The 54,895-nt window shown below is 73.1% G+C and carries 58 protein-coding genes and 3 tRNA genes (2 of these 61 cut by a window edge); 23 read left to right on the top strand and 38 right to left on the bottom strand.

Annotation, left to right across the window (positions count from 1 at the left end):
• Positions 1–64, bottom strand: partial view of an ABC transporter substrate-binding protein gene (locus IRY44_RS22325; RefSeq protein WP_194802191.1) — the 5' end (the start) only. It extends 1,274 nt beyond the left edge of the window; the window shows 64 of its 1,338 coding nt (coding positions 1–64); its start codon is at positions 62–64; its stop codon lies off the left edge, out of view.
• Between the two features lie 166 nt (positions 65–230).
• Between IRY44_RS22325 and IRY44_RS22320 the strand changes: the two genes are divergently transcribed.
• A complete protein-coding gene (locus tag IRY44_RS22320; RefSeq protein WP_013283438.1) occupies positions 231–620 on the top strand; it encodes a hypothetical protein in 390 nt (129 codons plus the stop codon).
• Between the two features lie 45 nt (positions 621–665).
• Positions 666–1,370 carry a DUF2786 domain-containing protein gene (locus tag IRY44_RS22315; protein ID WP_194802190.1) on the top strand — a complete coding sequence of 235 codons (705 nt, stop codon included), beginning with the start codon at positions 666–668 and terminating at the stop codon, positions 1,368–1,370.
• A 6-nt stretch (positions 1,371–1,376) separates the two neighbouring features.
• Here the strand turns inward: IRY44_RS22315 and IRY44_RS22310 are convergent, their stop codons facing one another.
• Positions 1,377–1,889 (bottom strand): SRPBCC family protein, encoded by a 513-nt coding sequence (locus tag IRY44_RS22310; RefSeq protein WP_194802189.1) that lies wholly within the window; start codon positions 1,887–1,889, stop codon positions 1,377–1,379.
• A 255-nt stretch (positions 1,890–2,144) separates the two neighbouring features.
• On the opposite strand from IRY44_RS22310, the gene IRY44_RS22305 reads away from it, so the two are divergent.
• Positions 2,145–3,098, top strand: a complete 954-nt coding sequence (locus tag IRY44_RS22305; protein WP_194802188.1) for a hypothetical protein — start codon at positions 2,145–2,147, stop codon at positions 3,096–3,098.
• Positions 3,099–3,178: 80 nt separating this feature from the next.
• Here IRY44_RS22305 and IRY44_RS22300 read toward each other — a convergent pair whose 3' ends face one another.
• On the bottom strand, positions 3,179–3,538 hold the full coding sequence (locus tag IRY44_RS22300; RefSeq protein WP_194802187.1) for a transcriptional regulator: 360 nt from the start codon (positions 3,536–3,538) through the stop codon (positions 3,179–3,181).
• A 2-nt stretch (positions 3,539–3,540) separates the two neighbouring features.
• A complete protein-coding gene (locus IRY44_RS22295; protein ID WP_194802186.1) occupies positions 3,541–4,284 on the bottom strand; it encodes a hypothetical protein in 744 nt (247 codons plus the stop codon).
• A 190-nt stretch (positions 4,285–4,474) separates the two neighbouring features.
• Here IRY44_RS22295 and IRY44_RS22290 point away from each other — a divergent pair, with 190 nt between their 5' ends.
• A complete protein-coding gene (locus IRY44_RS22290; protein ID WP_194802185.1) occupies positions 4,475–4,912 on the top strand; it encodes an ArsI/CadI family heavy metal resistance metalloenzyme in 438 nt (145 codons plus the stop codon).
• Positions 4,913–4,998: 86 nt separating this feature from the next.
• On the opposite strand, the gene IRY44_RS22285 is transcribed toward IRY44_RS22290, so the two are convergent.
• Both IRY44_RS22285 and IRY44_RS31345 read right to left on the bottom strand, forming a co-directional pair.
• Positions 4,999–5,409 (bottom strand): RidA family protein, encoded by a 411-nt coding sequence (locus tag IRY44_RS22285; protein WP_194802184.1) that lies wholly within the window; start codon positions 5,407–5,409, stop codon positions 4,999–5,001.
• Entirely contained in the window at positions 5,409–6,230 is an 822-nt protein-coding gene (locus IRY44_RS31345) for an NAD(P)-dependent oxidoreductase (RefSeq protein WP_370584988.1), read from the bottom strand. The genes IRY44_RS22285 and IRY44_RS31345 overlap by 1 nt, the downstream gene beginning before the upstream one ends.
• 79 nt (positions 6,231–6,309) lie before the next feature.
• Here IRY44_RS31345 and IRY44_RS22275 point away from each other — a divergent pair, with 79 nt between their 5' ends.
• Positions 6,310–7,206 (top strand): LysR family transcriptional regulator, encoded by an 897-nt coding sequence (locus IRY44_RS22275; RefSeq protein ID WP_194802183.1) that lies wholly within the window; start codon positions 6,310–6,312, stop codon positions 7,204–7,206.
• A gap of 63 nt (positions 7,207–7,269) precedes the next feature.
• On the opposite strand, the gene IRY44_RS22270 is transcribed toward IRY44_RS22275, so the two are convergent.
• The 8 genes from IRY44_RS22270 to IRY44_RS22235 form a co-directional block, all read right to left on the bottom strand.
• Positions 7,270–7,343, bottom strand: a tRNA-Phe gene (locus IRY44_RS22270).
• 76 nt (positions 7,344–7,419) lie between these two features.
• Positions 7,420–7,493 (bottom strand) — tRNA-Asp (locus IRY44_RS22265).
• A 33-nt stretch (positions 7,494–7,526) separates the two neighbouring features.
• A tRNA-Glu gene (locus tag IRY44_RS22260) sits at positions 7,527–7,599 on the bottom strand.
• Between the two features lie 143 nt (positions 7,600–7,742).
• Positions 7,743–8,531 carry a polysaccharide deacetylase family protein gene (locus tag IRY44_RS22255; RefSeq protein ID WP_194802182.1) on the bottom strand — a complete coding sequence of 263 codons (789 nt, stop codon included), beginning with the start codon at positions 8,529–8,531 and terminating at the stop codon, positions 7,743–7,745.
• A gap of 76 nt (positions 8,532–8,607) precedes the next feature.
• Positions 8,608–9,555: a MerR family transcriptional regulator gene (locus IRY44_RS22250; protein ID WP_194802181.1), complete on the bottom strand. Its 948-nt coding sequence runs from the start codon at positions 9,553–9,555 to the stop codon at positions 8,608–8,610.
• A complete protein-coding gene (idi, locus tag IRY44_RS22245; RefSeq protein ID WP_194802180.1) occupies positions 9,545–10,138 on the bottom strand; it encodes an isopentenyl-diphosphate Delta-isomerase in 594 nt (197 codons plus the stop codon). Before idi ends, IRY44_RS22250 begins: the two co-directional genes overlap by 11 nt.
• Positions 10,135–11,616 (bottom strand): phytoene desaturase family protein, encoded by a 1,482-nt coding sequence (gene crtI / locus IRY44_RS22240; protein ID WP_194802179.1) that lies wholly within the window; start codon positions 11,614–11,616, stop codon positions 10,135–10,137. The genes idi and crtI overlap by 4 nt, the downstream gene beginning before the upstream one ends.
• 29 nt (positions 11,617–11,645) lie before the next feature.
• A complete protein-coding gene (locus tag IRY44_RS22235) occupies positions 11,646–12,800 on the bottom strand; it encodes a polyprenyl synthetase family protein (RefSeq protein ID WP_194802178.1) in 1,155 nt (384 codons plus the stop codon).
• A 65-nt stretch (positions 12,801–12,865) separates the two neighbouring features.
• Here IRY44_RS22235 and IRY44_RS22230 point away from each other — a divergent pair, with 65 nt between their 5' ends.
• Both IRY44_RS22230 and IRY44_RS22225 read left to right on the top strand, forming a co-directional pair.
• The gene (locus IRY44_RS22230; protein WP_194802177.1) at positions 12,866–13,792 is read left to right on the top strand and encodes a phytoene/squalene synthase family protein; all 927 of its coding nucleotides are present in this window, start codon (positions 12,866–12,868) and stop codon (positions 13,790–13,792) included.
• On the top strand, positions 13,789–15,111 hold the full coding sequence (locus IRY44_RS22225; protein WP_194802176.1) for a deoxyribodipyrimidine photo-lyase: 1,323 nt from the start codon (positions 13,789–13,791) through the stop codon (positions 15,109–15,111). The genes IRY44_RS22230 and IRY44_RS22225 overlap by 4 nt, the downstream gene beginning before the upstream one ends.
• A 375-nt stretch (positions 15,112–15,486) precedes the next feature.
• Here IRY44_RS22225 and IRY44_RS22220 read toward each other — a convergent pair whose 3' ends face one another.
• Complete coding sequence (locus tag IRY44_RS22220) at positions 15,487–16,587, bottom strand: serine hydrolase (RefSeq protein WP_194802175.1); 1,101 nt, start codon at positions 16,585–16,587, stop codon at positions 15,487–15,489.
• Between the two features lie 91 nt (positions 16,588–16,678).
• Between IRY44_RS22220 and IRY44_RS22215 the strand changes: the two genes are divergently transcribed.
• The gene (locus IRY44_RS22215) at positions 16,679–18,163 is read left to right on the top strand and encodes an NAD(P)/FAD-dependent oxidoreductase (RefSeq protein WP_194802174.1); all 1,485 of its coding nucleotides are present in this window, start codon (positions 16,679–16,681) and stop codon (positions 18,161–18,163) included.
• Between the two features lie 4 nt (positions 18,164–18,167).
• Here IRY44_RS22215 and IRY44_RS22210 read toward each other — a convergent pair whose 3' ends face one another.
• Genes IRY44_RS22210 through IRY44_RS22200 form a run of 3 tightly spaced genes read right to left on the bottom strand, consistent with a single transcriptional unit; the run spans position 18,168 to position 19,604 of the window.
• Positions 18,168–18,932, bottom strand: coding sequence for a crotonase/enoyl-CoA hydratase family protein (locus tag IRY44_RS22210; RefSeq protein ID WP_194802173.1), 765 nt, complete (start codon positions 18,930–18,932; stop codon positions 18,168–18,170).
• Positions 18,933–18,972: 40 nt separating this feature from the next.
• The gene (locus IRY44_RS22205) at positions 18,973–19,398 is read right to left on the bottom strand and encodes a PIN domain nuclease (RefSeq protein WP_194802172.1); all 426 of its coding nucleotides are present in this window, start codon (positions 19,396–19,398) and stop codon (positions 18,973–18,975) included.
• Positions 19,395–19,604 (bottom strand): type II toxin-antitoxin system VapB family antitoxin, encoded by a 210-nt coding sequence (locus IRY44_RS22200; RefSeq protein WP_194802171.1) that lies wholly within the window; start codon positions 19,602–19,604, stop codon positions 19,395–19,397. Before IRY44_RS22200 ends, IRY44_RS22205 begins: the two co-directional genes overlap by 4 nt.
• Positions 19,605–19,714: 110 nt before the next feature.
• Between IRY44_RS22200 and IRY44_RS22195 the strand changes: the two genes are divergently transcribed.
• The gene (locus IRY44_RS22195) at positions 19,715–20,566 is read left to right on the top strand and encodes a Rieske 2Fe-2S domain-containing protein (protein ID WP_135242775.1); all 852 of its coding nucleotides are present in this window, start codon (positions 19,715–19,717) and stop codon (positions 20,564–20,566) included.
• A gap of 1 nt (position 20,567) precedes the next feature.
• Here IRY44_RS22195 and IRY44_RS22190 read toward each other — a convergent pair whose 3' ends face one another.
• The 12 genes from IRY44_RS22190 to IRY44_RS22135 are packed head-to-tail and all read right to left on the bottom strand — an operon-like array spanning position 20,568 to position 29,516.
• On the bottom strand, positions 20,568–21,584 hold the full coding sequence (locus IRY44_RS22190; protein WP_194802170.1) for a LysM peptidoglycan-binding domain-containing protein: 1,017 nt from the start codon (positions 21,582–21,584) through the stop codon (positions 20,568–20,570).
• Positions 21,585–21,599: 15 nt separating this feature from the next.
• Positions 21,600–22,031, bottom strand: coding sequence for a pilus assembly protein TadG-related protein (locus tag IRY44_RS22185; protein ID WP_194802169.1), 432 nt, complete (start codon positions 22,029–22,031; stop codon positions 21,600–21,602).
• Entirely contained in the window at positions 22,028–22,501 is a 474-nt protein-coding gene (locus IRY44_RS22180) for a TadE/TadG family type IV pilus assembly protein (protein ID WP_194802168.1), read from the bottom strand. The genes IRY44_RS22185 and IRY44_RS22180 overlap by 4 nt, the downstream gene beginning before the upstream one ends.
• Positions 22,498–22,980, bottom strand: a complete 483-nt coding sequence (locus IRY44_RS22175; protein ID WP_228532557.1) for a TadE family protein — start codon at positions 22,978–22,980, stop codon at positions 22,498–22,500. Before IRY44_RS22175 ends, IRY44_RS22180 begins: the two co-directional genes overlap by 4 nt.
• A complete protein-coding gene (locus IRY44_RS22170; RefSeq protein WP_194802167.1) occupies positions 22,980–23,189 on the bottom strand; it encodes a hypothetical protein in 210 nt (69 codons plus the stop codon). The genes IRY44_RS22175 and IRY44_RS22170 overlap by 1 nt, the downstream gene beginning before the upstream one ends.
• 25 nt (positions 23,190–23,214) lie before the next feature.
• The gene (locus IRY44_RS22165; RefSeq protein WP_194802166.1) at positions 23,215–24,078 is read right to left on the bottom strand and encodes a type II secretion system F family protein; all 864 of its coding nucleotides are present in this window, start codon (positions 24,076–24,078) and stop codon (positions 23,215–23,217) included.
• Positions 24,075–25,028, bottom strand: a complete 954-nt coding sequence (locus IRY44_RS22160) for a type II secretion system F family protein (protein ID WP_370584987.1) — start codon at positions 25,026–25,028, stop codon at positions 24,075–24,077. Before IRY44_RS22160 ends, IRY44_RS22165 begins: the two co-directional genes overlap by 4 nt.
• Positions 24,971–26,509 carry a CpaF family protein gene (locus IRY44_RS22155; protein WP_194802164.1) on the bottom strand — a complete coding sequence of 513 codons (1,539 nt, stop codon included), beginning with the start codon at positions 26,507–26,509 and terminating at the stop codon, positions 24,971–24,973. Before IRY44_RS22155 ends, IRY44_RS22160 begins: the two co-directional genes overlap by 58 nt.
• Positions 26,499–27,332 carry a ParA family protein gene (locus IRY44_RS22150; protein WP_194802163.1) on the bottom strand — a complete coding sequence of 278 codons (834 nt, stop codon included), beginning with the start codon at positions 27,330–27,332 and terminating at the stop codon, positions 26,499–26,501. Before IRY44_RS22150 ends, IRY44_RS22155 begins: the two co-directional genes overlap by 11 nt.
• A complete protein-coding gene (locus IRY44_RS22145) occupies positions 27,332–28,000 on the bottom strand; it encodes an SAF domain-containing protein (protein ID WP_194802162.1) in 669 nt (222 codons plus the stop codon). The genes IRY44_RS22150 and IRY44_RS22145 overlap by 1 nt, the downstream gene beginning before the upstream one ends.
• Positions 27,997–28,956: a hypothetical protein gene (locus IRY44_RS22140; protein ID WP_194802161.1), complete on the bottom strand. Its 960-nt coding sequence runs from the start codon at positions 28,954–28,956 to the stop codon at positions 27,997–27,999. Before IRY44_RS22140 ends, IRY44_RS22145 begins: the two co-directional genes overlap by 4 nt.
• Positions 28,950–29,516 (bottom strand): hypothetical protein, encoded by a 567-nt coding sequence (locus IRY44_RS22135; RefSeq protein ID WP_194802160.1) that lies wholly within the window; start codon positions 29,514–29,516, stop codon positions 28,950–28,952. Before IRY44_RS22135 ends, IRY44_RS22140 begins: the two co-directional genes overlap by 7 nt.
• Before the next feature lie 558 nt (positions 29,517–30,074).
• On the opposite strand from IRY44_RS22135, the gene IRY44_RS22130 reads away from it, so the two are divergent.
• The gene (locus tag IRY44_RS22130) at positions 30,075–30,851 is read left to right on the top strand and encodes an A24 family peptidase (RefSeq protein WP_194802159.1); all 777 of its coding nucleotides are present in this window, start codon (positions 30,075–30,077) and stop codon (positions 30,849–30,851) included.
• 108 nt (positions 30,852–30,959) lie between these two features.
• Positions 30,960–33,335: a glycoside hydrolase family 65 protein gene (locus IRY44_RS22125; protein ID WP_194802158.1), complete on the top strand. Its 2,376-nt coding sequence runs from the start codon at positions 30,960–30,962 to the stop codon at positions 33,333–33,335.
• Here the strand turns inward: IRY44_RS22125 and IRY44_RS22120 are convergent.
• Positions 33,308–33,790 carry a hypothetical protein gene (locus IRY44_RS22120; protein ID WP_194802157.1) on the bottom strand — a complete coding sequence of 161 codons (483 nt, stop codon included), beginning with the start codon at positions 33,788–33,790 and terminating at the stop codon, positions 33,308–33,310. The genes IRY44_RS22125 and IRY44_RS22120 overlap by 28 nt on opposite strands.
• 116 nt (positions 33,791–33,906) lie before the next feature.
• Between IRY44_RS22120 and IRY44_RS22115 the strand changes: the two genes are divergently transcribed.
• Positions 33,907–34,680, top strand: a complete 774-nt coding sequence (locus IRY44_RS22115; protein WP_194802156.1) for an SAM-dependent methyltransferase — start codon at positions 33,907–33,909, stop codon at positions 34,678–34,680.
• Between the two features lie 8 nt (positions 34,681–34,688).
• On the opposite strand, the gene IRY44_RS22110 is transcribed toward IRY44_RS22115, so the two are convergent.
• Entirely contained in the window at positions 34,689–34,982 is a 294-nt protein-coding gene (locus tag IRY44_RS22110; RefSeq protein WP_194802155.1) for a hypothetical protein, read from the bottom strand.
• 26 nt (positions 34,983–35,008) lie between these two features.
• Positions 35,009–35,890 (bottom strand): RNA polymerase sigma-70 factor, encoded by an 882-nt coding sequence (locus IRY44_RS22105; protein ID WP_194802154.1) that lies wholly within the window; start codon positions 35,888–35,890, stop codon positions 35,009–35,011.
• Between the two features lie 167 nt (positions 35,891–36,057).
• On the opposite strand from IRY44_RS22105, the gene IRY44_RS22100 reads away from it, so the two are divergent.
• A complete protein-coding gene (locus IRY44_RS22100; protein WP_194802153.1) occupies positions 36,058–36,543 on the top strand; it encodes a carboxymuconolactone decarboxylase family protein in 486 nt (161 codons plus the stop codon).
• Positions 36,544–36,552: 9 nt separating this feature from the next.
• Here the strand turns inward: IRY44_RS22100 and IRY44_RS22095 are convergent, their stop codons facing one another.
• Positions 36,553–37,644, bottom strand: a complete 1,092-nt coding sequence (locus tag IRY44_RS22095) for an epoxide hydrolase family protein (RefSeq protein WP_194802152.1) — start codon at positions 37,642–37,644, stop codon at positions 36,553–36,555.
• 93 nt (positions 37,645–37,737) lie between these two features.
• Here IRY44_RS22095 and IRY44_RS22090 point away from each other — a divergent pair, with 93 nt between their 5' ends.
• The 8 genes from IRY44_RS22090 to IRY44_RS22055 all read left to right on the top strand — a co-directional run bounded on the left by IRY44_RS22090 (position 37,738) and on the right by IRY44_RS22055 (position 45,833).
• On the top strand, positions 37,738–38,199 hold the full coding sequence (locus tag IRY44_RS22090) for a MarR family winged helix-turn-helix transcriptional regulator (protein ID WP_194802151.1): 462 nt from the start codon (positions 37,738–37,740) through the stop codon (positions 38,197–38,199).
• Between the two features lie 77 nt (positions 38,200–38,276).
• Positions 38,277–38,873 carry a helix-turn-helix domain-containing protein gene (locus IRY44_RS22085; RefSeq protein ID WP_194802211.1) on the top strand — a complete coding sequence of 199 codons (597 nt, stop codon included), beginning with the start codon at positions 38,277–38,279 and terminating at the stop codon, positions 38,871–38,873.
• On the top strand, positions 38,873–39,244 hold the full coding sequence (locus IRY44_RS22080; protein ID WP_194802150.1) for a hypothetical protein: 372 nt from the start codon (positions 38,873–38,875) through the stop codon (positions 39,242–39,244). The genes IRY44_RS22085 and IRY44_RS22080 overlap by 1 nt, the downstream gene beginning before the upstream one ends.
• The gene (locus IRY44_RS22075) at positions 39,241–40,146 is read left to right on the top strand and encodes an ABC transporter ATP-binding protein (RefSeq protein WP_194802149.1); all 906 of its coding nucleotides are present in this window, start codon (positions 39,241–39,243) and stop codon (positions 40,144–40,146) included. The genes IRY44_RS22080 and IRY44_RS22075 overlap by 4 nt, the downstream gene beginning before the upstream one ends.
• A complete protein-coding gene (locus IRY44_RS22070; protein WP_194802148.1) occupies positions 40,143–40,937 on the top strand; it encodes an ABC transporter permease in 795 nt (264 codons plus the stop codon). The genes IRY44_RS22075 and IRY44_RS22070 overlap by 4 nt, the downstream gene beginning before the upstream one ends.
• 111 nt (positions 40,938–41,048) lie before the next feature.
• Complete coding sequence (locus tag IRY44_RS22065) at positions 41,049–42,041, top strand: endonuclease domain-containing protein (protein ID WP_194802147.1); 993 nt, start codon at positions 41,049–41,051, stop codon at positions 42,039–42,041.
• Complete coding sequence (locus IRY44_RS22060) at positions 42,028–42,669, top strand: hypothetical protein (RefSeq protein WP_194802146.1); 642 nt, start codon at positions 42,028–42,030, stop codon at positions 42,667–42,669. The genes IRY44_RS22065 and IRY44_RS22060 overlap by 14 nt, the downstream gene beginning before the upstream one ends.
• On the top strand, positions 42,669–45,833 hold the full coding sequence (locus IRY44_RS22055; protein ID WP_194802145.1) for an ATP-binding protein: 3,165 nt from the start codon (positions 42,669–42,671) through the stop codon (positions 45,831–45,833). The genes IRY44_RS22060 and IRY44_RS22055 overlap by 1 nt, the downstream gene beginning before the upstream one ends.
• Here the strand turns inward: IRY44_RS22055 and IRY44_RS22050 are convergent.
• Positions 45,815–46,729, bottom strand: coding sequence for an NADP-dependent oxidoreductase (locus IRY44_RS22050; RefSeq protein ID WP_194802144.1), 915 nt, complete (start codon positions 46,727–46,729; stop codon positions 45,815–45,817). The genes IRY44_RS22055 and IRY44_RS22050 overlap by 19 nt on opposite strands.
• A 113-nt stretch (positions 46,730–46,842) precedes the next feature.
• On the opposite strand from IRY44_RS22050, the gene IRY44_RS22045 reads away from it, so the two are divergent.
• Both IRY44_RS22045 and IRY44_RS22040 read left to right on the top strand, forming a co-directional pair.
• Complete coding sequence (locus tag IRY44_RS22045; RefSeq protein ID WP_194802143.1) at positions 46,843–47,274, top strand: helix-turn-helix domain-containing protein; 432 nt, start codon at positions 46,843–46,845, stop codon at positions 47,272–47,274.
• Positions 47,275–47,562: 288 nt separating this feature from the next.
• Complete coding sequence (locus IRY44_RS22040; RefSeq protein WP_194802142.1) at positions 47,563–49,041, top strand: endo-1,4-beta-xylanase; 1,479 nt, start codon at positions 47,563–47,565, stop codon at positions 49,039–49,041.
• Between the two features lie 72 nt (positions 49,042–49,113).
• Here IRY44_RS22040 and IRY44_RS22035 read toward each other — a convergent pair whose 3' ends face one another.
• The 3 genes from IRY44_RS22035 to IRY44_RS22025 all read right to left on the bottom strand — a co-directional run.
• A complete protein-coding gene (locus IRY44_RS22035; RefSeq protein ID WP_194802141.1) occupies positions 49,114–49,632 on the bottom strand; it encodes a cupin domain-containing protein in 519 nt (172 codons plus the stop codon).
• A 283-nt stretch (positions 49,633–49,915) separates the two neighbouring features.
• Entirely contained in the window at positions 49,916–52,465 is a 2,550-nt protein-coding gene (locus IRY44_RS22030; protein WP_194802140.1) for a hypothetical protein, read from the bottom strand.
• Between the two features lie 363 nt (positions 52,466–52,828).
• Positions 52,829–54,895: the 3' portion of a CHAT domain-containing protein gene (locus IRY44_RS22025; protein WP_194802139.1), read on the bottom strand. 336 nt of this gene lie beyond the right edge of the window; only the last 2,067 of its 2,403 coding nucleotides appear in the window; the start codon falls outside the window, past its right edge; the stop codon is at positions 52,829–52,831.

The following is a 54,895-nucleotide window of genomic DNA, read 5'->3' as shown; positions in this document are numbered from 1 at the left end:
TGGCGAGCAGAAGCGCCGCGCAGGCCATGGACAGGGCCGCGCGCGACGTGCGTGTTCTCAGCATGGTCGTCCTTCCTCCGGCGAAGGTCCGCTGCGCACCTTAGCGTGCTCACGCGGCACGCGGGACTGTGGAGTCGGCTCCGTCGGCACCCCGACTGCGGGTATCACTCTGCGTGGTCGACGAGCCGTTTCCGGGTCACCGCTTGACCCCCGGCGATACTGTTCCGCGGGTGAACGACGAAGCACAGCAGACGCTCGACGACGCGACCGCCGTGCTCCGTTCCGCCCTCGCCGGGGACGGCGCCGGCGTGGTGGGCACGTTCGACGCGGTGGTGGACCGCTCCGGCCTCGCCGGGGCGTACGGAGTGGCGTGGTGCCTCGCCGCCACCATGCTCGGCGACGACACCCCGGGCGGCGGCGCCGCCCTCGACTTCCCCGGCATCGACCAGGCCGACTACGACACCCGCTGGGTGGCCCGTTTCGTCAGCGCGTGCGCCAACGACGACGCGGACACCGGCGAGGCGCTGTTCGGGGCGGCCGCAGCCGACGGCCTGCTGCCCGACTGCCTGCTCACGCTCGCCGGGTCGACAATCGCCACGCTGCGCAGCCGCTCGGACTGAGCCCGGCGCGCGGCCAGGCGCCCCGACTGTGGTAGCTCTGGGTGCATGTCCGAGGCGATGCTCAGCAAGGTGCGCAAGCTCCTCGCCCAGGCGGAGGACCCGGCCTGCACCCCCGCCGAGTCGGCCGCCTTCATGGCGAAGGCCACCGAGCTGATCGCCCGCTACGGCGTCGACCGGGCGCTGCTCGCCGCCCGCGACCCGGCCGCCGACCCGGTCGGTGACCGGACCGTCGAGGTGATCGCGCCGTACGCCCGGGACAAGGCCGGCCTGCTCGCGGCGGTCGCCGAACCGTTGCGGTGCCGATGCGTACGCCGCCGGCACGGCAGCGGCTTCGTCATGCACCTGTTCGGCTTCGCCAGCGACCTGGAACGGGTCGAACTGCTGTTCACTTCGCTGCTCGTGCAGGCCGCGCACGGGCTCGCCGGTGCCGTCGTACCGGCCGGGGAGCATCCGGCGGCGTTCCGGCGTACCTGGCTGGCCGGGTTCGCGTACGTCGTCGCGGAACGACTGCGCGCTGCCGAGAGCAAGGCGGTGGCGGAGTCGGGTGGACCCTCCACGGCTCTGGTGCTCGCCGACCGCTCCGATCGCGTCCAGCGCCGGGTCGCCGAGGCGTACCCCCGGTTGCGCACCGCCCCGCGACGGCGGCTGGCGGGCGGTGGCTTCGGTTCCGGCGCGGACGCCGGCCGCCGGGCCGACCTCGGTGGCACCGGCGTGGCCGGCACCGGCGCGGCGCCCGGTATCGCCGGCTGACCGATCTCAGGCGGTACGGGCGACCGTTGCCAGATAGCGGCAGAGCAGTTCGTGCCAGCCCGCGGTGAGCGCCTCGCGATAGCCCTCGGCCGCCGTGCCGTGCCTGTCGAAGTAGCGGTGCTCGACGTCCACCCGGGTCTGCTCCGGACCTTCGGCGTGGAACAGGACCTCCACCTCGCTGGCCCGCGCCGGATCCGGCACCGGCACCCGGTCCGGGCCGATCTGCCAGGTGAACACCAGGCGCCGCGGCGGATCCCAGGTCAGCACGCGGCCCCAGTCGTTGCGGAAGCCGTACGGGCCGATCTCGTAGAGCATGCCGCCGGCCCGGGGCTCGATGCCGAGCGCGGCGAGCGCCTCCGGGCCGGACCAGGTGTATTCACGCACCCACCAGTCGGCGAGCGCGCCGGTGAAGACGGCGTACGCCCGCTCGGCGGACGCCGGGACGAGCAGGCTGCTGCGGAGGGAGAAGCGATCGGATTCCTGCTGGACCTCATCCGGATCGGCCATCTCCTGTCCCATAGGTCCGGACCATACCGGCTCATGTCTCGGTGTGCAGCTTCCGTTCCGCCCGCTTCCGGACACCGGGAACACCGTTTCCCGACAGCGCTGAGTGGTGGGACAGGCGCTCTGTGCAAGGCGCGGGCGGCGCTTCCGGGAGGTCAGGTGGGCTTCCGCGAGGTGCGGGCGGGCTTCCGCGAGGTGCGGGTGGGCGACGGATGCCGTACCGGAAAGCGGGTAAGCGCCGCCGACCGGACCGATGGGAGAGCGGGCAGCATGACCGACAGCCGAGCCACCGCACCAGTGCCGGACCCCGGCGACGAACCGACCGGCTCGCCGGCCGGTCCCGAGCCGGAGCCGGACGTCCTGCTCGACGTGCCGGAACTGACCGTCGACGAGATCCGGCTCGTGGTGGACGGGCTCGACGCCGACCTGTCGCTGCGCGCCCGGCTGGCGAACCTGCTCCAGCTCGACGCCGGCGTCCGGGTGCACCTGGAGGGCGTCGAGCTGGACATCACCGGGGTGAGCGCCGAGGCGCTGCTCAAGGTACGGCTGGAGAAGCTGGTGCAGATCCTGGACCGGGCGCTGACCACCATCGACCGCAACCCGCAGCTGATCGACGCGCTGGCGCGCTCGGCCGGCGTCACCCTGGACGACGTGCACCGGCTCGCCGCGCCGGTGGTCGACCAGACCGGGCGTACGGTGGCCGCAGCCGGCGAGGTGGTCGAGCGCACCGGTCCGGCGGTGGCAGACCGGGCCGCTCCGGCGGTGGCCGATCGGACGGGGCCGGCCGTGTCCGGCCCGATCGAGGCCCCCGAACCGCCCCGGCGCCCGGCGCGGACGGAGCCGCCACCACCGAGCCGTCCGGGTTCTTCGTCGGCGCCAGGTACTGCTGGTGGTAGTTCTCGGCGAAGTAGTCCCGAGCGGACCGAGCCGCCGCCCGGTTCCGGGCGGGCGGAGCCGTCACCGGCGTCGGTTGCCGGGCGGGAGGGGAAGCCGGAGTCCGAGCGTGCCGCCGGATCGGGGCAGGGCGCCGGGGCGGGCCCGTCGGCGGAACGTCCCGCCGAGAAGAAGCGCGGCTCGGAGCGCTCCGGCCAGCCGGCGAGCGCAGCCGCCGAGGCGGCACAACTGGCGGGACAGGCCGGGCAGGCACTGCGGCAGGCCGGCCGAAGCGTCTGGGAGGCGATCCAGGGCAGCCCCACCCAGAACCGCCGCCCCCCACAAACCTGACTGTCCCACCCGCTCCCGGCACTCCCGGGCCCGCCGCCCGCCCACCGGGCGGGGCCGGGGCGGTCGGGCAGGAGAGGGCGTTACGGGGGTGGGGAGTCGTCCGGCGCGGTCTGCTGGTGGCGGCGGAGCAGCTCCTGGAGGGCGGTGATCTCGGAGTGCAGGGCCTGACGGCCCTCCCGGGTGATCCGGATCCACGTCCGCGGACGACGGCCGTGGTAGCCCTTCTCCACCTCGATCAGGCGTGCCTCCTCCAGCACGGTGAGGTGCCGGGACAGGTTGCCCGCGGTGAGTTCGAGGGCCTGGCGGAGATAGGCGACCTCCACCCGCTCGCCTTCAGCGGCGATGGTCAGGATGCCGAGCCGGTGCCGCTGGTGGACCGTGTCGTCGAGGCCGTTCGTCGGGAATGGCCCGCTCGCGCGAGGGTCGTCCACGGTGCTCACGACTACCGATTGTGCTGCTTCTTGGCGGCGGCGAGCGCCAGACCCCCGCCGATCAGCAGGACCGGTGCCGGGAGCACGGCCGCCAGCATGAAGCTGAACCGGGTCAGATCACCCGGTTGCAGGTCGGAGAGCTGGAACCAGGCGTTCACGGCTACCAGCACGACGGTGTAGAGACCGACCACGACCCGCAGGCTCCGGCTGCGTTCCAGGCGGGCGAGGACCGCCAGGCCGACGGCGATCACGAGGTGCGGCAGCATGCCCCGGTTGGCGAGGCCGAGCAGCGGACCGGTCAGCCGACTGGTGCCGCCCCACACCGGCCCGCTGGTGTTGAACAGCAGGAACTCCAGGACGACCGGAAGGGCGAGGCCGACGAGAGTGCCCGCGAGGCCGGCGATGACGTACGACCGGGTCGGGGTCTGGACGCCGGCTCGCCGGCCGTGCCAGCGGTACCACGCCAGGCCGGCCAGGTAGCCGCCGACGAGCGCGGCCAGCCAGTACCAGCCGAGCGCGGTCGACTTCTGCAGGAAGCCGCCGCCGAGACCGCTCAGGGCAGGGCCGTCGGTCCCGGCGCGCAGCGGGGCTGGTTCCGCCGACTCGACGTACAGCGGCGCGGCCGCCGCGATGAGCACCCCGAAGAGCAGGAGCGGAAGCCAGTACGCCTGACGAGCCGCCCGGGCCTGCCGACGGAGGTTGGTCATCGAGGCGAGCAGCTCCTGGGCCCTGTCGCGGGGTGACTCGGACGGCATGGTTCCTCCCGGCAGCCGATGTGCTGTGACTCAAATAGGTTTGCATTGCAAACCTAATAGCGCAAGGGGGCTCGACCGTCGGTGCCACCACCGGCGGGCGCTTGTTTCGATATTCCTCTAGGTTGACAGGCTTCAAAACAGGAGGCAGAGTGGAGAATGCTTAGATGAACATCTAGACAGGGAGTCAGTCATGTCCCGCGTCCAGCTCGCCCTGCGCGTCTCCGACCTCGAAGGCTCCGTGGCCTTCTACAGCAAGCTGTTCGGCGTCGAGCCGGCCAAGCGCCGCCCCGGCTACGCCAACTTCGCGGTGGAGAACCCGCCGCTGAAGCTCGTACTCCTCGAAGGTGAGCCCGGCCTGCCGACGGTGATGGACCACCTCGGGGTCGAGGTGGCCACCACCGACGAGGTGAGCGCCGCGACCGGTCGGCTCACCGACTCCGGCCTCATCACGCTGGAGGAGAACGACACCGAGTGCTGCTACGCGCTCCAGGACAAGGTCTGGGTGCGCGGCCCCGGCGACGAGCCGTGGGAGGTCTACACGGTCAAGGCCGACTCACCGCAGCTGGAGAAGGCGACCGAGAGCGCCTGCTGCGCCTCGGACGCTGCCGAGCAGCCCGCCGCGGTCTGACCCGGATACGGCAAGGATCCCCATCGGAGTGTCCGCCGGTGGGGATCCTTCCCGACGGTTCAGCTACGCCGCCTGAGTGTCGAGCCCTAGCGGGACCGGACCACTGCCATGACCTCGACCTCGAGCACGGCCCCGGGCAGGAAGAGCTTGCTGACCTCGACAGTCGTGCTCGCCGGCGGCGGTGTGCCAGGGAAGAGCCGGCGCCGGACGGCCGCGTACGCCGGCAGGTCAGCCAGGTCAGTCATGAACGTGCGGATGTGCAGCACGTCGTCGAAGGACGCGCCGTGCGCCGCGAGCACGCCGCCCACGATCTCGAAGATCCGTTCGGCCTGGGTGCCGGGGTCTCCGGGAGCGACCACCTCGCCGTCGTCGTCGACGGCGACCTGTCCGGCGAGCATCAGCAGCGCCCCGCCGCCGACATCGATCCGGGCGACGTGCGCGAAGCGGTCGCCGAACGGGGCCGCGACGGGTGCGGGGTTGTCCAGGGTGAGGCGCATCAGCATCCCTTCGCAGAGTCGGCTGAGACGAGGGAGGAGAGATCCGCGTCCTGGTCCGGCGCGGCCTGCATCAGGTCGAGGGCGGCCTCCAGCACGGGGGCCGGCACCGGACGGCGCAGCGCCAGCCGCGCATCCTTCGCCGCCAACGCGACTGCGAACGAGGCGCCCGGCGCGGTGGCCCGTCCGACCGCGCCGGCGAGGGCCCCACGGCCGAGCACGTCGAGGGCGGTCTGCCTGTCGACACCGAGCGCCGCGGCGACAGCGAGCGCGTCGTGCAGCGCGGCGACAGCCGTCACCAGGCCCGTGTTCGCGACGAGCTTGACGGCGGCGGCTGCGCCGATCGGGCCGCAGTGACGGACCGAACCGAGCTGTTCCAGCACCGGAGCTGCCCTCTCCACGACATCGGCGGGACCGCCCGCGAAGATCGCCAGCGTGCCGGCCCGGGCGGCGTCGACGCTGCCGCCGACGGGGGCGTCGAGGAGGGAGACGCCCGTCGGAAGCCGGCCGGCCACTGCTCGGACTTCGTCCGGCCCGATCGTCGACATCTGCACCACGACCGTGCCGGGCCGGAGCGCGGTGGCGGCGCCGTCCGGCCCGAACAGCACCGTCTCGACCGCGCCGGCATCGGCGAGCATGACGACGACGTCGGCTCCGTCGACTGCGGCAGACGGGCTCGCGGCCACCGTCGCGCCGGCCGCGGCGAGCGGCTCCGAACGCTCCGGGCTGCGGTTCCACACTCTGACCCGGTTGCCGCCGGCCAGGAGGCGGCGCGCGATCGGCGTACCCATGTGTCCGGTCCCGAGAACCGCGATGATCTTCACGCGGTAACGCTAGGCCGGTGGGGGCAATGCGACAAACGAATGTCTCGCATGCCTGCCATGCGTGACTAACATGCCTGGCATGGAGACTCAGCTGCTGGAGGTGTTCCGCACCGTCGCGCGGCACGGCTCGATCACGACCGCCGCCCGCGCCCTCAGCTTCACCCAGTCGGCTGTCTCCCGGCAGATCGCCGCGCTGGAGGCCGACATCGGCGCTCGGCTCTTCGACCGGCTGCCCCGCGGCGTCGCCCTCACCGAGGAGGGACGAGAGCTGCTCCCGCACGCCGAGGCGGTCCTCGACCGGCTCGCCGCGGCCCGGCGTGACCTCGACGACCTGCGCGGGCTCGGCCGAGGGCGGCTGCGTGTGGGCGCCTTCCCGACCGCTCTCGCGGCTCTCGTACCCCGGGCGATGGCGTCGTTCCGCTCGGACCACCCCGAGATCTCGCTGTCGCTGGTCGAGGGGGTGACGCCGCAACTGCTGGAGCGCCTGCTCGCGGAGGAGGCGGATGTGGCAGTGGTCAGCGCCTCGCCCACGGGCGAACTGGACCGCGAACGATTCGACCTGCGACATCTGCTCGACGAGCGGCTCCTGGTCGCGGTCGCACGTGACCACCGGCTCGCGCACCGCCGCTCGGTGCGCCTGGCGGACCTCGCCGAGGACGCGTTCGTCGTGGGCTCGGCCACCGCGGAGAACAGCCTGCTCCGGGCAAGCCTGCCCAGCGGTTTCTCACCGCGCGTCGACATCGTCGCGGCCGAGTGGACCGGCAAGCTGGGATGCGTCGCCGCCGGGTTGGGGGTGGCTCTGGTTCCGGCCCTGGCGGTACGCGGAACCCCGCCGGACATCGCACTGCTACGCCTGCATCCGGACGACGAGTCGGTACGGCAGATATTCGCGGCGACCGTGCGGGGCAGGACGCCGTCGCCGGCCGTCACGCACTTCCTCGAGCATCTGCGGGTGGAGGCGGCCCACCTGGGCTGAAAAGCAGAACGCCGACCGGCGTCTCCGCTGATCGGCGCTCCTGTAGCCCGGCGAAAGGCTATGTGGCCAGGGGCGGGGTCGAACCGCCGACCTTCCGATTTTCAGTCGGACGCTCGTACCAACTGAGCTACCTGGCCGTGGTGCTCGGCACATGCTACCGCACGGGCCGATACGCAGAACGCCGCGCATCGAGCTGCGCGGCGTCAGCGCTTGCGGTCCTGACGGGACTTGAACCCGCGACCTCCGCCTTGACAGGGCGGCGAGCACTCCAACTGCTCCACAGGACCTGGCTGGTGTTGCATCCGGCGCGAGCCGGACCGTGCCCCCAACGGGATTCGAACCCGTGCTACCGCCTTGAAAGGGCGGCGTCCTGGGCCGCTAGACGATGAGGGCGGCCCCGCCATCATTGCACACTCGCAACTTCAAGCGGACTTGCTCCCATCCGGCCCCGCCGGAGGCAGGAGAAGCATATGTCATGCCTGCGCGGACGACAAAACCGGTATGGGGATGGCTGTGGGACCGGGTATAACCGCAGGTCAGCGGGGTAGGGCGATGCCGTACCGCCGCTTGATGTCCGGGATCAGGTGTCGGCACGCGGCCATCGTCTGGGCCCGGTCGCCCCCTGCGTCGTGCATCAGCACGACCGAACCGTGCCGGGTGGCCCCCTTCACCCGCTTGATGATCGTCTTCGCCGGTGGGTGGTCCCAGTCCTGCGGGTCCACGCTCCAGTGCAGCGGGCGCAGGCCCATCTGCTTGGCGACCACGACCTCCTCGGCCGTCCAGCGGCCGCCGGGCTGGCGGAACCAGGTGATCGGCGCCTTCGGCGCGGCGGCGTGAATGGCCTTGTTCGTCCGTTCCAGGTCGGATCGGATCTCGGCGGCGGAGCGCCGGCCCAGGTTCACGTCGTGGTGCCAGCTGTGATTGCAGAGCTGGTGACCCTCCCGGACGATCCGGGCCACCAGCTCCGGGTAGCGCTTGGCCTGCTTGCCGACGACGCAGAAGGTGGCCTTCACACGGGCCGCCCGGAGCTGGGCCAGGATCTGCGGGGTGTACCGGGGATCCGGCCCGTCGTCGAAGGTGAGCGCCACGCCGCTGCTCCCGCTGGCCCGGTGCAGCCCGGCCGGCAGCTTCTTCGGCACCGGGCGCAGCTTGGGCTTCGCGGGGGTGGTGTGGGTCGGTGAGGGCTTCGTCACCGGCGTCGGGGACGGCGACGCGGAGGCCGACGGCGGTGCGGCGGCCTTCTCGGGTGACTTGCCGGCCTCGCCGCAGCCGGTGACGAGGAGCACCAGGCCCAGGGCGAGCGCCGACAGGGCGCGTGGACGCATTCGTCGCTCCCGGAGGGGTCGGGGTCAGACGGACTTTCCGACCGTAGTGGACGCCGACCCGGAACGGGAGAGGGGCTCAGCTCGTCGTCGACTGGTCCAGCGAGTCCCGCACGGCCACGGCCAGCGACAACGCCTCGGCCAGGTCCACCGGCCGGACCACCCCGGCCGGCAGCGAGTCGGCCCGCCAGCCGGGCCCGGCGGCGAGTACCAGCAGCGGCCGGCGCGGCACCGCCAGCAGCGCGGTGAGCTGGCACGGGTCGGCCGTCGCCCGGATGTGCGACCAGAGCACCACGGCCGCCGGACCGGTCCGGTTGACGGCCTCGACCAGGGCCGGCACCGGTACGCGGGCACCGAGCATGCGATAACTCACACCGACCTCGGCCAGCGCGGCGGCGAGCGCCTCCAGCGGCAGCGAGTGCTGCTCCTCGTCGGCGCAGGAGAGCAGGATCCGGGGCGGCCCGGTCATCGGGTGCGCCCGTGCCACTGTGGCGAACGCCTCGGAGACGCACCGGGACATGAGGTGTTCCACCTCGATCAGCGCGGAGGTGGCGGCGTGCCGCTCCCCGATGCCGGCGAGCACGGGCCGCAGCAGCCCTTCCCAGGTCGCCACCACCCCGTCGGCGGCCAGCGCGTCGGCGATGGTGCGGCCGATGGTCACCGAGTCCAGCCGCATGGCGGCACGAGCCAGCCCGCGCGCCGCCGGCCCGGCCCGGCCGACCGGGATGGTGGTGCCGCCGCCGTCGCGTACCGTCGAGGCCCTCGCCTTGAGGCCGAGCCGCTCCGGGGGCGGCACGGCCGGCGCCTGCCGGGCCCAGCGGGCGGCCTCGGCGGGCGCGACCCCCTCGGTGGTCAGCCGGCGCATGATCTCCAGGCGGGCGAGGTCGGCGGGCGTGTACCGCCGGTGGTGACCCGGCACGTGCTCGCTGGGGCCGAGACCGTAGCGCTGGTGCCAGGTACGCAGCGTGGTGACCGCCACACCCAGTCGGCGTGCGACGGCCCCCGCGCTCAGCGCCTCATCGGCCACCCGACCGCTCCGGTGCCTCGGTGGCCGCTACGCCCGGCCGGGACGCGTCGGTGGGGTGCAGCAGCCGGTTGACCACGCCGCCGAGCCACGGGGCGTACTCACGGGGGTGGGCGTCCAGGTCGCCGACCACCGCGCCGGGGTCGACCCAGCGCAGGTCGGCCACCTCGTCCGGGTCGGGCCGCGTGACCAGGTCGGCGGGTACGTCGGCGCGCAGCACGTGGTCGTACTCGAACTCGACCCGTCCGGTAGCCGGGTCCTCGGCGTAGTAGAGGTACACGCCGACCTCGGTGAGGTCGACCGGATCGACGCCGAGTTCCTCGGCGAGCCGCCGGTTGGCGGCCTCGGCCGGCGACTGGCCGGGCAGCGGGTGCCCGCAGCAGGAGTTCGCCCAGCGCAGCGGGAACCGCGTCTTGACCGCGGCCCGCTGCTGCAACAGCACCCGCCCGTCGGGGTCGACCAGGAGCACCGAGAAGGCGCGGTGCAACCGCCCGGGTGGCTGGTGGGCGGCCGCCACGGTGGTCTCGCCGAGCACCCGGCCGTCGTCGTCGACCAGCTCGACCAGGTGGGTCTCCCGCTCGCTCACGACATCGCCCCGGTGACCCGGGCTGCGGCGATCTTGCCGCTGATCAGCACCATCGGCACGCCGACACCGGGCTGCGTGCCGGAGCCGACGAACACCACGTTCTCCAGCGTCCGGTGCAGGTTGGAGGGGCGGAACGGGCCGGTCTGGAAGAGGCTGTGCGAGGCGGCGAACGGGGTGCCGGCGGCCATGCCCTGCGCCGCCCAGTCGGCCGGGGTGACCGCCCGCATCACCTCGATGCCGTCGCCGAAGCCGACGTAGCCGCGCTCCTCCAGCGTGCTCACGAGTTGGTCGGCGTACCGCTGGGTGAGGTCGCCGGTCCAGTCGAACGGCGCCCGCTCCAGGTTCGGCACCGGGGCCAGCACGTAGTAGGTGTGCTTCCCGGCCGGCGCCACCGACGGGTCGGTGCGGCTCGGGTTCGTCACCAGCAGCGACGGGTCGGTCATCAGCTCGCCTCGCCGGATCACCTCGTCGAACGTCCCCTTCCAGGAGCGCCCGAAGTGGATGTTGTGGTGGGCGATCTTGCCATAGCCCTGCGTCGAACCGATGTGCAGCACCACGCAGGACGGCGAGTAGGTCAGCTTGCGCTGCCGGCTGGGCGGCAGCAGGTCCTGGTAGGCGACCGGCAGGTCCGGGTTGAGCACCACCGTGTCGGCGGGGATGAAGTCGCCGTCCGCGGTGACGACGCCGGTGGCGCGGCCGTTGGCGGTCTCCACCCGGGTCACCGTGGTGCCGTACCGGATCTGCACGCCGTGCTTCTCGGCCGCGCCGGCCATCCCGCGGGAGACCGCGTGGATGCCGCCGCGCGGGAAGCACACACCGGCCACCGAGTCGAGGTACGCGATGACCGCGTAGATCGCCAGCGCGTCGTGCGGCGACAGGCCCGCGTACATGGCCTGGAAGGAGAAGATCCGCTGGGTACGCGGGTCGCGGAAGAACTGGTTGATCTTCGTCTGGAGCCGCCGGAAGGCGCCGCTCGCGAACAGCTTCAGCAGGTTGCCGGTGAGCAGGTCGGTCGGCGCGTCGAGGTTGCGCTCGATGAAGTCGGCCCGTTCCCACTGCCAGAGGTTGCGCGCGTAGTCGACGAAACGCAGGTAGCCGTCGGCCTCCCGGGGGCCGCAGACGCGGGCGATCTCGGCGGCCATCCGGGTGGTGTCGGTGATGACGTCGAGCGTCGACCCGTCCGGGTAGTAGGCGCGGTACGCCGGGTCGAGCGGGGTCAGGTCGAGCCAGTCGGTCAGCTCCTCACCCACCGCGCCGAGCGCCTCGGCGATCAGGTCGGGCATGGTGAGGACGGTCGGGCCGGTGTCGAACTCGTACCCGTCGACGCTGAGCCGCCCGGCGCGGCCGCCCGGCACCGGCTCGCGTTCCAGCACCGTCACCTGCCGGCCACTGCCGGCCAGGTGCAGCGCGCAGGCCAGCCCACCCAGCCCGGCGCCGACCACTACCACCCGGTCGGTCCGTCCCTTGACGGTACGCATTCCGGCCCCCTTGCTCACGAAGTTGCTCATCATGCCCGCCGCGCCGTGGCGGCGGTGGCGAGGCCGGTCAGCGCGGTGCGCGCGGTCTCGTCGATCGGTGCGGTGCCGAGCGCGGCGAGCGCCTCGGTCACCCGGTCGGAGATCATCCGCTCCACCCGGGCGGTGGCGCCGGTGTCCCGGACCACGTCGGCCAGCCGGTCCACCTCGTGTGCCGCGGTGACCGAGCCGGCCCGCTCCAACGCGCGGCGCTGCGCCGGGTCGGCGAGCTGCCGGGCCAGCATCAGCAGCGCTGTCGGCTTGCCGGTACGCAGGTCGTCCCCGGCCGGCTTGCCGGTGGTCTCCGGGTCGCCGTACACGCCCAGCAGGTCGTCGCGGAGCTGGAACGCCTCGCCGACGGCCAGCCCGTACCTGGTGTACGCGGCGATGAGCGGGTCGTCCGCGTCGGTGCCGGCCAGGCAGGCGCCGAACAGCAGCGGGCGCTGGACGGTGTAGCTGGCGGTCTTGTAGCGGGCCACCCGCAGCGCCCGGTCGACGGTCCAGCTCGCCGAGTCGTTCTCGCCGAGCACGTCCAGGAACTGCCCGGCGACCGTCTCGACCCGCATCTGGTCGTAGCAGCGGCGCACGTCGAGCAGCCGGTCCGCCGGGACCGCCGCGTGTGCCATGAGCCGGTCGGCCCACACCATGCACAGGTCGCCGATGAGGACGGCGACGGCTTCGCCGTACCGGTCGGGGTCGCCCGTGTGCCCGGCGGCCCGGTGCCGGGCGGCGGCGGCCCGGTGCGCGGTGGGCAGCCCGCGCCGGGTGTCGGAGGCGTCCATCACGTCGTCGTGGACCAGCGCGAACGTGTGCAGGAGTTCGAGCGCGGACAGCGCGGGGAGCACCGAGCTCAGCGGTTCCTCACCGCCGACCACACCCCGCCATCCCCAGTACGCGAACGTGGGGCGGACCCGTTTGCCGCCGGCCAGCACGCAGTCACGTGCCGTCGCGGCGAAACCACCCATCGCTGCGTCGATCTCGGTGAGTGATTCGACTTCTGCGGCCAGGAACGCCGCCAGCGTCTCGTCGACCCCTTTGATCAGGTCTTTCGTGAACGCGGCCAGTACGCCGCGGACCGGATCGTCCGTCGCCCCGGCCTGAGCCGGCGCGACGCGGAGCGCATTACCCGCAACTGCGTCGTTGGCCATGTGGGGGAGCGTACCCTAGGGTTACGAGTTGCGTCGATTGCTGCGTCGAAACTGAGGAGGGGCCGATGGACACGGATCTGACCGCTGCCTATGACCGTTGCCGCGAGCTGCACCGGCGTCACGGCCGTACCTACTATCTCGCCACCCGGCTGCTTCCCGCCTGGAAACGGCGGCATGTGCACGCCTTGTACGGCTTCACCCGCTACGCGGACGAGATCGTCGACCGCACCGAGGACCTGCCGCCGGCCGAGCGCGCCGCCCGGCTGCGCGAGTGGTCGGATCGATTCGTCGCCGGGCTGCACGGTGCGTCGGTCGACGACCCGCTGCTCCCCGCGGTGCTGCACACCATTGCCGTGTTCGACCTGGACCGCGACGACTTCGCGTCGTTCCTGCGCAGCATGGCGATGGATCTGACGGTCATGTCGTACCCGACCTACGACGACCTGCTCGACTACATGGAGGGCTCGGCCGCTGTCATCGGCACCATGATGCTGCCGATCCTCGGCAGCTCCGACCCGGCCGCCGCCCGCGAGCCCGCCCGCCAGCTCGGCTTCGCGTTCCAGCTCACCAACTTCATCCGGGACGTCTCCGAGGACCTCGACCGGGGCCGGACGTACCTGCCCGACGAGGACATGGCCAAGTTCGACCTCACCCGCGACGACCTGCTCGCCGCAAAGGCCGCCGGCCGCACCACGCCGCGCATCCGCGAGCTGATCGAGTACGAGGTGACCCGCGCCCAGGCCCACTACGTCGCCGCCGCACCGGGCATCCCGCTGCTCGATCCCGCCTCGCAGGCGTGCATGCGCACCGCGTACGCGCTCTACGGAGGCATCCTCGACGAGGTGGCCGCCCAGGACTACGACGTCTTCGTGCGGCGTGCCCTGGTGCCGCAGCGGCGCCGGATGGCGGTGGCCGCGCGGGCGCTGCTCACCCCGTCGGGCACGCCGGTGCGGGTGCCCGGCCCGGCCCTGGAACCGGCCCTGGCCGGATGACCGGCCGCACGGCGGTCGTGCTGTTCACCCGTGACCTGCGGGTGCACGACCACCCGGCGCTCGCCGCCGCCTGCTCCGCGTTCGACCGGGTGGTGCCGCTCTACGTGCTCGATCCGGCGTTGCAGAAGCTCTCGCCGAACCGCACCCGGTTCCTGCATCAGAGCTTGGCCGACCTGCGTGAGGCGCTCCGCACACGCGGTGGGGACCTGGTGATCAGGCGCGGCGACCCGGTGGCCGAAACAATCGAGCTGGCCCGGAAGGTGGGCGCCGAGGGCATCGGGCTCTCCGCCGACGTGAGCCGCTACGCCCACCGCCGGGAACGGCGGCTGCGCGCCGAGTGCGACAGGCACCGGATGTTCCTGCGCGTGTTCCCCGGCCTCACGATCGTCGAGCCCGGTGCGCTGCGCCCCGGCGGCGGCGACCACTACCGCGTCTTCAGCCCCTACTTCCGCGTCTGGCAGGGCGTGCGGTGGCGGGATGAGCTGGCCGCCCCGAAGCAGGTCCGGCTGTCCGACGGCGTCGACCCCGGCCGGCTGCCGGATCCGCCGACTGGCGACAGCCCGGACGCCGCCGTCGGTGGCGAGGCCGTCGCCAGGCGCCGGCTCACCGCCTGGCTGCCCACCCTCGATCGGTACGACGACATCCACGACGACATGGCCGGCGACGAGACCTCGCGGCTCAGCCCGTACCTGCGCTTCGGGTGCGTGTCGCCGCTGGCCGTGGCGAACCGGGCCGGTGACCGGGACGGCCCGTTCGTCAGGCAGCTCTGCTGGCGCGACTTCTACCACCAGGTGGTGGCCGGTTTCCCCGACCTGTCCACTGTCGCCTACCGCCGCGGTGCGCGCGAGGACTGGCGCGACGACGCGCACGCGTTCGACGCCTGGGCCGAGGGGCGGACCGGCATGCCGATCGTGGACGCGGGCATGCGCCAGTTGCGCGCCGAGGGCTGGATGCACAACCGGGCGCGGCTGATCACCGCCGGCTACCTGACCAAGCACCTCGGGCTGGACTGGCGGCCCGGCCTGGAGGTCTTCTTCCGGTGGCTGCTCGACGGCGACCGGGTCAACAACTCGGGCAACTGGCAGTGGGTGGCCGGCACCGGCAACGACACCCGGCCGTACCGCGGCTTCAACCCGGTACGGCAGGCCGAGCGCTACGACCCCGACGGCGCGTACGTGCGGCGCTGGGTGCCCGAGCTGGCGTCGGTGGCGGGCAAGGCGGTCCACCAGCCGTGGCGGCTGCCAGACGAGGTACGCCGCACGCTCGACTACCCGCCACCGCTGGAGGTGCCGGGCGCCGACCCGGTCTGGCTCCGCTGACGCCGCCCGCCGCCCGCCGGCTTGCGCGGACGCGCGGGCGGTCGCGCCAGATGCGTCGCCCGCGCACGATCACGAACGCCGCCGGCGCAGACCTCCCGCGCGTCGCAGGCCGACTTCCTTGGTTACCGTAGGTGATCGGGTTCCCCGCCGACGCCGTTCACCTCTGGTCCCCTTTGCTCTGCAGCCATATCCGCACCGGTTGCGGAGCGTGACCGTCGGGGCCCCGCGCGGTTTTCGGGCCTGCGAGGAAACCCCTGCTCAACGCGATGCTGCGCCGATGGCTGCAGAGCAAGGCGGAAAGGGGAGTCCAGGCTGCCCGGCCGGCTCGAATGCGCTGCGTGACGACGCCCGGCAGTCACCGACTGTGACGGTCGGTCAGAGGCAGGAGTGCAACGCCTCGACCAGGTCCTCCACGCGGTCGTGGTCGGCCAGCCGGGCGGTCGCGTACGCGAAGGTGTAGCCGCGTTCCGGGTCGGCCCAGGCGCTGCTGCCGCCGATCCCGCCCATGCCCCAGCTGCCGTCCGGCTCCCACTGCATGCCGAGCGTCCAGTCCACCGGCCGGTCCAGCAGCAGGTCCGGGCCGGAATACTGCACCCGCGTCGCCTCGGCGACCACTTCCGGGCTGAACAGGCGTACCCCGTCCAGCGTGCCGCCGGCGAGCAGGCCCGCGTACAGCCGGGCGAGCCCGGCGGCGGTGGCGTGCAGGTTCACCGCCGGGATCTCGGCGGCGCGCCACAGCTCGCTGTTCACCATCGCCACGTCGCGCCCGCCCGGCGGGTTGTCCAGCGCCCGCGCCCGCAACGAGCCCGGCTCGCCGCGCATCGCGTCCGGCCAGGCCGGATCGGCGTACGACAGATCGGCGCACCGCCGCCGGTCGGCCTCGCCCAGTCCGAAGGCGAGGTCCAGGCGCCACGGTCCGGCGATCTCCTCGGCCAGGAACCGGCCCACCGAGCGTCCGTCCACCCGGCGGACCAGCTCGCCCACCAGGTGCCCGTACGTCCAGGCGTGCTCGGCCGCGACGGCGCCCGGCGTCCACTCGGGCTCGGCGGCGGCCAGATCGGCGCAGAGCAGGTCCCAGTCGGCGACGGCGGCGGCGGGCCGGGGCACCGGGAAGGCGGGCAGCCCGGCGGTGTGGGCGAGCACCTGCCGGACGGTGGCCGGGGCGCGGAAGCCCGGCCAGTAGACCGAGACCGGCGCGTCCAGGTCGACCCGGCCCCGGTCGACGAGCAGCAGCAGGCAGAGCGCGGCCACCGGCTTGCCGGCCGAGTAGACGTCGACGAGCGTGTCCGGCCGCCACGGCCGGTCCGCCCCGGAAACCGGTACGACCACGCCGGGCGGGACCGCTGCGGTGGTGCCACCCACCAGCTCGATCACCGGTACGCCGCCGTGCCACACCGCCAGTGACGCGCCCGTCTCCCGGCCGGTGGCGAACAGGTCGTGGAAACAGTCCCGGACCGGAGTGAAGCGCGTGTGCATGCGGCCACCGTAGGCGGTGGCATTCGTGACGAGCGCGGAATTCGGGCCCGGTGCGGTGGTCGGTGTCCCGAAGGTACGGAATGCTTGCGGAATGGCGGAGCCGGAACTGGTGGATGTGGTCGTTGTCGGGCTCGGCGTCGGCGGCGAGGAGGTGGCCGGGCGGCTCGCCGAGGCCGGCCTCAGCGTGGTCGGCATCGAACGGGACCTGGTCGGTGGTGAGTGCCCCTACTGGGGGTGCGTGCCCAGCAAGATGATGATCCGGGCGGCGAACGCGCTGGCCGAGGCGCACCGGGTCAACGAGCTGGCCGGGTCCGCCCAGGTGCGGCCCGACTGGGCGCCGGTGGCGAAGCGGATCCGCGCCGAGGCCACCGACACCTGGGACGACAAGGTGGCGGTGGACCGCTTCACCGGCAAGGGCGGCCGGTTCGTCAGGGGCAGCGGACGGCTCGACGGACCGAACCGGGTACGCGTCGGCGACCAGGTGTTCCAGGCGCGCTACGGCGTGGTCCTCGGCACCGGCACCCGGCCCTCGGTCCCGCCGATCGACGGGCTGGCCGACACGCCGTACTGGACGAACCACCAGGCCATCGAGGTCGAGGAACTGCCTGCGTCGCTGCTGGTGCTCGGCGGCGGCGCGATCGGGCTGGAACTGGCACAGGTCTTCGCCCGGTTCGGCGTGCGGGTGACGGTGATCGAGGCGGCCGACCGGGTGCTCGCGGTCGAGGAGCCGGAGGCGTCGGCGCTCGCCGCCGACGCGCTGCGCGCCGACGGGGTGGAGATCCACACCGGGGCCAAGGCCGGCCGGGTCGGCCACGACGGCGGTGCGTTCACCGTGTACGCCGACGGCGCCGAGTTCACCGGCGAGAAGCTGCTCGTGGTGACCGGCCGCAAGGCGCACCTGGAGGAGCTGGGCCTGGACACCGTCGGGGTGGACGCCGGGCAGCGCTACCTGCCGGTGAACGACCGGATGCACGTCACCGACGGGATCTGGGCGGTCGGCGACCTCACCGGCGAGGGTGCGTTCACCCACATCGCCATGTACCAGGCCGGCATCGTGGTGGCGGACGTGCTCGACCACATGCGGCGTACCAAGGGCGGCCCTGATGCCAGCGGCACCGCGAGTGTGGTCGGCGGCGCGGCCGGTGTGGTCAGCGCGGTCGGCGGCGCGATGAGCGCGGGCGGGTCGACCGCCGCGCCGGGCAGCGTCCCGGTCGCCGACTACCGGGCGCTGCCCCGGGTCACGTTCACCGACCCCGAGGTCGGCGCGGTCGGCCTCACCGAGCAGCAGGCCCGCGAGCGCGGCGTCAACGTCCAGGTCGGGTACGCCGACCTCACCTCGTCGGCCCGGGGCTGGATCCACAAGAGCGGCAACGCCGGGTTCATCAAGCTGATCGCCGACGCCGACCAGGGCGTCCTCGTCGGTGCCACCTCGGCCGGTCCGGCCGGCGGCGAGGTGCTCTCCGCGCTCGTCGTGGCGGTGCACGCGGCGGTGCCGATCAGCCAGCTCCGGCACATGATCTACGCGTACCCGACGTTCCACAGGGCCATCGAGGACGCGCTGCGCGCGCTGAAGTGAGGCCTCAGCCGGCCGGCACGCCGTGCCGGCCGGCGCCGTCGGCGAACCGGCCTGCGCCGCGTACCCCGTCCACCGCCAGCGACTCCAGGCCGTAGGCCAGCTCGGTCGCCATCGCCTCCGGCTCGGGCTGCCCCGCGCCGTCCAGCACCGCCGCCCGGTCGTTGCGCAGGCACGTCTGCGGAGACCGGGCGACAGCGGCGGCCAACTCCTCGGCCGCCGCGCGGGCCTCACCCGGCGCGACCAGCCGGTTGACCAGACCCATCGCGTACGCCTCGTCGGCGCCCACCGCACGGCCGGTGAGGATCAGGTCCATCGCCCGGCTCTCCCCGATCAGCCGGGGCAGCCGGACCGTCCCGCCGTCGATCAGCGGTACGCCCCACCGGCGGCAGAACACGCCCAGCGTGGCGTCCGACTCGGCGACCCGCAGATCGCACCAGAGCGCCAGCTCCAGCCCACCGGCCACCGCGTACCCGGAGATCGCCGCGATCACCGGCTTGGACAGCCGCATCCGGGTGGGGCCCATCGGCCCGTCGCCGTCGGGCTCGACCCGGTTGCCGCGCGGCGTGCCGACGGCCTTGAGATCGGCGCCGGAGCAGAACGTGCCGCCCGCACCCCAGAGCACACCCACCGCCGCGTCCGGGTCGGCGTCGAACGCGCGGAACGCGTCGGCCAGCGCTCGTGCGGTCGGCCCGTCCACGGCGTTACGGGCCTCGGGCCGGTCCAGGATCACAGTGGTCACGGCACCGGCGTGCTCGACGCGTACCCCCATAGGCCCAGCATGCCCGCGACGGCGCCGTCGTGGCTACGGTCTATTTGATCGTGCCGGGCCGGGTCAGCCAGCGCATCGGCTGGCCGGTGACGGCGCCGACCTGGTCGAAGTCCCGGTCGTAGTGCAGCAGCGAAAGCCCGTGGTATTCGGCGGTGGCGGCGATGAGCAGGTCGACGGCGCCCGCCGAGCGGTGCGTGCCCCGCGCGGTCAGCTCGCCCTGGATCTCGGCGGCGCGCTCGTAGATCCGGTCCGGCATCACCACCCAGCCGAAGGCGGCCCGGAGCTGCTCCGCCAGGCGCGTCCGGTCGGCGACGGACCGGGCGGTGTAGAGGAACTCCAGCTCGACCAGGGGGCACACGGCGAGCAGGCCCGCTGTCACCTGCTGGTCCCACCGCGCCAGCACGTCGGGATCACGCAGGAGCCGGACCAGGGCACTGGTGTCGATCAGGTAGTCGGCCAGCTTCACGAGCGGTAGGCGCCCTTGTCGAGCAGTTCGTCGAAGTCACCGGTCTGCCCGCGCTCGGCCAGTTCCGCCAGCGCGCGGGCGCGGCGCAGTCTTGCCGCGCCCTCGCGGAGCGCGACGTTCACCGTGTCCTTCTTGGTCTTCGTGCCGTACGCCTCGGCGGCATCCGCAAGCGCCTCGTCGTCGACGTCCACCAGGATCTTGGTCATCGCAGCTCCCTATATACAGTCGGCCGCCCGAGTATATCCAGCGGGGGTTCCGTGCGAGGGAATTCCGGGGCGTCCGGTTTGGGGGCTCTCCTGCCGGGAAGTCGGAACAGGTGCGCGAACTACTGACGAAGCTCGAACAGGCCACCGGTCTCGACCGGGTGGGTGACCGGTTGCAGCGCGCCGTCCAGGGCACGCTGCGCTCGCAGCGGGTACGCGACGCGCTGCACGGCGTGTGGCTCGGCCATCCGCTGCACCCCGCGATGGTGCAGGTGCCGGTCGGCGCCTGGATCTCCGCCGCCGTGGTGGACCTGCTGCCCGGCCAGCGCCGCGCCGCCACCGCCCTGGTGGGTCTCGGTACGGTCAGCGCGCTGCCCGCGGCGGTCGCCGGGCTCAACGACTGGGCCACGCTCTCCCGGGACCAGCGCCGGGTCGGGCTGGTGCATGCCGCCGCCAACACGGTCGGCCTGGCGTTGTTCGCCGGCTCGCTGGCGGCCCGGCTCAACGGGCGGCACGGCCTCGGCCGGACGCTGTCCTACCTGGGGCTGTCCGCCGCGAGCGGTGGGGCGTACCTGGGTGGGCATCTCGCGTACAAGCAGGGTGCCCAGGCCAGCCAGAGCGTCTCCGAGCTGCACCTGATCAGCGACGGCTGGCACCGGGTCGGCGACCTGAGCAGCCTGCCCCGGCACGAACTGGTCACCAAGAAGATCGACGACGTCTCGGTGATCCTTTACCGGGACGGCGACGACGTCACAGTCATGCTGGAGCGCTGCCCGCACCAGAGCGGCCCGCTCGGCGAGGGCACGATCGAGCAGGTCGACGGCCACGCCTGTGTGGTCTGCCCCTGGCACGGCAGCGCGTTCCGGCTCGACGGCGGCGAGGTGGTGCACGGCCCGGCCGCCAACGACCAGGTCGTGCTGCCCACCCGCGTGGTGTCCGGCCGGGTCGAGGCCCGGCTGCCCTGAGTCAGTCCCGCCGGTGCCGCCCACTGGACAGCGCCCGGGCCGGCACCGGCCGCTTACGCAACCCGAGCAGCGCGCCGATCTGCGCGCCGACGATGCTCGCCACGGCCAGCACCGCCGAGATGGCGAGCGGACGGTTGATGCCCTCCTCGGCGGTGGCCCGGGACGCGCCCGCCGACATGGCCGGCGGCTGACCGACGGGCGCCTCCACGGTGGGCGTCGCGTCGCGCGGCGTGGGCTTGGGCTTCGCCTTCGGGGTGGTCGACGAGGCGCCGCCGCCACCCGGCTTCGCCGGTGCCGTCTCGGCCGGCTTGGTGACCACGATCCGTCCGGCGGCGTGCCGCCGGGCACCCGAATCCGTCGCGCCGTCCGGCAGCATGATGAGCTGACCCGGGCGGATCCGGTCCGGGTCGGCGAGCCGGTTCAGCCGGGCCAGCTCCTTGTACCTGTCGAAGTCGTCCAGGTAGCGATCCGCCACCTCGCCCAGGTAGTCGCCCTTCGCCACCCGGTACACGGCCGGGTCGTCCGCCTGCGACGCGACCGGGGGCGGCGGCGCGACCTGGCTCGCGGCCACGGCCGGTGAGGTGACGGCGGCGACCGCCGGCTGCGGGGCGGTCAGCGCGGCGGCACTAGCCGCGGCCGGGCTCGCGACCAGGATCAGCGCGACCGAACCGACGAGGGCGGCTGCGGCCTTCTGCTGGCGGTGCATGCCGGGCAGCTTCGGCGCCGGCCGGCGTACCGCCGCCGCGAGCAGCTCCACCACGACGGAGAACGCGAACGTGGCCCAGCCGAACCAGCCCACCACCGCCAGCGCGCGCAGGAACAGTTGACCGTCGTCGCGGCTGGTCAACGCCGTACCGACCTCGGCCAGCGTGGGCAGGTGATCCGGCAGCGGGTTGCCGGCGAACGCCAGCAGCGCGACCGGCCCGCCGGCCAGCACGCCGACGAGCACGACGAGAGCGCCGAGGCCGGTGAGAACCTGGCCGGCGCGGCGGACGGGGGAGCGTCGGGGTGCGCGCATGGCGGCCTTCCCTTCCTACGGTGGTCCGGTGAGGGCCCGAGCGGTGGCCTCACCGGTGACGGTGGCGGTCTCTTGCACGCCGAACAGACTCAGCAGGTCCCGGCTGTAGGTGATCTGCACGCTCACCCGGATCTGGGTCTCGGTGCCGACCACCGGGAACTCGACCTCGTGGTCCTGGACGCCGCCCGCGGCGTTCAGGTAGGTGGCGACAGCGGCGCGGGCGGCGACCTGGTCGATCTGCTTCGGGCCGCCCTCGATGGCCCGCGCGCGGTCGATCATCTGGCCGCCGGCGCGGGCCGCTTCGGCGGCCAGGTTGTCCGCGCGCTGAAGTGTGCGCAGTTGACCCGCGCCGTCGTAGGCGAGGCCGATGATCGCCAGTACGCCCGTCATCGCCACGGCCAGGAACAGGCTCACCCGGCCGCTCTCCGCCTCGCGCCGCCCGGTCATCCGCGACTCCGGTACGTGTCCAGCGGCGAGGTGAACCTCGCCGAGACGGTCTTGCCGCCCGGCACGCCGGGCAGGCCGGGCGCGCTCAGGTCGTCGAAGGAGACGGTGCAGGTCACCGTGACCGTCACGGTCGCCGGCATGCCTGCGGCGCTTGCGTACGCGGCGGCGAAGCTCGTCGTCGTCCCGGCCACGGAGCCCGCGAGATCGATCTGGGGTGGGCCGGTGCAGTTCAGTCCCGCCCAGCCGAGCTGGTCCTGGGCCGCCTCCTCGGCGGCCTCCGCACCGTCGTCGGCGTTGCGGGCGAGTGAGGCGGCCCGGGCGGCGTCGTGGGCGGCCGACTCCACCGCCTCGTCCGCGATCGCGGTCCGCCCGGCGACCCCGGCCAGCACCATCAGTCCGATGAAGGCGGGCGCGAGCACCGCCACCTCGATCGAGACGGAACCCCGGTCCCGCCGCGGCCCGCCGCTCATCCGGTGGTCCAGCGTTCGGCCGGGCCGTGCGCGGTCTGCGTGACCTCGAACGAGACGCCCGGGATGACCGACAGGGAGCGTCCCTGCACCGTGCAGGTGACGCCGGTGGCGCTCTCGACGCAGGTCGGGCCGGTCTGCTCCCAGCCGACCAGCCAGTCCCCGGACTGTTGCAGGAAGCTGATCGCCCGCTGCCGGCCGGCGTCCGGCCCGGCGTCGATCGTGCGCTGCGCGTTCACAGCGGTCTGCGCGGCGTTCAGCGCGGTGGACCGGGCCACGAACCAGACGGCGACCTGGATCGAGCCGAACAACATCACCAGGATCACCGGCATCACCACGGCCAGCTCGACCGGGTTGGCGCCCCGCTCGCCCTCGGCCAGGCGGGCGCGCAGGGCAGCGGCGATCCGCCCCGGACCGGGCGGACCGGCGGGCCGGCCGGCAGACGCCGGCCGGCTCCGGGCCGTACGGACGGGGCGCTGCATCACGGGGCCTGCGGCGCCGTGTTGTCCGGGATGGCGTTCATCCAGTTGTTCGCCTTGGCCAGGGCGAGCCCGGTGACCGCCATGGCCACCGCGACCAGGCCGAAGATGATCACCGCGGTCGGCACCGGGCTGTCGCCGCGCTCGGAGTCGCGGCGCAGCTCGGCGAGGCGGGTGCTCACCGCCACGTACAGGTAGGCGTAGAGGTGCATGGTCGTCTCCTTCTCGAAGGTGGGTTCACAGACGGGCGAGGAACGGATAGACGGCGAAGCCGAGCAGGACGAACACCAGCAGCGAGCCGGGGATGTCCAACTTGCTGGTGACCCCCTCGGCCCGGGCCAGGTTGTCGGTACGGATCTGGTCGCGCAGCGAGTCGGCACGGGACCGCAACGTCTCGTGCACCTGGGCGCCCTCGCTGCCGGAGGAGCGCATGATGGCGCCCACGTCGCCCAGCTCCGGGATGCCGATCCGCTCGGCCAGTTCCTGCAACTCGTCCCAGGGCGAGTGCATCTGGAGCTGGGCGAGCCGCAGCGCCTCCCGGATCCGGTCGAAGACCCAGCCGTCGCAGACCGCCGCCGCGCGCTCCAGCGACTGCACCGGGCCGTGCGCGGCGGACAGCTGCAACGCCACCAGGTCGAGGTAGGTGCAGACCGCCTGCCGGAACTCGTCCCGGGCGGCGTCGGCCTTGGCGAGGACCGCGCGGTGCGCGAGCAGCCCGGCGCCGAGCGCCAGGCCCAGGCTGGCCACCACCGGTACGGCCACCGGCAGCGCCACCCCGCCGACGAAGAGCACCGCCGAGGCGACCGCCGGGGTGGCGAACCCGATGAGCGCGGACAGCAGCACCGACAGCGCGTACTGCTCGGGGGTGCGGTCGAGCAGGGCGAGTTGCCGGTGCGGCGGGCGCAGCCAGCGGGCGAACCCGCCGAGCCAGTCCGGCCCGGCACCGACGGCCGGGGCCTGACCGGGCGGCTGGTGCAGCCGGCGCAGCGCCGGGCCGAGCGCCGGGGTGGCCGGCAGCGCCTCGCGGACGACCAGGAACAGCCCGAGCCCGACCGCGCACCCGCCGAGCACCCCGATCGCCATCTGCCAGTTGAGGATCATGCGATCGCCTCGTCCAGGTCGGGCGCCGGCAGGAACCGCGCCGGCCGGGGCGGCTGGCTCATCGAGCGCACCCAGACCAGCAGGCCGACGAACGCCGCACCGAGCACCGCCATCACGAGCTGACCCGTCACCGTCCCGTAGGGACGGATGTAGTCGCTGTTCACCAGCCCGTACGCGAGCGTCGCCAGCGTCATGCCGGTGAGGAAGCGGACCGCGAACCGGGGCTGGGTGCGCTTCGCCTCGACCTCGCGCCGGGTCGCCACCTCGGCCGAGGCGGCGCCGGCGATCGACCCGAGCACGTCGCCGAGGCGCTCGCCCCGGTCGGTGAGGTGCAGGATCAGCGCGGCCACCACCTGGTCGGCGACCGGATCGGCGATCTCGTCGGCGAAGGCGAGCAGCGCGGAGCGGGCCAGCCAGCCGGCCTGGAGGCGGGCGGCGAGTGTGCGTACCTCCTCCTGGATCTCCTCCGGCGCGGTGGCGATGGTGCCGATGATCGCCTGTTGGAGTCCCTGGCCGGTGGCCGAGATGTCCTTGAGCCGGCGGGTCCACTCGCCTACGGCTTCGACCCGGGCGATGGCCCGCTGCTCGGCCCGGCCGACCGCGAACAGCCACGGCACGCCCGGCACCGCGAGCACCACCAGCAGGCCGACCACCGGCAGCCCGGTGAGCAGGAACGCCGCCGCCCCGGCGACCACAGCGGCGCCGAGCAGGAGCTGGTAGCGGCGCTGGTCGGCGCGGCTCGCGCCGGAGCCGGTCCAGAGCCGGCTCAGGCCCGGCCCGGTACCGGGTGCCGGACCCGGTGGCCGCCGGGTGCCGACGAGCGCGACGACTGTCAGCACCAGCCCGGCCATGCACGCGGCGCCGGAGACCAGGGCGATCAGTTCGATCTGCGTCACGCCGGGCCTCCGTTCGGCCGCGCCCCGAGGCGGGTGTGCCGGGGACGCCGCCACGCGCCCATGCCTGCCTCGACGAACCGGGTGAGCAGGCGGGCGTCGTAGCCGACGCGCAGCAGTTGGTCGCGGATGCGTTCGGGCAGGTGACGGGGGACCGCCCGGCCGTCCGGGCCGGGGCCGAAGACGGTGGTCGTGGTGATCCGGTTGCCCTCGCCGACGCCGATGACCTCCTCGACGTGCGAGACGAACCGGTGCTTGCGCCCGCCGATCGCTGTCTCGTCCTCGACCGTCACGTAGACGATCAGGTCGAGCGCGTTGCCGGCCATCCGGCGGGCCTGGTCGACAGTCATCTCCCGGCCGTGCGACAGCGCCAGCTCGATGATGCGTTCGCTCACCCCCGAGGGGGTACGCGCGTGGATGGTGCACATCGACCCGCGGCTGGTGGTCATCGCCTGGAGCATCGGCACGATCTCACGGGACCGCACCTCGCCGACGATGATCCGCAGCACGCCCATGCGCAGCGACACCGGGATCAGGTCGGCGATGCTGACCTCACCCGCCGGCCGCCCGTCCGCGCCGCGCTCGCCGTGCCCCTCCCGGGACTCGAAGCTCATCACCGCCCGGTGCTTGTGCCCGCGCCGGGCCGGCAGCAGTTCCCGGCTCTCCTCCAGCAGCACGTACGGTTCGTCGGCCGGGATCTCGTCCATCAGCGCGCGGATGACTGTGGTCTTCCCGGCCCCGGCGAGCCCGGCGACCATGATGTTCAGCCCGGCCCGCATGGACGCGCGGAGGAAGTCGCGCAGCAGCGGGTCGATCATCTCGTCCAGGTCGGGCCGGCCGCCCGCGATGTCCTCCAGGCTCACTTCGAGCGTGTTGTGCTTGCGGATCACCGCGTACGGGCGGTGGCTGACCAGGAACACGGCGGCGAGCCGGCTGCCGTCGGGAAGTTGCAGGTCGAGCGTGGGCTTCGAGGTGGACAGCGACCGCTCGGTGGCACCCGCCCGGCGGGCCGCAGCCTGGAGGATCTCCACCAGTTCGTCGTCGGTCTCGGCGATCGGCTCGGCCCAGTCGACGCCGCCGCCGTGCCGGGTGATGCGCACCTGGTCGCAGCCGAGGATGTGCACCTCCTCGATGCTGTCGTCGACGAGCAGCGTCTGGAGCCGGCCCAGCCCGACGAGTTCGGCAGTCACCTGGTCGAGCAGCAGCCGCTCCTCGTCGGCGGCCATCGGGGTGCCGGCCCGGCGTACCGAGTCGGCGTACGCGGACACCACGGCTACCGCCAGCCGGGCGCGCTCGACCTCCTCGGCGTCGGCGTCGAACTCGCGTCCGCGCTGCCAGTGGGTGAGCCGCTCGCTCAGTTCCCGGCGCAGCTCGCGGACCACTGCGAAGTCGACCCGGGGGCGTGGCGGTGGCGCCGACGCGGCGGGCATCGGACCGGGTACGTGGTGCCGCCCGTTCGGCGGGGCCAGCGGCGGGACGGTGGAGACGACGCCCGGCTGCTGGACGCGCGGGTCGTGGGAGACCGGCTCAAACCGCACCGGACACCCCCGGCACGCTCGGCGCGGTCACCGCGCGCGGTGTGGTCGCCCCGGGCCAGGCCAGCCGGGCGCGCCGCCGGTCCAGCAGCGCCCGTACCGGCACCTCCAGGGCGCCGGCCGCGCGCATCAGCGGCCGGTTCGCCCGTACGGTGCCGCCGTGGGCGAGCACCTCGGCGGTACGCGGGTCGTGCGGCAGGCGGGCGATCACCGGCAGCCGGAGCGCCTTGCTGATCTCGCTGGTGCCGTGCCCGTCCCCGACGACGAGGAGCCGCAGCGTGCCGGGCGGTAGGCGGTGCTCGGTGAGGTCCCGTTCGATCGCGCGGGCGGTGGCCCTGGTGGCGGAGAGGTCGGGCAGGTGCGCGCGGGTGACGAGCAGCACCACGGCGGCGGCCCGCAGCAGCGGCCACGGTGGACCGCCCACCGCCAGCCGGCCACAGTCGACCAGCACGTCGTACGGCGGTTCGCCCCGCTCCAGTCCGGTGAAGTAGTCGGCGAAGCGCTGCCAGAGCGGGATCACGCTGCCGGCTTGGGCCGGGTCCACGACGCCAGGTAGCAGCAGCCGCTCGCGGCGGGGCGCGTCCAGGTCGACCAGCTGGGACCAGAATGCGTGCTCCAGGCTGCCGTCGCGCAGCTCGCCCACCGCCAGCTCACCGATGCCGCGCGGGCCGTCCAGCGCCCCGCCGAGGTAACCGGCGAGGATCGAGCCGCCTGCGGGGTCGCACTCGGCCAGCACGAGCCGCCGGTGCCAGCTCAGCGCGGCGGCGAGCGCGGCGGTGGTGACGCCCGGCGACCCCTTCGCCGAGACCAGGGCGATGATCGCCATCAGGCTGCCTCGGTGAGCACGAGCGCGATCCGGTCGTCGGCTGCGAGCGCCACGACAGCGGGCACGTCCCGTACGGCGAGCGCCAGGTAGACGACCACGTCGCCGTTCTGCGGCGTGGCTGTGTCGATCACGGTGCCCTCGAACCGGGTGCCGCCGCCACGGGACGCGTCGGCGCCGCCGCCGGTGGCGTTCGACGGCGTGCTGACCAGCAGCACCTTGTCGCCGGGGTGCAGCTTGCGGGCCGGCACCTGCTCGGGTTTCAGCCCCAGCGCGATCTGCTGCTGACCGGCGCCGAGCAGTGGGGCTTCGGTGAGCTGCGCCTCGGTGAGCAGCGTGCCCGGGGTGAGCCGGACGGCGGCCCGCAACCCCAGCACCTCGTCCATCCGGTCGGCGGGCACCGGCCGGAGTTCCCGGCCGCCGGAGACGCGTACCGGCACCAGGTCGTCGGCGCTGAGTTGCTGTCCCACGTCGACCGCCCGGGCCACGGCCAGGTACGTGCCGGTGGAGCGGACCGAGGTGACAGCGAACGCGGCGCCCAGACCGCCGAGGGCGATCAGCAGGACTGCCAGGCCGAGCAGGCCGGGTCGGACGCGTCGTTGCCGGACCACCTTCGGCGGTGCGACGGGTGCCTCCACCGGGGTTCCGTTGCGGGCTGCCACGACACTCATCGGGTCACCACCTGAAGCTCGTTGATCTGTACCGAGACGACGCCGCTGGACCGGCTCTGGGCGATCACGCCGCTCTCGCCGCCGCCGGACCACTCGACGGTCCAGAACGTCGTGGCGCTCACCTCGTAGGTGTCGGCCTCCGGATAGCCCTGGTCGAGGCCGCAGTCCGGGGAGGTGGAGCCGGCCCTCGGCCCGTTCGCCCGGTACGGCGTGCCCGGTCCGTCGCAGGTGACGTCGATGTCGTCGGACATGTGCCAGACGATCCGGTCCACCTTCGCGGTGATCTCCACGGTCAGCCCCCGGTCGGAGGCGGACGCGGACAGCGGCCCGAAGTACGCCTCGCCCGGGCTGGCCCACATCCAGACGGGCAGCCCGACCAGGCCGGGGCCCTGACTGCGCCGGGGTGCCACGGCGGCTCGGGGCGGGAGCAGCGAGATCGAGGCCAGCGCGCGGCGGGCCAGTTCCTCCGGGTCCGGCGGCGCGCCGTAGCCGGGCGGCGGGGCGTCCAGGAGTTCCTGGCGCATGCTGCCCGGGCTGGTGTCGCCGCCGTTGCAGGTCAGTTGGTACCACTGCTTGCCGGGAGGCGCTTCGTTCTGCGGCTCGGCGAGCTTGTAGTAGCAGCCGTCGGCGTTGTTGAACCAGCCGAGCGCCGCGTTGTAGCAGGGGATGGCCCGGCCGTTCCACTGGCACTTCGGGGTGCTGCCGCCGTTGCCGCCCCCGCCGCCGTTGTCTCCGCCGCCACCCGGCCCACCCGGTCCGCCGGGGATGCCGGGGTCGTCGTCCCAGACGTCGCAGTCGGTCTGTTCCGGCGGGCACGAGCCGCCCGGATCGGCGGCGCGGGCGGGTGCGCCGGTGAGCGTCAGCAGCGCGGCCAGGCCGGCGGCGAGCAGCAGCCGGCGGAGCGTCCCGGCCCGGGCCGGCCGGGCCGGGACACCCCTTCCTCCCCAGGTCAGCACGGCTGGTCCTGGTGCGCGGCGCCGCCGTTGACGCGCCACCGGCCGTCCGGGTACCGGACCGCAGTGGCGGTGGCCAGGTAGCGCCCGCCGCGCGTGCCGGGCACGGCCTTGCGGTCCTTGGCGTAGACGAGCCGGTAGCCGCTCGCGTCCAGGCAGTCCTGGATCTCGACGGTGGGCGGGCGCGCGGTCAGGTCGACCGACACGACCTCGGGGTCGGAGAGCAGTTTCCCGGTACGCATCGCGCCGTGCTCCTTCGCGTCGAGAATCGCCATTCGGACCCGAGTCAGCAGCGGATCAGCCAGAAAACGGGTCAGAGCGGGATGGGACGGATCGCTGCGCGCACTGGCCGCCCGGGACGCGTCGAGATAGCCGGAATAGGCGGCCAGAGCCGCTTTTCCGGCCGCGTCTTCCTCGGCGCTGGAATGGGCGGCGGGTGCGGCGGCGCGGCCGGTCAGCGGACCGGTCGCCGCCTCCGGCTCGGTGCCGCAGCCGGTCGAGCCGACCACCAGCACGAGGCTGAGCAGGAAGATTTCCCATCGGCGGGATTGCCGTGTGCGCAACGCCGATCCCTCCTCGGTGCCGGCCCGGGGCGATCACGCCGACCCGCTCCGGGCATGCGGAAGCGCGCCCGGAACTGTCACTCCGGGCCCCCGTCGCCACCACTTGTATTGACCTGTACTGATCGCTGCGGATTCTGGCCCTTGCTCCTCCGACGCCAATTGATCGGGGGTTGCGTCGTACCCAAGGGGCGAGCATAGGCTCACGTCCGCCGATGCAACAGAGGCAATTCACGTGAACACGGTGAGTGAAGACGGGAGGTGGTGGCCGGTGTGTGTCACCACGGTGACGAGCGGGCTTCGGCGGGGTTCCGGGCCGGCTGGTGTGTGCTCACCCGTACGCCCCGCGGCGGTGCCGACAGGCCGCCGGTATGGGTGGGGAGTGTGCCGCTCGTCCGATCCGTCCCGCCGGTTCGGCAGCGCCCACGCCGTGGCCCGTCCCGGCCTGTCGCGCGTCGCGCCGCACGCCGCCGCGGGCTTCCCCCGTCACATCCGCGCGATCGATAAATCACTCTGCGTGTCCCACGACGGAACGCACGGCGACCGGACGGGGGATCCGGCATGACGGCTGAACGGGTGCGGCGCACCGGACCGGTGGCCGATGCCCGCCGTCCGAGCGCCCGGCTGGCCGCCGCCCTGACTGTCGTACCCCTGCTCCGGCTGGCGGTGGCGCGCTACGCCGTACCGCCGGGGTGTCCGGACCGGACGGCGTGCGACGGCTGCGGCGCGTCGATCGGGCTGGACCGGCCGCTGCCGGCGCTCGGCCCCGCGGCCCGGTGCCCGGCCTGCCGGGCCCGGGTCGGCGCGGCACCCGCGGTGGTGGAGGTGGCGTTGCTGCTCGCGGTGGCCGTCCCGGTGTTCACCGGCGGCGCGCCCGCCGCCCGGCTGGCGCTGGCGTGGTGGCTGGTCTGGGCGGTGCCGATGACGATCGTGGACGCGATGGCGCACCGCCTGCCCGACCGGCTCACCTGGCCGGCCGCCGCCGGCGTGTGGGCGCTGCTCGGGGTGGCCGCGCTGACCGGCCCTGGCGTCGACCCGCTGGTACGCGCCGTCCTGGCCGCCCTGGCGCTCGGCGGCGGCTTCGCCGCGACCACGCTGCTGTTCGGGCGGCGCGGCTTCGGTCTCGGCGACGCCAAGCTGGCGCTCGGCGCGGGCGCGCTGCTCGGCTGGTACGGCTGGCCGGTGCTGGTGGCCGGGCTGGTGCTCGCGCTGCTCCTCGCCGGGTCGGCCGGGGTGGCGCTGCTCGCCGCCCGGCGGGTCCGCTGGTCCGGGCACCTGCCGTTTGGCCCGTTCCTGGTGCTCGGCACCGCCGCCACGCTGGTGCTCGTCATGGTGTGATCGGCCACCCGCAGGTGCGGGCGGGTTCGCCACGGGTATCGGAGTCCCAGCCACCTCCCAGCCGGGTCTGGTTCGGTGGCGGTCCAGGCTTCGGACTCGGGAGGGCACGTGCCGCACGGCGACGACGGTTGGCGGATCCGGCGCACGAGCGCGGACCTGGACCGGCTGGGCGAGACCGAGTCCGTCTTCGCGCTCGCCAACGGCTGGGTGGGCTGGCGCGGGACGCTCGACGAGGGCGAGCCCTGCGGCATGCCCGGCAGCTACCTCAACGGGTTCCACGAGCAGCACGACCTGACCTACCCGGAGAGCGGGTACGGGTTCCCGGAACGCAGCGACACCGTGATCAGCGCGCCGAACGCCGCCCTGATCCGGCTCTGGGTGGACGACGAGCCGCTGGACCTGGGCACCGGCACGATCCGGCGGCACCACCAGGAGCTGGACCTGCGCGCCGGGGTGCTCCGCCGGGAGACCGAGTGGGTCTCGCCGGGTGGCCGGGGTGTGCGGATCCGCAGCACCCGCCTGGTCTCGCTGATCCGCCGTCCGGTCGCCGCCGTCGACTGGTCTGTTGAGCCGCTGGACGAGCCGGTCCGGCTGCGGGTCGGCGCCGACCTGCTCGCCAACCAGCGGGTGCCGGAACGCGCCGACGACCCCCGGGCCGCCTCGGTGATCCACGACCCGCTCACCGGCGAGATCCGCCGCGACGACGGCCTCGACGGTGTGCTCGTGCACCGGACCGGGCGCAGCGGCCAGCGGGTCGCCGTCGCCGTCGCGCACCGGGTCGAGGCGTCCGACGAGATCGCCACCGACACCGAGCTGACCGCCGACCGGTTCCGGCTGGCGCTGTCCGGTCCGGTACGCCAGGGCGAGCGGATCCGGGTCACCCGGTTCGCCGCGTACGAGTGCGCGGACGTCGACGGCACCCCGGCCGGTGAGCTGGCCGGCCTGGTCGTCGCGGAGGCGGACACGGCCCGGGACGACGGGTTCGACGTCCTGCTCGCCGAGCAGCGCGCCGCGCTCGACGCGGCGTGGGCCACCGCCGACGTCGAGCTGGACGGCGACCCGGAGCTGCAACTCGCGGTCCGGTTCTCGGTGTTCCACCTGCTTCAGTCCGGCCGCGCCGACGGCGACCGGACCATCCCGGCGAAGGGGCTGACCGGAAACGGCTACGACGGCCACGTGCTCTGGGACACCGAGGGCTACGTGCTGCCGGTGCTGACGTACCTGGCGCCGGAACTGGCCCGCTCGGCGCTGCGCTGGCGGCACGCCCACCTGCCCGAGGCCCGCGACCGGGCGGCGGAGCTGCGCCTGACCGGTGCCACCTACCCGTGGCGGACGCTCAGCGGCCGGGAGTGCTCCGGCTACTGGCCGGCCGGCAGCGCGGGCCTGCACGTCAACGCCGACATCGCCGACGCGGTGCTGCGGTACGTGGCGGCCACCGGCGACACCGCGTTCCTCGCCGAGTGCGGCGCCGAGGTGCTGATCGAGACCGCCCGGCTGTGGCACGGCTACGGCCACTTCGACGACGGCGGCGCGTTCCACCTCACCGGCGTCACCGGCCCGGACGAGTACTCCGCGCTGGTCGACGACAACGTCTTCACCAACCTGATGGCCCGGCGCAACCTGCGCGGCGCCGCCGACGCCGCCGAGGGCTGCCCGGACGTGGCCGCGCGGCTGGGCGTCGACGCCGCCGAGGTGGCCGGCTGGCGGGCCGCCGCCGACGCCATGTTCGTCCCGTACGACGGCAAGCGCGGCGTGCACGAGCAGTCGGCCGGATTCACCGCGCAGCCGGAGTGGGACTTCGCCGGCACCGGCGAGGACGACTACCCGCTGCTGCTGCACTTCCCCTACCAGGAGCTGTACCGCAAGCAGGTGGTCAAGCAGGCCGACCTGGTGCTGGCCATGCTGCGCTGCCCGGGGGAGTTCACCGCCGAGGAGAAGACGCGCAACGTCGCCTACTACGAGGCGCGGACCGTCCGGGACTCGTCGCTGTCGGCGTCCGCGCAGGCGATCCTCGCCGCCGAGGTCGGGCACCTCGACCTGGCGTACGACCTGTTCGCCGAGACGGCGTTCCAGGACCTCGCCGACCTGGGCGACAAGACCGCCGACGGGCTGCACCTGGCGTCCCTGGCCGGCGCCTGGCTGGTGGTGGCGCAGGGCTTCGGCGGGCTGCGCGACGACCGGGGCGTGCTCGCGTTCGAGCCTCGGCTACCCCGGCCGATCACCCGGCTGGCGTTCCACCTGCGCCGGCACGGGCACCGGCTGCGGGTCACGCTCACGCCGCAGGAGGCCCGCTACGAGCTGCCGGACGCCGGGCCGGGCGACGCGGTGGAGCTGTGGCACCACGGCGAACAGTTCCGCGTCACCGGCGACGGGCCGGTCACCCGGCCGATGCCGCCGGTGCCCGATCCCGGCCCCGAGCCGCAGGCCCCGCCCGGCCGCCGTCCGGAACGGCGCGCTCAGGAGGCGGCCGGCGGCGACGACTGAGCCGGCAGGCCGGACATCCGGGCGACTACTTCCTCCAGCGCCTCGAACGCGTACGCCCAGTTGTGGCACTTGAAGCTGCGCAGCCCGGTGATCGGGGTGCGGCAGTCGGCACAGTGGACACCGGAGATCGCGTCCGGCACCTCGGTGTTCACGTACTTACGGTCGCCGAGGATCACTCGCGCGATCATCGTGTGGTCGTGTACGCCGTGCAGCGCGGACGCGACGATGTCGTACCAGGTGACCCGCCGCCCGCACTTCGGGCAGTCCGGTTCGTCGCCGCTGACCCACAGCGGTGCGCCGATCGTGCGCGCGGGCATGTTCAGCAGCTTCTCCAGCCGCCGCACGTCCGCCTCCGGGGTGGTCCACCGGTGCTGCCCTGGTAGTGACGCGGGCGAGTCGTAGACGGCGCGGAACACCGCCGGCTCGACCTCCACTGTCTCCCGTTCACCTGTCATCGGGTACCTCCTCGCGCCGGCGTGTCCCACCGTCGTACCAGGTGGCGGCCGGGATCGGCCGGATCGTCGACACGACGGGTCAGCGGTGTGTCGCGCAGAGTGCTAGACATCGAGGCGTGACGGAGGCTGAGAACCGACCCAATGTCGCCCGGATGTACGACTACTACCTGGGCGGCTGCCACAACTTCGCCGCCGACCGCGCTGCCGCCGAGGAGGTCCTGAAGATCTTCCCGGACACCGGCGTCGCCGCGCAGAGCAACCGCGCGTTCCTGCGCCGGGTCGTGCGCTGGGCGGCCGAGCAGGGCGTCCGCCAGTTCCTCGACATCGGCGCCGGCCTGCCGACCCAGGGCAACGTGCACGAGGTGGTCCGCGCGATCCGCCCCGACGCCCGGGTGGTCTACGTCGACCACGACGAGGTCGCCGTCGCGTACGCCCGGCGGTTGCTGCCCACCGACGGCCGCACCGTCGTGCTCCAGGGCGACCTGCGGCGTCCCGACGAGCTGCTGGCCGACCCGACGTTGCGGGCCACCATCGACCTGAGCGAGCCGGTCGCGGTGCTGCTGCTCGCGGTGCTGCACTTCGTGCCGGACGCCGACGCCCCGTACGCGGCGGTGGCGACGCTGCGCGACGCGACGGTCCCGGGCAGCGTGCTCGCGCTGTCCCACCTCACCCTGGACGGCCTGCCGACGTTGCCCACCGAGCAGGGCACCGCGATCTACCGCCGCAGCAGTTCCCCGCTGGTGCCCCGCACGCGCGACGAGGTGGCCCGGTTCCTCGACGGCTACGAGCTGGTCGATCCGGGCCTGGTCAAGGTGGCGGACTGGCGGCCCGACGGGGAGCCGCAGGCCGCGGTGTCGCACGGCTACGGCGGGGTGGGCGTGCGCCGCTGAGGCGGGAGTCAGTCCAGGCCGCCGTGCGCGGCCCAGAGCGCGGCGGCCCGGTCTGCCGCCGCCGCCACGAGCGCGGCCAGCTCCGGCCGGTCCGGCACCCGGAACGACACGTACGCGCCGCGTCCCCCAGCCGTGGGCCGGCCGTACGCCTTCGCGGCGAGCCGCCCGTCCGGCAGCAGCCTGATGTTGAGCGTGGTCAGCGTGAACTCCTCGCCGCGCCGGGTGTCGGTCCAGCGCAACTCCTCCGGCACTGTGACGTTGATGGCGAGGGCGCTGACGTCGGGGAAGGCGGCGCTGCTCATCGCCCGATCGTCGCACGATCGCCTGCTCAGCGGCGCAGCGTCGTTTCGCGGGTCATGTGGGACAGCTTCTCCGGGTTGCGCACCGCGTAGAGGCCGCTGATCAGGCCGTCGTCGAGGCGTACCGCGACGACGGTGTCCAGCTCGCCGTCGAGGCGTACCAGCAGCGCCGGGTAGCCGTTCACCTGCACCGGTTCCATCGACGCCACGGCCGCGACCCGGCGCCAGCCGCCCGCGAGCAGGCGGGCCACCTTGTCGCCGCCGGTGACCGGCCGGGCGATCGCCTGCTTGATCCCGCCACCGTCGCCCACCAGCACCGCGTCCGCGGCAAGGACGCGGAGCAGCCCGTCCAGGTCGCCGGTCTCGACCGCCCGCCGGAACGCGTCGAGCGCGTCGCGGGCCTCGGCCGCCGGGACGGTACGCCGGGGGCGGCGTGCCGCGACGTGGGCCCGCGCCCGGTGCGCGATCTGCCGCACCGCGACCGGGGTGCGCTCGACCGTCTCGGCGATCTCGTCGTAGCCGACGTCGAACACCTCCCGCAGTACGAACACGGCCCGCTCGGTCGGTGTGAGCGTCTCCAGCACCAGCAGCATCGCCATCGACACGCTCTCGGCAAGCGTCACGTCGTCTGCGACGTCGGGTGCGGTGAGCAGCGGTTCGGGCAGCCACGAGCCGACGTACGACTCCTTGCGCCGGCCCAGCGTACGCAGCCGGGACAGCGCCTGCCGGGTGGCGATCCGGACCAGGTAGGCGCGCCGGTCCCGGATCTCGTCGAGGTCGACGCCGGCCCACCGCAGCCAGGTCTCCTGCACCACGTCCTCCGCGTCGGCGGCCGAGCCGAGCATCTCGTACGCGACGGTGAAGAGCAGGTTCCGGTGCGCGAGGAAGTCCTCGGTGGCCGGGTCCGCCATGACTGACTCCTTCGCCGCTCGGTTGCGTTCCCCACCAGACGCCGCCCGCCGCCGCCGTGTGACATCGGGTCGCTGTGGCGGTCCTCACCCGGCGTCGCCGTCACGCCGGACGCGTCCCCGGCATCTCGTGGTCGTCAGACACTCACCCCAGCAGAGAGGGCGCCACCATGCAGACCCGATTCAACCTGTTCGAGAACCCGGTCTCGGCGACGTTCATGAAGCGCTTCGCCGGCGCGGGCCTGGTGATCCACCAGTCGTCGCTGCCCCGCACCGTCCAGGAGCTGGTGTCGTTGCGGGCCAGCCAGATCAACGGCTGCGGCTGGTGCATCGACATGCACACCAAGGAGGCGGTGGCGGGCGGCGAGAGCGCGGTCCGGCTGAACCTGGTCGCCGCCTGGCGTGAGTCGACGGTGTTCACCGAGGCCGAGTGCGCGGCGCTGGCGTTCGCCGAGGAGGGCACCCGGCTGGCCGACGCCCACCAGGGCGTGTCCGACGAGACGTGGGAGCAGGTGCGTAAGCACTACGACGACGACCAGATCGCCGCGCTGGTGTGTCTGCTCGGGCTGATCAACGCGGCGAACCGGTTCGCGGTGCTCGTGCACCAGCGCGGCGGCTCGTACGAGCCGGGCATGTTCGCGGCGGCGATGAGCTGAGCGCGGCCGTCAGCGCAGGTTCCAGAAGAACGACCGGACGTCGTCGGCGAACAGCTCCGGCACCTCCAGCGCGGCGAAGTGACCACCCCGGTCGAACTCGCTCCACTGCCGGATCGTGTACGTCAGTTCGGCGATCGGCCGGACGGACCGGGTGATGTCGTGCGCGAACACGGCGACCCCGAGCGGGGGCGGGCAGGGTGCGGGCGGGCCAGCGAACGCGCTCTCCCGCACCAGCCGCGCGGACGAGGCGGCAGTGCCGGTGAACCAGTGGACCGAGACGTCGGTGAGGACGCGGTCCACGCTGACCGTCGAGCGTGGATCGGTCCACTCGGTGAACTTCTCCGCGATCCAGGCGAGCTGCCCGACGGGTGAGTCGTTGAGTGCGTACGACACGGTCTGCGGCCGGCTGGCGTAGAGCACCTGGTGGGGGTGGCGCTGCGTCTTGAGCCGCATGATCCGGGCGAGCCGGTCGCGGTCCTCGCCGGACAGCGCGGCCTCCCCGGTCCAGCCCGGTGGCGGGGGCGTGGGCAGGTAGTTCAGGTGTACGCCGACGACGTGCTCCGGGTCGATGCCGCCGAGCCGGGTGGAGATGACCGAGCCCCAGTCGCCACCCTGTGCGCCGTACCGCCGGTAGCCGAGCCGGCGCATCAGCTCGGCCCATGCGCGGGCGACGCGGTCGACGTCCCAGCCGCGTTCCCGGGTCGGGCCGGAGAACCCGAATCCCGGGATCGACGGTACGACCAGGTGGAACTGTTCGGACAGCGGGCCGAGCACGTCGAGGAACTCCACGACCGAGCCGGGCCAGCCGTGGGTGAGGATCAGCGGCAACGCGTCCGGGTCGGCGGAGCGTACGTGCAGGAAGTGGATGTTCTGCCCGTCGATTGTGGTGGTGAACTGCGGGTACCGGTTCAGCTCGGCCTCGGCCTCCCGCCAGTCGTACGCGGTGCGCCAGTGTTCGGCCAGCTCGCGTACCCGGGTCAGCGGGATGCCGTAGTCCCACCCGGCGTCCGGTAGCTCGTCGGGCCAGCGGGTGCGGTCCAGTCGGTCGGCCAGGTCGTCGAGGTCGGCCTGGGGGACGTGGACGCGGAACGGTTCGATCACGGTAGCTCCAATCGTTGGTGCCACTAACGTTGGTGCGACAAACGATAACGCAGATCGTTGGGGACGCCAACGTTTTACGGTTAGGCTGGGCACGTGGAGAACCCGGAGCCGGACCTCGTACCGACCCGCCTGGCCGGCCTGCCGAGCTGGCTGATCACCCAGACCGCTGTACGTGCCGGCCGGCTGGTCGCTGACGGCCTCGCCGCTGTCGACGCGCGGGGTTACCACTTCCGACTGCTCGCCACGCTCGACGAGTTCGGGCCGGCCAGCCAGGCGGCGCTCGGACGGCGCAGCGGCATCCACGTCAGCGACGTGGTGGCCGCACTCAACGAACTCGCCGAGCGGGAGTTCGTCACCCGCAGCCCGGATCCCGCCGACCGGCGGCGCAACGTCGTCACCATCACCACGGCCGGGCGGCGGCAGTTGCGGCGGCTGGAGAAGCGACTCGCCGCCGTTCAGGACGAGCTGCTCGCGCCGCTGTCGCCGGACGAGCGTGCGGACCTGACCCGGCTGCTCGCGCGGGTGCTGGCCCACCACCCCCGCCCGTCCGCCTGACGGCTGCCCTCCGGCACCGTCCTCATTCACCGCCTATCATTATCGTTCTCGATAGTGATAACGTCTGCGGCGTGACGATGTCGATGGAGCGGTGGGCGGAGACCGCGCTGCACCCGGTGCGGATCCGCATCCTGCGCGCGGTCGCCGGTGCCCGGGTGACCACGCACGACCTGGTCGAGCTGCTGCCTGACGTCCCGCAGGCCACCCTCTACCGGCACCTGGCGACGCTCGTGAAGACCGGGATGCTCGACGTGGTGCAGGAACGCAAGGTCCGCGGCGCCGTCGAGCGGGTGTACGCGCTGCCCGCGCACGGCGCGGCGCTGGACCCGGCGGCCCTGGCGACGGCGACGCCGGAGGACCACGCGCGCTACTTCACCGCGTTCGTGTCGAGTCTGCTGTCGGAGTTCTCCCGCTACCTCGCCCGGGAGTCCGTCGACTTCGTCGCCGACGGCGTCGGATACCAGCAGCTCGTCCTGCACCTGACCGACGCCGAGCTGCACGAGTTCGCAGCCGGGCTCAACGCGCTGGTCGGCCCGTTGCTCGCCAGGGGCCCCGGCGACGGACGGATCCCCCGGCTGCTGGCGACCGTCCTGATGCCCGCCGAGCGTCCGGTGGCCCCCGGCGACACGCACACGTCAGCGCACGACTCCGACACGACGAAGGGCGACGACTGATGGCCTCGGTAACGCTTGACCGCGACGTGATCGACATCCGGTTCACCGGATGGGAACGGATGTGGGTCGGGCGGGAGCGGTTCACGCTGCGCCTGTCCGCCGTGCGGTACGCCGCCCCGGTGGACGAGCCGATCCGGCTGGCCCGTGGCGCCCGGCGCGGGTACACGGTGTCCGGCTTCGCCAAGGTCGGCGTCTGGGGCATCTTCGGCGGTCCCCGGCAGCTCGTGGCGGCCCGGCGCGGTCAGCCCGGTCTGCACCTGGTGCTGGACCGCGCGGCGGCCGGCGGGGAGTTCGACGAGGTCGTCGTCTCCGACCCGGCCGCATCGCACCTGGCCGAGACCATCGGGCGTGCGACGGGGAGCCGGCCATGACCGGTGACCGGCTGGCGATCGAGGCGTCGGGCCTGACCAAGCGCTACGGCGACGTCACCGCCGTAAGCGACCTGACGTTCACCGTGCGGCCCGGTGCGGTCACCGGCTTCCTCGGCCCGAACGGCGCCGGCAAGACCACCACGATGCGCATGCTGACCGGACTGGTGACGCCCACCAGCGGCGCCGCCACGATCGGCGGGCAGCCCTACGGCCGGCTGGCCCAGCCGTCACGGACCGTCGGCGCGGTGTTCGACGGCAATGCGTTCCACCCCGGCCACACCGCCCGTGACCATCTGGGTGTCTACGCCGCGATGGCCGGCTGCCCGGACAGCCGGGTCGCGGAACTGCTGGACCTGCTCGGCCTCGCCCAGGCCGCCGACCGTCGTACCCGAGGGTTCTCCACCGGCATGCGGCAGCGGCTCAGCCTCGCCACGGCGCTGCTCGGCGACCCCCGCGTCCTGCTGCTCGACGAGCCGTCGAACGGCCTGGACCCGGAAGGCATGTCGTGGCTGCGCGGACTGCTGCGCCGGCTCGCCGACGAGGGCCGCACCGTGCTGGTCTCCAGCCACGTCCTGCACGAGGTCCAGCAGGTGGTCGACGACGTGGTGGTGATCCGGCGCGGTGAACTCGTCGCCGCCGGGCCGTGGTCCCGGCTCACCGGCCCGCCGACGGTGCTCGTCACCTCGCCGGACGCGGAGGCCCTGGCCACCGCGCTGACGGCCGCCGCCGGGTCCGTCGAACCGGCCGGGCCCGGCCGGCTGCGGATACGCGGACTGGACGCGCCGCGCGTCGCCGACCTGGCCGCGGACCACCGGCTGCGGATCCACGAGCTGGTCACCGAGACCACAAGCCTCGAACAGCTCTTCCTCGACCTGACCACCGACCCGGCGGAGGCCCGATGAACCTGCTCAGAGCGGAACTACGCCGGGTGCTGGCGACCCGGATGTGGGGCGGGCTGCTGCTCACCGCCGTCGCGCTCGGCGGCGGCCTGGTCGGGCTGATGGCGCTCGTCGGACCGGAGAACTTCGACCCGCCGATGCCCGGACTGCACACCGAGGAGGGCCTGCGGTCCATCCTCGGCATCCTCGGCTTCACCGCCTTCGTGCCGGCCGCCGCCGGCGCCTTCGCTGCGACATCGGAGTACCGGCACGGCACCGCCGCCGTCACGTTCATGTTCGCGCCGCGCCGAGGGCGGGTGCTCGCCGCCAAACTCGTCACCCACGCGATCGTCGGCCTCGGCTACGGGATCGCCCTGGCCGGCTCCGCCGCGGTGGCCCTGTTCGCGGTCGCCGCCGCGCGTGGCGTGTCGCTGGGCCTGCCCGCTCCCACGGTGCTGGCGCTGCTCGCCCGCATCGGTGTCGCGATGGCTGTGTACCTGCTCGTCGGCACCGGCGTGGGTGCGCTGCTCCGCAACCAGGTCGTTGCCGTGTGCGTCGTGGTCGGCTACCTGTACCTGGCCGAGCCCGTACTGATGATGATCCCCGGCGTCAACGCGCTCTACCCGCTCCTGCCCGGCGGCGCCACCGCCGCGCTCACCGACTTCACCTACGTCGCCGACGCGATGTCCGCGCAGCTCGGCAGCGACGCCGTCGCGCTCCTGCCACCGGCGGCCGGCGCGTTGCTGTTGACCGGGTACGCGCTCGCCGCCGCCGCGCTCGCCGTTGTCGTCCCGATGCGCCGCGACATCACCTGAGCGTCGCCGCTTCGTCGCCGTCCGGCGTATCAGGGCTGGCGCCGGCCGAAGACGATTCGTACTCTGGTCATCCGACGTCCGGGGTCGACGGTGGGGGAGGGTCGACGCTGCATGGACCCGGTCCTCGCCGATCTGCCGACCGACCGCGTCGTCGCCCTGCCCGGCGCGGACGCCGACGCGGTCGCCATGACGATCGCCCACGGCCACGCGGAGCTGGCCGCCGTCGTGCACCGCCCGGTCTCGGCGTACACCATGCCCGCGGACTTCGTGCACGCCGTGCTGGACCGGCTCGAACGGGTCGCCGTCGAGCTGCTGCCGGCCTGGCTGCCCGAGGCCGCGCACGACGTCCGCCCGGACACCTCCGGACTCGCCGCCGTGCGGGCTGCGGCCGCCGCGCGCTCGCGCCGTGACCGCTACCCCGGTTCGTTCCTGTCCGACCTGGCCGTCTTCGCGGTGACCGGGCGACGGTCCGGCGCCACGACGCTCCCGCTGCGCGCCCGGGCCGCCTCCCTGGCGCGTCTCGTCGCCGACGCATTCGGCAGACGGAAGGTGGTGCTGCTCGCCGAGCCGGTCCACGGCGACGGCGCGGTGACGGCGGCCGGGGCCGCGTGGCTCGTGCAGCACGGTGGCCCGGCGGTCTGGCTGGCCGGAGCCGGTGCGGCCGGGCTGGACGGGCTTCCGGCTTTCCGCGTCGCACCGCCGGCCGCGCCCGTCGGCCAGGCACCGGTGGCAGGCCGGCCGCATCCGGGCAGCGACGCCGAGAAGCGCCTGGAGGCGGCGCTGGCCGCGCAGAGCTGGGCGGCCGGGCGGAGATGGAACCAGAACTACCAGTCGCACCGTCTTTCCGCGCCGGTACGCCTGGATCTAGTGTGGCCGGACGAGCGGTGCGTGGTGGAGATCGACGGCCCGGAGCACTGCCGCCCGGTCCGTTTCGAGGCCGACCGGCAACGTGACGTCCAGCTGCAACTGGACGGCTACGCCGTCCTGCGCTTCACCAACGCCCGAGTAATCCACGACGTCGGCGCCGTGGTCACGCAGATCGGCACCTATCTGCGGGCACGTCGCCGAGACCTGGCGGAAGGACGGCATCATGGCCGGCGATGACCTGACCGCATCCGAGAGCGCGATCCTCGTCGTGCTCATGGCCGAGGCGCGGGAGGTGCTGAACACCGAACTCCGTGACCGTTACGGACTGGACGTACGCAAGCCGCAGCGCGACAAGCTCACCCGCCTGCACTACGTCGCCAGCCGCAAGAGCGGCTCGACGTACGCTCTGCAACTGGACGACAAGGGCTGGGTACGGATGCAGAGCGACCTCGACTTCACGCTGCGGGGAGCGAGCGCGCTCGGCGCCGCGCTCACCGCGGTGCAGGCGCACCTGCGCGATCGTGTCCTGGCACGCAGCGGCTGTGCGACGCTCGCCGAACTCTTCGCGCTCACCGACGTGCGCGCGCCCGCCGCCGCGCCGGCCGGGTCGCTGGAGGCGCGTGTCGTCGCCGCGTACCGGGCGCTCGCCGACGAGCCCGGCGCCTGGGTGAGCCTGCGGCGCCTGCGACCGTTCTTCGCCGACGTGCCCCGCGACGACCTGGACGAGGCGCTGCGGCAGCTCAGCCGGTCCGAGGGCGTCACCATCGCGCCGGAGTCGAACCAGAAGACGCTCACCGAGGCGGACACCGCTGCCGCGCTCCGCCTCGGCGGGCAGGAGAACCACCTGCTGGCGATCGGCGTGTGATGAACGAGGCGGAACGGAACGCGTTGGCCGCCCTGCGGTTCGACTGGGCGCCGGTGCCCGACGACGTGTGGCGGCCGTTGCCCTTCCACGTCGACGGCTTGCACGTACCAGTCGTCCGGGACGTCCTCGCCGGGGTGGACGAGGCCGCGGCGAACCCGCACGGCAGCCCGCTCGGCCTGGTCGTCCAGGGTCAGCGCGGCTCCGGCAAGACCCACCTGCTGGGTGTGATCCGCCAGCAGGTGCAGGAGCGCGGCGGCTACTTCTTCCTGGTCGGTCTGCTCGACGCCGGCGGCTTCTGGGACGGCGTGCTCGCCGCGATGCTCGACGGCCTGTCCCGGCCGGTGCCCGGCAGCCGCGAGACGCAGCTCAAACTGCTGCTGCGGCGACTGTCCGCCCTGGTCGGGGCACCCCGGACGGCGCGCCGGGCCGTCATGGGCGACACCGAACTGACAAAGGCGGCGCTCGACGCCTTCCTGGACGGGCTCGGAGACTTCGACAGGCACGCGGCCCGCACCTGCCAGGAGACGGCGCGTGCGCTGGCGCTCAGCGCGTCCGAGGACATCTCCCACCGCGACATCGCGGAGAACTACTTCCTCTCCGGCGAGGAGGTGGCCGCCGGGGAACGCGCGGCCTGGGGCATGCGCCGCATTCCGCGCCCGGCCCAGCAGATCGTTCAGGACCTGTCCTGGCTGCTTGCCCTCACCGGCCCGTCGGTGGTGGCGATCGACCAGATCGATACGCTCATCGCCCAGCTGGCGATCCAGAGCGATCCCGCCCTGGCCGGTGCGGCTGCGATGAGCCCGGAGCAGGCGCTGATGCTGGCCCGGATGGCGGACGGCCTGATGGCGTTACGGCAGACGACCCGGCGCACGCTCACCGTCCTGGCCTGCATTCCGAACTCGTGGACCGTCATCAAGTCCACCGCCGCCGACACCGTCGCGGACCGGTTCCGGGAGACGCCGCCGCTGCGCCGCATCGACGACGCCGACGTGGCCCGGGCGATCATCGAGAAGCGGTTCACCCTCCGCTACCAGGAGGCGGGGTTCGTCCCGCCGTACCCGTCGTGGCCGGTGTCCCCGCGCGCCTTTGCCGAGGCCGGTGCGTTCACCCCGCGACAGCTGCTCATCGAGATCGACAAGCACATCCGGGAATGCCTCGCCGACGACCAGGTGCGGGAGATGACGAGCCTCGGCGAGCCGCCCATCGCGGAACCCCGGGCTCCCCGGCCCGCCCCGGTGGCCGCCACCGGCGAGGAGATGGACCGCTACGACGCCCGGTTCGCCGAGCTGCGGGAGGCCGCCGACGTCACCGGCCCGCTGCGCCGCGCATCCGAGGACGCGGCCATGCCGCCACTGCTCGCCGCCGGGCTCACCGCCTGGATCCTGGAGCGGGGCGACGCGGGCGAGGCGTTCAGCGTCGACCCGCCGCCGAGCACCGACCCGCCGCTGCACGCCCGGCTGCGGCTCACGCTCGACGAGCGCACCGAGGACCAGGTGCACTGGTGTTTCCGGGCGATCGGGGACGACCACCACGGCAACGCCGCGCTCGCCCGTCTCCGCAAGGCGTCAGTGGCCGCCGCCCTCGACACCGGATCGGGGCGACGGAAGCTGTTCCTGCTGCGCAACCGCGCCTGGTCGACCAGCGCGGCCACCAGCAAGGCGGTGGGGGCGTTCACCGCGGCGGGTGGCCAGACGCTCGGCGTCGACGAGGAGGACCTGCGAGTCCTCTCCGCGCTGCGGGTCATGCTCGCCGAGGCCACCATGGACCTGCAGGGCTGGCTGGCCGAGCGCCGGCCGACCCGGGAGCTGAAGTTCCTCCAGCACGCCCTGGCCGACGTGGACCGCTGGACCACCGACGCCGGACCGCCGCCGGAGCCCGCCGAGCCGTCGCCGGCCGCCGCCGCTGCCACCGGCCCGGCCGATCCCTCGTTCGTCGTCGGGCACGGGTACGACGACGGGACGCCCGTGCCGCTGGCGCTGGAGGCGTTGCGCAAGCACACCACGATCTTCGCCGGGTCCGGCTCCGGCAAGACCGTCCTCATCCGCCGCATCGTCGAGGAGTGCGCGCTGGCGGGCGTCTCGGCCATCGTGCTCGACCCGAACAACGACCTCGCCCGCCTCGGCGAGGGATGGCCCGAGCCGCCCGCGCAGTGGCGGCCGGATGACGCGGACCGGGCCCGGGACTACCTCGCGCACACCGACGTCGTCGTCTGGACGCCGCGCCGCAACTCGGGCCGCCCGCTGAGCTTCCAGCCGCTGCCCGACTTCACCGGCGTACGCGACGACCCGGACGAGTTCGCCGAGGCGGTCGAGGCTGCAGTCGCGTCGCTCGCGCCGCGCGCCCTGGTGACCGGCCGGGCCACCCGGGCGCATCTCGGGCTGGCCGTGCTGCGCAAGGCCGTCGAGCACTACGGCCGGCGCGGCGGCTCCCGGTTGCAGGGCCTCGTCGACACGCTCGCCGACCTGCCAGACGGGATCATCGACCTGGACGACGCCGACAAGATCGGCCTCAGCCTGGCGCAGACCCTCACCGCCGCCATGGTGAACGACCCGCTGTTCGGCGGCGAGGGCACGCCGATGGATCCCGGCGTGCTCCTCACACCGGCACCCGGCAAGCGGGCCCGTGTCTCCGTGGTCAGCCTGGTGGGCCTGCCGTCCGACGACGTACGGCAGAGTTTCGTCAACCAGCTCCAGATGGCCCTGTTCGCCTGGATCAAGAAGAACCCGGCCGGGGACCGGCCGCTGCTCGGGCTGCTCATCATGGACGAGGCGCAGACGTTCGCCCCGTCCGGCGCGATGACCGCGTGCACCCAGAGCACACTGGCGCTGGCCGCCCAGGCCCGCAAGTACGGCCTCGGTCTGATCTTCGCCACCCAGGCGCCGAAGGGGCTGCACAACCGCATCCCCGGCAATGCGGCGACCCAGCTCTACGGCCTGATGAACAGCCCGATCCAGATCGAGGCGGCCCGGGAGATGGCCCGCGCGAAGGGCGGCGACGTGCCGGACATCTCCCGCCTCACCGTCGGTGAGTTCTACCTCGCCGCCGAGGGCGCCGCGCCCCGCAAGATCCGCACCCCGCTGTCGCTCACCCACCATCCGCGCAGCCCGCTTACCGTCGAGGAGGTGCTGGACCGGGCGCGCGGCGGTCAGGGGCGCAGCACGTAGCGTCCGCGTACTCCGCCCTTGGCCGCCTCCCGGTGGGCGTCCGCCACCCGGTCCAGCGGCACCACCGCGTGCACCCGCGCGGGCAGCTCACCGGCGGCGGTGCGGGCGAGCAGGTCGGCCAGGCGTACCCCGTCGGCGTGCACCTCGACCGCGCGTACCGTGACGCCGCGCTCGGCCGCCGGGTGGGCGTTCGGCCGTACCCCGACGAACACGCCGCCGTCACCGACCAGCGCGAGCCCGCGGTCCTGGAGCACCGCGGCGTCGGCGACCGCGTCCCAGCCCGGCTCGGCGGCGGTGGTGAAGTCGGCGCCGAGCCCGCGCACGAACTCCTCGTCCTCGGCCCGCGCCAGGCCGGTCACCCGCCACCCCCGGTCCCGGGCGAGCGGCACGACGTAGCCGCCCACCGCGCCGGCCGCGCCGGTGACCAGCAGCCGGCCGCCGGCGGGCGGGTCGCCGAGCAGGTCGACGATCTGCGCCGCGGTCAGGCCGTTGAGCGGCACCGTCGCCGCCGCCACCAGATCCAGATCATCGGGTACGACCGCCAGGTCGGCCACAGGTACGACGAGCTGCTCGGCGTACGTGCCGAAGTCGCGGTCGAACCCGCCGACGAGCCCGGCGACCCGGGTGCCCACGGCGAGGTCGACGCCCGGCCCGGCGGCGGCGACGACACCGGCGAAGTCCCAGCCCAGGCCGGTGTGGTGCGGCTGCTTGATGAGCCCCAGCGAGTGGAAGAAGCCGCCGACGACGCCGAGGTCGGCCGGGTTGACCGGAGCCGCCGCGACGTCCACCCGGACCTCGCCGGGCCCCGGCTCGCGCTCCGGGACGTCGATGATCTCGATGGCGTCGGGTCCGCCCGGGGTGCGGACGACGGCAGTGCGGAAGGTACGCGTACCCATGATGGTGTCTCCTTGTTCGTGAGGGATGCCCTGCTCCACGATGGAGGGGTAACTTTCCATCGGGAAGTACGCACTTCGGAGTGCGTTGGGTACCCCCGGGTAGGAGGCGGACGATGCCGACGCAGACGGCGGCGGAGAAGCGGGCGCAGGCGCGGGAGGCGTACGACGCGTTCCTCGCCGGCTGCCCGAGCCGACAGCTCCTGGACCGGATCTCCGACAAGTGGGTGGCGCTGATCCTGGCCGCGCTCGGCCGCGACGGTCCCGACCGCAACGCGGAGCCGCAGGTCATGCGCTACTCCGAGTTGTCCCGCCGCCTGGCCGGGGTCAGCCAGAAGATGCTCACCCAGACGTTGCGCTCACTGGAACGCGACGGCCTGGTCATCCGCACCGTGACGCCGAGCGTGCCGGTGACCGTCACGTACGAGCTGACCGACCTCGGCCAGTCGCTGCACCGGCTGATGTACGGCATGAAGCTGTGGGCCGAGGCGCACATGGACGAGGTACACGCCAACCGCGAGCGGTACGACGCGGCCGCCCAGCACTGACCGGCTACGCCGGATTCTCCGAAACTTTCGGACCGCGTCGCGCTTCTCGTCGCGCTTCGCTCTCATGGTCATGTATGGACTCCCGCGCTGATCAGCCGGTTGAGTCCATGTTCGATTCGACATCGACATTGACCGATCGTGCCGTCGCGGATATCTTCCCAGGGAAGTTACCGGTACATCTTCGAAAAGTTTCAGGGCAGTGACGCGGGGGTGGGCGCACCGCCGGCTCCCACCCGCGTCCAGCCGGGCATCGCCAGCGCATCATCGTCCGATATGCAGAGGAGTGTCATGAAACATCTACCGAGGCGCAGCCACCGCGTGGTGCTGGCCGCCGTCAGCAGCGCGCTGGCCCTGGCCGGTGCTGCGCTCGTGGTGCCCAGTCTGGCCCAGGCAGCGGAGAGCACGCTCGGTGCCGCCGCCGCGCAGTCGGGCCGCTACTTCGGCACCGCCATCGCGGCGAACCGGCTGAACGACTCCACGTACAGCACCATCGCGGCGCGTGAGTTCAACATGATCACCGCCGAGAACGAGATGAAGCCGGAGGCGCTCCAGCCCAACCGGGGCCAGTTCAACTTCTCCTCCGGTGACCAGATCTACAACTGGGCAACCCAGCGCGGGCTGAAGGTCCGTGGCCACACGCTGGCCTGGCACGCGCAGCAGCCGGGTTGGATGCAGAGCCTGAACGGCAGCAACCTGCGTCAGGCGATGATCGACCACATCAACGGGGTGATGGCCCACTACCGGGGCAAGCTGGCCGCGTGGGACGTGGTGAACGAGGCGTTCAATGAGGACGGTAGCCGCCGTAGCTCGAACCTGCAGGGCACCGGTAACGACTGGATCGAGGTGGCGTTCCGTACCGCGCGGGCGGCCGACCCGTCGACGAAGCTCTGCTACAACGACTACAACATCGAGAACTGGTCGTACGGCAAGACGCAGGGTGTCTACAACATGATTCGGGACTTCAAGTCCCGTGGTGTGCCGATCGACTGCGTGGGTCTGCAGACCCACTTCACCGGCGGCAGTTCGCTGCCGAGCAACTTCCAGACCACGCTGCAGAACTTCGCTGCGCTGGGTGTGGACGTGGCGCTGACCGAGGTCGACGTGACCAACTCGTCCACCAGTCAGTACGCGGGTCTGACGCAGGCGTGCATCAACGTGCCGCGCTGCATCGGCATCACCGTCTGGGGCGTGCGTGACAGCGACTCGTGGCGCTCAGGCGAGAGCCCGCTGCTGTTCGACGGCGGCGGCAACAAGAAGGCCGCGTACAACTCGGTCCTCAACGTCCTCAACTCCGCGTCGCCCAACCCCACGCCGACCACGACGGCGACCGCGACCCCGACGACGACCCCGACCGCCGGACCGACCACGCCGCCGCCGACCACCGGCGCCAGCCGCATCGTCGGTAGCCAGTCCGGCCGGTGCATCGACGTACCGAACTCCTCGCAGAGCAACGGCACTCGGGTGCAGCTCTACGACTGCCACGGCCAGACCAACCAGCGGTGGACCTACACCTCCAGCCGGCAACTGACCGTGTACGGCTCGATGTGCCTGGACGCCGCCGGCTCCGGCAACGGCTCGGCAGTCCAGATCTACAGCTGCAACGGACAGGCGAACCAGCAGTGGAACGTCAACTCCAACGGCACCATCACCGGAGTCCAGTCCGGCCGCTGCCTCGACGTCTGGGGCACCGGCAACGGCCAGCAGGTGCAGCTCTACGCCTGCAACGGCCAGGCCAACCAGCGGTTCCAGCTCGTCGCGACGAGCTGACCTCCTCGTACGGAAAACGGCTCACCGTCGTGGTCTCGGCCACGGCGGTGAGCCGTTGCGTTGTGCCCGGTGTCAGCCGATCAGCAACTCCGTGCGGTAGTCGGCGGCCAGCGCGGCGGCCCGGTCCCGGCGCTCGGCCTGCTCCTCGTCGGTGAGAGCCGGCGGCGGCGAGGTGGGACCGTCCACCCGGTCGCCCACCCGCAGGAAATACTCGTCCTGCCCGGCCGGGGTGCACATGCAGAGCAGCCGCGCGGGCTGGTCGAAGGAATTGCGGAAGAAATGCGGCGCGTTCGCCGGAATGTTGATCGTGTCCCCGGCCCGCGCGACGGTCTGCTCACCCCGGAACGTGAACTCCACCGCCCCGTCGAGCACCGTGAACATCTCCTCGAAGTCGTGCCGGTGCGGAGGCGGCCCACCACCGGGTGGAACACGCATGTCGATCAGGCAGTACCGGCCGGCCGTCTGCTCGCCGGTGACCAGGATCGTGTAGGTGCCGCCCGCGATGGCGAGGTGCGCGAGGGCGGGGTCGTCGGGACGGGCGTGGACGAGGGTACGGGTCGGATCGTCGGACGGGATCGCACCGCTGGCCATCGGCTCTCTCGCTCTCCTCGATCGTCGGTCTGCGGATCGATCCCCCTCATAGCCATCCCGAAAGCCGCTAAACCTGGCACCGCCCGCGGACCGATCACCGCTCCCCGCCACCTCCGTGTCGGTACTCGCACTGCTTCTGCATCGCCTTGATCCTTCGCAGCCGGCCGATCAACTCGGCAGTGATCTGGTTCGGGTCGTCACTACCCTCGCTCCGGACGCCTACCGCGCGTCGCAGTTCAGTGAGCAACAGTTCCTTCAGCCTCTCGGACATCCCGGGCTCCCGTCAGCGACCGTGGTACATCAGGGCAGCCCACAAGGCCGGCTGGGTCAGGTCGGTCGTCATGACGGTGTACATGTGTGCACCGGTCAGAAACGGCGGCGGTACCCGATCGGTGTCGAGCATCCAGCGTTGCGTGGCGTTCACCGCTGCGGCGGGGCGCAGACGTCGGTCGACCAGGTACAGGTGGACCATGAACAGGGCGAGTGCCGCGATCGGGGCGGGCACCTCCCATCGCCAGCCGACGACCCCGGTGAAGCCGGCGTCCAGCAGCCTCGGTGCGGTGCCCTCCATGAACACGGCCAGCCCGCCTCCGCCGTGGAGGTCCGCCATGTCCAGTGTTCGGCCCCCGGCCAGCTCGAGCGTGTCGCCTCGCATTCCGCAGGCCAGGTGCACCACCGATGCCCCGGGTAGCCGCTTGAGCAGGTCGCCCGGTGTCCCGGCCGCGTCGATCGGCTCCAGCGATCTGCCCAGGCAGGCCGACCGTGGGTAGAACAGCCGCCGTACGACCATGACGTCGGCCATCGACGGGTCACGGTCGCCGCGTGGGTTGACGACGAAGAGCGGCTCGGCATCCACCGGTGGCGCCGGTCGTGCGGCCAGCCGAACCGCCTGGGCCCCGGACGTCACGTACGACAGCACGACGTCCTGCGCCAACCGGCGACCACCACCGGTGCGCACCGCGGCCAGCGCCAGCCGGTCGAGACCGCCGGTCGCGGCGATCAGCAGGTTGCCGCTGGTCCACCTTCCCAGGACCGCCGGCAGCCCGGGGTCGTCGGAGTTCAGCGGATCGGCCACGGGAACGTTGGCGAGCAGGTCGAGCCGGTCTGTCCCGGCGTGGAGGCAGAGCACTCCAGCGGTCCGTCCCACGTCGTCGGTCGGATGCAGATAGAGCAGGGCTGCGACGTCGAGTTCTCGGAGCGCAGCGGCGACCATCGCCGGTGTCGGTGGTTCTGCGGCGCCCGCCACCCGCGGTTCTACTCCGATGACGACTGCCAACACGTCACGGGTGAGGTGGTCGCCCGGTCGTTCGGGAGCGGCGCCGGCGACCTCCAACGCCACGAACGCATCCTCGGTCTGTCCGTCGGCGAGCATCCAGCCGGCGAATCGGGCCGCTCGGCACCGGTCCGGGTCCGGGCCACCGAGCGCGTTCACTCCCGCGTCGCGACTGAGCGCGGTGTCTCCGGCGGCGCCCCGACGCCGGTACGCCTCGGCGAGCCGCCACCAGGTGCGCGTACGCAGACCGCTGTCGTCGAGAGCGCGGGCGGCACGGGACAGCAGCGGGATCGCGGCCCCAAGATCGTGCAGCTCCAGCCGTACCGCGCCGAGGATCGCGGCCACCCGCGGCGGCTGTCGCCCCGGGAACGCGTCGACCGAGGCGCTGAGGGCTTCGCGATCGCCCCGGATCAGTGCGTCGAGCAGTCCCGCCAGTTCGCCGAGGGCGGGGTCGGCGGCGATGGGCTCGCCGGCCCGTACCGCAGCGGCGAGCCGCGCATGCGTGACCGCGACGGAAAGCGCCGGTGGCCGGGGGTCCGTCGGCACGGCGGCGGCGAAGGCTTCCAGGTCGACGGGTACGTCGTCGCGGAGCGCAACCACCGCCCGGCACAACTCGGCGAGCGCGGTCACCGCGGGCGGCGGGGAGGGGATCCGCTCCGCGTACGAGGAGAAGGTGCCGGCGATTGCCGTGATCGGCCCGGACAGCGGTCGGATGCCGTCCAGAAGCCCGCCTATCGCCTCGACAAGCACTATCGCGGCGGGGTGACCAGGTGGAACACGATCCGACGCGGCGGCGAGGTGGTCGGCTGCGGTGGACAGCGTGACGTCGGGGGCCTCGTCGCCGTCGTCACCCCAGCCGCTGCCGTCGCGTCGGTGTCGCAGGCACAACCCGGCGGCCAGCAGCAGCAGGTCGAGGCCGTGCTCCACCGGTGGGCCGTCCTCCTCGGCGGCGACCGCGTTGGCCGCCGCTCCCACGAGGGCGTCCAGGTCAGCGGCCGGCACCCCGGGGTCGCTGGTGAGTAGTACGCGGACCTGCTCCCAGACGGCGAGCCCGTGGTCCGGAACCAGTGCCCCGAGTTGTTCCCGCGCGACCCGGCGGGCCGAAGCCGTGATGGATGAGCCGGTCGGCGTAGTGGGGGCGGACCGGCGCGGCGGGATCGTCGGCTGCTCCGTTGCGGGGCCCGGCATGTCGAGGACCGGGTAGTCCATCGGGTCCGCGTTCAGCAACGACAGGTATGGACCCATGCCGCGTTGCAGGTGGCTCAGCTCCGCCGCCAGATGACTGAGCTTGCTGAGGTCGAAGCGGGCCAGATCACCGCTGAGCAGCGGCTGAATCATCTCCGTGATGTCGAGCATGGTGCGGGCGGCGGTGGCGATGTCGGGGTTGATCGACTCACGGGCCAAGACCTCGCGGAACAGCCGGGCGGCCTCGCTGATGTCCGCGCTCCCACTCGCCGGCGGACCGCCGAGGAACCCGCTGCGAGCGCCCGGGCCCAGCGCCTCGACCGCCCGGCTGAGGAACAGCTGGCCCAGGATCAGGGGTACCATCGTGGCCTGCACCGGCGGCAGAGTGGCGGACTTCGTCGCTTCGGCGAGCACGGACATGGCGACTTGCCGGTCCTGTGAAGCGCCCCCGTGAGCGGTGTAGCGGGTGGCTAGGAGCCAGCCGTACAGGGTCGCGATCTGGCCGCGTGCCGGATCGTCGCCCGCACATGCCAAGCGGTAGGCCTCACACCACGCATCGATCGAGGCGGACAGCCTGCCGAGTGAGGTGGGCTGGCCCGGCCCGATCCGCCAGTACTCCTGGCTCAGCTTCTGGCCGAGCCGCACCAGGGTCGGCAGCCGCGCCGGCCCCCGCAATCGGGTCAGATCATCCTGAAGCTTCGTCACGTCGTCGTCCATGGCGTCATGGCCCTCCGTTCATTACCGTCCCCAGTGGACGAATCCAGCCCAAGCGACCACACGTGCGGGGTCGGCATCCTCAAGCATTCGGCGCAGCGGGAGAGGCATCTTCCGCGGCGGCCGGCGATCGTCGTCGAGCATCCACAGCTGCGCCCGGTGCAGTGCGTCCCACGGCGCGCGTCGCTCGGTCGTCAGGAAGTGGTGAAACATGTACATGAGCAGGGACGTCTCCTGGTCGGGGACGCTCCACTGCGTCGACAGCACCGAGCGCGCGCCCGCCGCCATGAACATCGTCCCGAGGCTGTACGCCTCGTCGTACCCGTGGATCGACCGGCCGGAGTTGCAGGCCGCGAGCACCACCAGGGCGATGGGGCGGCGCCCGGCCCCGGTCATGACGCCCATCAACTCGTCCGCGGCAAGGTCGCCCTCCGCCAGCAGCAGGCGTGACGACGCGGATGTCCGGGCCGTCTCGATGACGCCGTGCGACGCGAGGTGCAGGAAGGTGCCGGCCCGGGAACTGTCGGCGCGTAACCAGGTGCGCACGTCGTCGGCGGTGCCCGCGCCGGAACGACTGACGCTCCCGTCCGGGCGCCGCCCGACATAGGTCGCGCCCGGATAGAAGACCTGGTGGATCGCGTACGCCTCGAGCCGCGCGGACCGCAGGTCCGACGCCCGGCCGGCGGTGTCCGGGTCGGCCACGATCATGCCGCCGGGACTCACCGGGATCGGCTCGGCCGCCGCGGTGTCGCACAGCATCCGCGCCGAGACGGCCTGCGTCAGCGCGACATGCTGCACCGCGTAGCTGCCGTCCGGAGCGCGCGCCGCCTGCCAGGGCACGCGGGCGAGGTCTCCCATAGGGATGAGGACGAGGCGCGGCAGGCGCTCTCCGCCGAGGTACGGCTTGAGCAACGGCCCCATCGCGGCCTTCCACGCCCATCCGCACACCTCGTCGAGGCTCTCGGCGAGTGCGGGTTCGTCGATCGGATCGAACTCGCGGAGGAGACGCCCGGCTCGACTCCCCACGGCGTTGAGATACCGCTCGACATCCGTGCCGGCGGCGATCGACAGGTGTGGCAGGGCGACGAAACGCGGAGGGCCCTCGGTCGGGGCGACCACCGCCCAGCCCGGTGCTGGTGACTCCGCCGGAACCAGGTACACGAGAGCATCCGCGCCGAGCCGGCCCAGCGCCTCCTGGATCTCGTCGAGGTCAGGCGCGTCGAGGAGACCCGTGTCCCGGGCCAGCACCGCGAGAACCTCCTCGCGCAGCCGCAGCGGCGGTTCGTCCACCGCCCGCCACCGGTCGGCCAGGTCGCGGTGCCCCGCCTCGACCAGCCGGGTGTACGGGTCGCGGAGCTCGGTGGCTGCGAACAACATCAGGCCGCGACCTGCGTCCAGCGCCCGTAGCGCGTCCGCCGGGTGGTGGTCGATCAGGAATCGGCCGGCGGCCGCCACCGCCTCCTTGGCCGCCTCGGCGGCGACGGCGCGAGCGGACATCGGGTCGGGTTGCAGCAGAATCCGCCACGTGTAGCCGCGTAGCCCTTCGAACGTGTGGATCCGGGACGGCCCGGCTTCGTCGCGTCGTCGCCGAAGCCCGGCGAGCATCTCGTTGACGAACGACCAGTTCGGGTGTTCCGGACCACCGGCCGACTCGCGGGCGCGCTCCAGCACCGTGATGGCCTCGTCGACGTCGGCGAGTGAGCCGGTCACTTCCGAGCGATGGGCCAGCCCCAGCGCGAGCGAGGCCAGGTGGAACACGTGGTGCGGGTGGGTGTCGGGGCTCAGCACCACGGCCTCACGCAGGGCGTCGAGACCGGTGTCGACGGTGTCCAGGTCGGTCTCGGCGCCCTGCCGCATCGTCATGCCGCCAAAGGCCACCAGCTGGGTCAGGCGGTCCGTCGCGGACCCGCCCGCCCGTACCCGGGGGATCACCGGCACCTCACCGTTGCTCATCGCGCCCAGTGCCTGCGCCATCGGTCCGGCCTCAGCCATCGCCTCCCGAAGCGGATGTCCCGGCGGAAGATCGGCGGACCGCTCGGCCACATCGGCGAACAGGGCAAGTGCCGTTCCGTCGTCGCCGGATTGATTGGC

The sequence above is a fragment of the Micromonospora sp. ANENR4 genome, from assembly GCF_015354395.1.
Lineage (GTDB): Bacteria > Actinomycetota > Actinomycetes > Mycobacteriales > Micromonosporaceae > Micromonospora > Micromonospora aurantiaca.
This window is presented reverse-complemented; position numbering and strand designations above follow the sequence as displayed.

Coding starts and splice junctions, on each gene's coding strand:
- IRY44_RS22315 (WP_194802190.1), top strand. CDS start 666: ATGTCCGAGGCGATGCTCAGCAAGGTGCGCAAGCTCCTCGCCCAGGCG.
- IRY44_RS22310 (WP_194802189.1), bottom strand. CDS start 1,889: ATGGGACAGGAGATGGCCGATCCGGATGAGGTCCAGCAGGAATCCGAT.
- IRY44_RS22305 (WP_194802188.1), top strand. CDS start 2,145: ATGACCGACAGCCGAGCCACCGCACCAGTGCCGGACCCCGGCGACGAA.
- IRY44_RS22295 (WP_194802186.1), bottom strand. CDS start 4,284: ATGCCGTCCGAGTCACCCCGCGACAGGGCCCAGGAGCTGCTCGCCTCG.
- IRY44_RS22290 (WP_194802185.1), top strand. CDS start 4,475: ATGTCCCGCGTCCAGCTCGCCCTGCGCGTCTCCGACCTCGAAGGCTCC.
- IRY44_RS22285 (WP_194802184.1), bottom strand. CDS start 5,409: ATGCGCCTCACCCTGGACAACCCCGCACCCGTCGCGGCCCCGTTCGGC.
- IRY44_RS22275 (WP_194802183.1), top strand. CDS start 6,310: ATGGAGACTCAGCTGCTGGAGGTGTTCCGCACCGTCGCGCGGCACGGC.
- IRY44_RS22255 (WP_194802182.1), bottom strand. CDS start 8,531: ATGCGTCCACGCGCCCTGTCGGCGCTCGCCCTGGGCCTGGTGCTCCTC.
- crtI (WP_194802179.1), bottom strand. CDS start 11,616: ATGCGTACCGTCAAGGGACGGACCGACCGGGTGGTAGTGGTCGGCGCC.
- IRY44_RS22235 (WP_194802178.1), bottom strand. CDS start 12,800: ATGGCCAACGACGCAGTTGCGGGTAATGCGCTCCGCGTCGCGCCGGCT.
- IRY44_RS22230 (WP_194802177.1), top strand. CDS start 12,866: ATGGACACGGATCTGACCGCTGCCTATGACCGTTGCCGCGAGCTGCAC.
- IRY44_RS22225 (WP_194802176.1), top strand. CDS start 13,789: ATGACCGGCCGCACGGCGGTCGTGCTGTTCACCCGTGACCTGCGGGTG.
- IRY44_RS22220 (WP_194802175.1), bottom strand. CDS start 16,587: ATGCACACGCGCTTCACTCCGGTCCGGGACTGTTTCCACGACCTGTTC.
- IRY44_RS22215 (WP_194802174.1), top strand. CDS start 16,679: ATGGCGGAGCCGGAACTGGTGGATGTGGTCGTTGTCGGGCTCGGCGTC.
- IRY44_RS22210 (WP_194802173.1), bottom strand. CDS start 18,932: ATGGGGGTACGCGTCGAGCACGCCGGTGCCGTGACCACTGTGATCCTG.
- IRY44_RS22200 (WP_194802171.1), bottom strand. CDS start 19,604: ATGACCAAGATCCTGGTGGACGTCGACGACGAGGCGCTTGCGGATGCC.
- IRY44_RS22190 (WP_194802170.1), bottom strand. CDS start 21,584: ATGCGCGCACCCCGACGCTCCCCCGTCCGCCGCGCCGGCCAGGTTCTC.
- IRY44_RS22185 (WP_194802169.1), bottom strand. CDS start 22,031: ATGACCGGGCGGCGCGAGGCGGAGAGCGGCCGGGTGAGCCTGTTCCTG.
- IRY44_RS22180 (WP_194802168.1), bottom strand. CDS start 22,501: ATGAGCGGCGGGCCGCGGCGGGACCGGGGTTCCGTCTCGATCGAGGTG.
- IRY44_RS22175 (WP_228532557.1), bottom strand. CDS start 22,980: ATGCAGCGCCCCGTCCGTACGGCCCGGAGCCGGCCGGCGTCTGCCGGC.
- IRY44_RS22170 (WP_194802167.1), bottom strand. CDS start 23,189: ATGCACCTCTACGCCTACCTGTACGTGGCGGTGAGCACCCGCCTCGCC.
- IRY44_RS22165 (WP_194802166.1), bottom strand. CDS start 24,078: ATGATCCTCAACTGGCAGATGGCGATCGGGGTGCTCGGCGGGTGCGCG.
- IRY44_RS22150 (WP_194802163.1), bottom strand. CDS start 27,332: ATGGCGATCATCGCCCTGGTCTCGGCGAAGGGGTCGCCGGGCGTCACC.
- IRY44_RS22145 (WP_194802162.1), bottom strand. CDS start 28,000: ATGAGTGTCGTGGCAGCCCGCAACGGAACCCCGGTGGAGGCACCCGTC.
- IRY44_RS22130 (WP_194802159.1), top strand. CDS start 30,075: ATGACGGCTGAACGGGTGCGGCGCACCGGACCGGTGGCCGATGCCCGC.
- IRY44_RS22120 (WP_194802157.1), bottom strand. CDS start 33,790: ATGACAGGTGAACGGGAGACAGTGGAGGTCGAGCCGGCGGTGTTCCGC.
- IRY44_RS22110 (WP_194802155.1), bottom strand. CDS start 34,982: ATGAGCAGCGCCGCCTTCCCCGACGTCAGCGCCCTCGCCATCAACGTC.
- IRY44_RS22105 (WP_194802154.1), bottom strand. CDS start 35,890: ATGGCGGACCCGGCCACCGAGGACTTCCTCGCGCACCGGAACCTGCTC.
- IRY44_RS22100 (WP_194802153.1), top strand. CDS start 36,058: ATGCAGACCCGATTCAACCTGTTCGAGAACCCGGTCTCGGCGACGTTC.
- IRY44_RS22085 (WP_194802211.1), top strand. CDS start 38,277: ATGTCGATGGAGCGGTGGGCGGAGACCGCGCTGCACCCGGTGCGGATC.
- IRY44_RS22080 (WP_194802150.1), top strand. CDS start 38,873: ATGGCCTCGGTAACGCTTGACCGCGACGTGATCGACATCCGGTTCACC.
- IRY44_RS22075 (WP_194802149.1), top strand. CDS start 39,241: ATGACCGGTGACCGGCTGGCGATCGAGGCGTCGGGCCTGACCAAGCGC.
- IRY44_RS22070 (WP_194802148.1), top strand. CDS start 40,143: ATGAACCTGCTCAGAGCGGAACTACGCCGGGTGCTGGCGACCCGGATG.
- IRY44_RS22065 (WP_194802147.1), top strand. CDS start 41,049: ATGGACCCGGTCCTCGCCGATCTGCCGACCGACCGCGTCGTCGCCCTG.
- IRY44_RS22060 (WP_194802146.1), top strand. CDS start 42,028: ATGGCCGGCGATGACCTGACCGCATCCGAGAGCGCGATCCTCGTCGTG.
- IRY44_RS22055 (WP_194802145.1), top strand. CDS start 42,669: ATGAACGAGGCGGAACGGAACGCGTTGGCCGCCCTGCGGTTCGACTGG.
- IRY44_RS22050 (WP_194802144.1), bottom strand. CDS start 46,729: ATGGGTACGCGTACCTTCCGCACTGCCGTCGTCCGCACCCCGGGCGGA.
- IRY44_RS22045 (WP_194802143.1), top strand. CDS start 46,843: ATGCCGACGCAGACGGCGGCGGAGAAGCGGGCGCAGGCGCGGGAGGCG.
- IRY44_RS22040 (WP_194802142.1), top strand. CDS start 47,563: ATGAAACATCTACCGAGGCGCAGCCACCGCGTGGTGCTGGCCGCCGTC.
- IRY44_RS22035 (WP_194802141.1), bottom strand. CDS start 49,632: ATGGCCAGCGGTGCGATCCCGTCCGACGATCCGACCCGTACCCTCGTC.